This window comes from Pseudomonas sp. H3(2019) (assembly GCF_007713465.1).
Lineage (GTDB): Bacteria > Pseudomonadota > Gammaproteobacteria > Pseudomonadales > Pseudomonadaceae > Aquipseudomonas.
This window is the reverse complement of the sequence record NZ_VMSG01000010.1, coordinates 56,715-114,385: the sequence shown is the minus strand read 5'-3', so window position 1 is coordinate 114,385 and position 57,671 is coordinate 56,715. Positions and strand designations below refer to the sequence as shown.

The 57,671-nt window shown below is 59.9% G+C and carries 47 protein-coding genes and 2 riboswitches (2 of these 49 cut by a window edge); of the genes, 18 read left to right on the top strand and 29 right to left on the bottom strand.

The genetic code is table 11. The annotated features are described in order from the left end of the window. Positions 1-548, bottom strand: partial view of an NADPH-dependent FMN reductase gene (locus FPT12_RS12455; protein ID WP_145016525.1) — the 5' portion only. Its footprint begins 10 nt before the window's first position; the window shows 548 of its 558 coding nt (coding positions 1-548); its start codon is at positions 546-548; its stop codon lies off the left edge, out of view. A 185-nt stretch (positions 549-733) separates the two neighbouring features. On the opposite strand from FPT12_RS12455, the gene FPT12_RS12450 reads away from it, so the two are divergent. Further along, positions 734-994 (top strand): hypothetical protein, encoded by a 261-nt coding sequence (locus FPT12_RS12450; RefSeq protein ID WP_145016524.1) that lies wholly within the window; start codon positions 734-736, stop codon positions 992-994. Positions 995-1,081: 87 nt separating this feature from the next. Beyond that, positions 1,082-1,975, top strand: a complete 894-nt coding sequence (locus FPT12_RS12445; protein WP_145016523.1) for a LysR substrate-binding domain-containing protein — start codon at positions 1,082-1,084, stop codon at positions 1,973-1,975. On the opposite strand, the gene FPT12_RS12440 is transcribed toward FPT12_RS12445, so the two are convergent. The 11 genes from FPT12_RS12440 to FPT12_RS12390 form a co-directional block, all read right to left on the bottom strand. Then, on the bottom strand, positions 1,941-2,555 hold the full coding sequence (locus tag FPT12_RS12440) for a GNAT family N-acetyltransferase (protein ID WP_145016522.1): 615 nt from the start codon (positions 2,553-2,555) through the stop codon (positions 1,941-1,943). The two genes, FPT12_RS12445 and FPT12_RS12440, sit on opposite strands and share 35 nt — an antisense overlap. 14 nt (positions 2,556-2,569) lie before the next feature. Next, positions 2,570-4,825 carry an Orn/Lys/Arg decarboxylase N-terminal domain-containing protein gene (locus tag FPT12_RS12435; RefSeq protein WP_145016521.1) on the bottom strand — a complete coding sequence of 752 codons (2,256 nt, stop codon included), beginning with the start codon at positions 4,823-4,825 and terminating at the stop codon, positions 2,570-2,572. 149 nt (positions 4,826-4,974) lie between these two features. Continuing rightward, positions 4,975-5,733 carry a DNA polymerase III subunit epsilon gene (dnaQ, locus tag FPT12_RS12430; RefSeq protein ID WP_145016520.1) on the bottom strand — a complete coding sequence of 253 codons (759 nt, stop codon included), beginning with the start codon at positions 5,731-5,733 and terminating at the stop codon, positions 4,975-4,977. A 112-nt stretch (positions 5,734-5,845) separates the two neighbouring features. Beyond that, entirely contained in the window at positions 5,846-6,619 is a 774-nt protein-coding gene (locus FPT12_RS12425; RefSeq protein ID WP_145016519.1) for a 1,6-dihydroxycyclohexa-2,4-diene-1-carboxylate dehydrogenase, read from the bottom strand. A 15-nt stretch (positions 6,620-6,634) separates the two neighbouring features. After that, the gene (benC, locus tag FPT12_RS12420) at positions 6,635-7,648 is read right to left on the bottom strand and encodes a benzoate 1,2-dioxygenase electron transfer component BenC (RefSeq protein ID WP_145016518.1); all 1,014 of its coding nucleotides are present in this window, start codon (positions 7,646-7,648) and stop codon (positions 6,635-6,637) included. Positions 7,649-7,658: 10 nt separating this feature from the next. Then, a complete protein-coding gene (gene benB, locus FPT12_RS12415; RefSeq protein WP_145016517.1) occupies positions 7,659-8,147 on the bottom strand; it encodes a benzoate 1,2-dioxygenase small subunit in 489 nt (162 codons plus the stop codon). Beyond that, on the bottom strand, positions 8,144-9,508 hold the full coding sequence (gene benA, locus FPT12_RS12410) for a benzoate 1,2-dioxygenase large subunit (RefSeq protein ID WP_145016516.1): 1,365 nt from the start codon (positions 9,506-9,508) through the stop codon (positions 8,144-8,146). Before benA ends, benB begins: the two co-directional genes overlap by 4 nt. Before the next feature lie 257 nt (positions 9,509-9,765). After that, on the bottom strand, positions 9,766-10,722 hold the full coding sequence (locus FPT12_RS12405) for an AraC family transcriptional regulator (protein ID WP_145016515.1): 957 nt from the start codon (positions 10,720-10,722) through the stop codon (positions 9,766-9,768). Between the two features lie 155 nt (positions 10,723-10,877). Next, positions 10,878-11,807: a catechol 1,2-dioxygenase gene (gene catA, locus FPT12_RS12400; RefSeq protein WP_145016514.1), complete on the bottom strand. Its 930-nt coding sequence runs from the start codon at positions 11,805-11,807 to the stop codon at positions 10,878-10,880. Between the two features lie 51 nt (positions 11,808-11,858). Continuing rightward, positions 11,859-12,149: a muconolactone Delta-isomerase gene (gene catC, locus FPT12_RS12395; protein WP_145016513.1), complete on the bottom strand. Its 291-nt coding sequence runs from the start codon at positions 12,147-12,149 to the stop codon at positions 11,859-11,861. 10 nt (positions 12,150-12,159) lie between these two features. Further along, positions 12,160-13,308, bottom strand: coding sequence for a muconate cycloisomerase family protein (locus FPT12_RS12390; RefSeq protein ID WP_178098734.1), 1,149 nt, complete (start codon positions 13,306-13,308; stop codon positions 12,160-12,162). A gap of 127 nt (positions 13,309-13,435) precedes the next feature. On the opposite strand from FPT12_RS12390, the gene FPT12_RS12385 reads away from it, so the two are divergent. After that, on the top strand, positions 13,436-14,326 hold the full coding sequence (locus FPT12_RS12385) for a LysR family transcriptional regulator (protein WP_145016512.1): 891 nt from the start codon (positions 13,436-13,438) through the stop codon (positions 14,324-14,326). 197 nt (positions 14,327-14,523) lie between these two features. Here FPT12_RS12385 and FPT12_RS12380 read toward each other — a convergent pair whose 3' ends face one another. The 7 genes from FPT12_RS12380 to cobW form a co-directional block, all read right to left on the bottom strand. After that, a complete protein-coding gene (locus FPT12_RS12380) occupies positions 14,524-15,258 on the bottom strand; it encodes a DUF2182 domain-containing protein (protein WP_145016511.1) in 735 nt (244 codons plus the stop codon). Between the two features lie 2 nt (positions 15,259-15,260). Further along, the gene (locus FPT12_RS12375) at positions 15,261-16,820 is read right to left on the bottom strand and encodes a tyrosinase family protein (protein WP_178098732.1); all 1,560 of its coding nucleotides are present in this window, start codon (positions 16,818-16,820) and stop codon (positions 15,261-15,263) included. A 133-nt stretch (positions 16,821-16,953) separates the two neighbouring features. Continuing rightward, positions 16,954-18,597, bottom strand: coding sequence for a phospholipase D-like domain-containing protein (locus FPT12_RS12370; protein ID WP_145016509.1), 1,644 nt, complete (start codon positions 18,595-18,597; stop codon positions 16,954-16,956). A 58-nt stretch (positions 18,598-18,655) separates the two neighbouring features. After that, positions 18,656-19,309, bottom strand: coding sequence for a VWA domain-containing protein (locus FPT12_RS12365; RefSeq protein ID WP_371922548.1), 654 nt, complete (start codon positions 19,307-19,309; stop codon positions 18,656-18,658). Positions 19,310-19,311: 2 nt separating this feature from the next. Further along, positions 19,312-20,319, bottom strand: a complete 1,008-nt coding sequence (locus FPT12_RS12360) for an ATP-binding protein (RefSeq protein ID WP_145016507.1) — start codon at positions 20,317-20,319, stop codon at positions 19,312-19,314. A gap of 127 nt (positions 20,320-20,446) precedes the next feature. Further along, entirely contained in the window at positions 20,447-24,220 is a 3,774-nt protein-coding gene (gene cobN, locus FPT12_RS12355) for a cobaltochelatase subunit CobN (protein ID WP_145016506.1), read from the bottom strand. Between the two features lie 3 nt (positions 24,221-24,223). Beyond that, entirely contained in the window at positions 24,224-25,291 is a 1,068-nt protein-coding gene (gene cobW, locus FPT12_RS12350) for a cobalamin biosynthesis protein CobW (protein WP_145016505.1), read from the bottom strand. Between the two features lie 97 nt (positions 25,292-25,388). Further along, positions 25,389-25,601: riboswitch (cobalamin riboswitch) on the bottom strand. Between the two features lie 121 nt (positions 25,602-25,722). Further along, positions 25,723-25,949: riboswitch (cobalamin riboswitch) on the top strand. 99 nt (positions 25,950-26,048) lie between these two features. On the opposite strand from cobW, the gene FPT12_RS12345 reads away from it, so the two are divergent. The 4 genes from FPT12_RS12345 (at position 26,049) to cobM (ending at position 28,191) form a co-directional block, all read left to right on the top strand. Further along, positions 26,049-26,240 carry a CbtB-domain containing protein gene (locus FPT12_RS12345; RefSeq protein ID WP_145016504.1) on the top strand — a complete coding sequence of 64 codons (192 nt, stop codon included), beginning with the start codon at positions 26,049-26,051 and terminating at the stop codon, positions 26,238-26,240. A gap of 11 nt (positions 26,241-26,251) precedes the next feature. After that, positions 26,252-26,953 (top strand): CbtA family protein, encoded by a 702-nt coding sequence (locus tag FPT12_RS12340; protein WP_145016503.1) that lies wholly within the window; start codon positions 26,252-26,254, stop codon positions 26,951-26,953. After that, positions 26,950-27,363, top strand: coding sequence for a cobalamin biosynthesis protein (locus FPT12_RS12335; protein WP_145016502.1), 414 nt, complete (start codon positions 26,950-26,952; stop codon positions 27,361-27,363). Before FPT12_RS12340 ends, FPT12_RS12335 begins: the two co-directional genes overlap by 4 nt. Before the next feature lie 81 nt (positions 27,364-27,444). Then, a complete protein-coding gene (cobM, locus tag FPT12_RS12330) occupies positions 27,445-28,191 on the top strand; it encodes a precorrin-4 C(11)-methyltransferase (protein ID WP_145016501.1) in 747 nt (248 codons plus the stop codon). Between the two features lie 142 nt (positions 28,192-28,333). On the opposite strand, the gene nfuA is transcribed toward cobM, so the two are convergent. Both nfuA and FPT12_RS12320 read right to left on the bottom strand, forming a co-directional pair. Further along, positions 28,334-28,918: a Fe-S biogenesis protein NfuA gene (gene nfuA / locus FPT12_RS12325; protein ID WP_007946504.1), complete on the bottom strand. Its 585-nt coding sequence runs from the start codon at positions 28,916-28,918 to the stop codon at positions 28,334-28,336. A gap of 111 nt (positions 28,919-29,029) precedes the next feature. After that, entirely contained in the window at positions 29,030-31,321 is a 2,292-nt protein-coding gene (locus tag FPT12_RS12320; protein ID WP_145016500.1) for a fatty acid cis/trans isomerase, read from the bottom strand. 155 nt (positions 31,322-31,476) lie between these two features. Between FPT12_RS12320 and metH the strand changes: the two genes are divergently transcribed. After that, positions 31,477-35,187: a methionine synthase gene (gene metH / locus FPT12_RS12315; RefSeq protein WP_145016499.1), complete on the top strand. Its 3,711-nt coding sequence runs from the start codon at positions 31,477-31,479 to the stop codon at positions 35,185-35,187. Between the two features lie 421 nt (positions 35,188-35,608). On the opposite strand, the gene FPT12_RS12310 is transcribed toward metH, so the two are convergent. Next, the gene (locus tag FPT12_RS12310) at positions 35,609-36,079 is read right to left on the bottom strand and encodes a DUF1289 domain-containing protein (protein WP_145016498.1); all 471 of its coding nucleotides are present in this window, start codon (positions 36,077-36,079) and stop codon (positions 35,609-35,611) included. Between the two features lie 408 nt (positions 36,080-36,487). On the opposite strand from FPT12_RS12310, the gene acnB reads away from it, so the two are divergent. Further along, a complete protein-coding gene (acnB, locus tag FPT12_RS12305) occupies positions 36,488-39,088 on the top strand; it encodes a bifunctional aconitate hydratase 2/2-methylisocitrate dehydratase (RefSeq protein WP_145016573.1) in 2,601 nt (866 codons plus the stop codon). Between the two features lie 72 nt (positions 39,089-39,160). Here acnB and FPT12_RS12300 read toward each other — a convergent pair whose 3' ends face one another. Beyond that, positions 39,161-40,819 (bottom strand): SulP family inorganic anion transporter, encoded by a 1,659-nt coding sequence (locus tag FPT12_RS12300; protein ID WP_256676715.1) that lies wholly within the window; start codon positions 40,817-40,819, stop codon positions 39,161-39,163. Between the two features lie 307 nt (positions 40,820-41,126). Here FPT12_RS12300 and FPT12_RS12295 point away from each other — a divergent pair, with 307 nt between their 5' ends. The 3 genes from FPT12_RS12295 to FPT12_RS12285 all read left to right on the top strand — a co-directional run bounded on the left by FPT12_RS12295 (position 41,127) and on the right by FPT12_RS12285 (position 43,546). After that, positions 41,127-42,011 carry an alpha/beta fold hydrolase gene (locus tag FPT12_RS12295; protein ID WP_145016497.1) on the top strand — a complete coding sequence of 295 codons (885 nt, stop codon included), beginning with the start codon at positions 41,127-41,129 and terminating at the stop codon, positions 42,009-42,011. A 116-nt stretch (positions 42,012-42,127) separates the two neighbouring features. After that, positions 42,128-42,853, top strand: a complete 726-nt coding sequence (locus tag FPT12_RS12290) for an autoinducer binding domain-containing protein (protein ID WP_145016496.1) — start codon at positions 42,128-42,130, stop codon at positions 42,851-42,853. A gap of 30 nt (positions 42,854-42,883) precedes the next feature. Beyond that, positions 42,884-43,546 carry an acyl-homoserine-lactone synthase gene (locus FPT12_RS12285; protein ID WP_145016495.1) on the top strand — a complete coding sequence of 221 codons (663 nt, stop codon included), beginning with the start codon at positions 42,884-42,886 and terminating at the stop codon, positions 43,544-43,546. On the opposite strand, the gene FPT12_RS12280 is transcribed toward FPT12_RS12285, so the two are convergent. Next, positions 43,528-44,808, bottom strand: a complete 1,281-nt coding sequence (locus tag FPT12_RS12280) for a serine/threonine transporter (protein WP_145016494.1) — start codon at positions 44,806-44,808, stop codon at positions 43,528-43,530. The two genes, FPT12_RS12285 and FPT12_RS12280, sit on opposite strands and share 19 nt — an antisense overlap. Before the next feature lie 493 nt (positions 44,809-45,301). Here FPT12_RS12280 and FPT12_RS12275 point away from each other — a divergent pair, with 493 nt between their 5' ends. The 4 genes from FPT12_RS12275 to FPT12_RS12260 all read left to right on the top strand — a co-directional run bounded on the left by FPT12_RS12275 (position 45,302) and on the right by FPT12_RS12260 (position 49,125). After that, positions 45,302-45,826, top strand: a complete 525-nt coding sequence (locus FPT12_RS12275; RefSeq protein WP_145016493.1) for a cysteine hydrolase family protein — start codon at positions 45,302-45,304, stop codon at positions 45,824-45,826. Positions 45,827-46,634: 808 nt separating this feature from the next. After that, the gene (locus tag FPT12_RS12270) at positions 46,635-47,141 is read left to right on the top strand and encodes a DUF4822 domain-containing protein (RefSeq protein WP_145016492.1); all 507 of its coding nucleotides are present in this window, start codon (positions 46,635-46,637) and stop codon (positions 47,139-47,141) included. 143 nt (positions 47,142-47,284) lie between these two features. After that, positions 47,285-47,725, top strand: a complete 441-nt coding sequence (locus FPT12_RS12265) for a hypothetical protein (protein ID WP_145016571.1) — start codon at positions 47,285-47,287, stop codon at positions 47,723-47,725. Between the two features lie 449 nt (positions 47,726-48,174). Further along, a complete protein-coding gene (locus FPT12_RS12260) occupies positions 48,175-49,125 on the top strand; it encodes a 2-hydroxyacid dehydrogenase (protein WP_145016491.1) in 951 nt (316 codons plus the stop codon). A 15-nt stretch (positions 49,126-49,140) separates the two neighbouring features. On the opposite strand, the gene tssA is transcribed toward FPT12_RS12260, so the two are convergent. The 5 genes from tssA to FPT12_RS12235 all read right to left on the bottom strand — a co-directional run bounded on the left by tssA (position 49,141) and on the right by FPT12_RS12235 (position 56,709). Beyond that, entirely contained in the window at positions 49,141-50,244 is a 1,104-nt protein-coding gene (tssA, locus tag FPT12_RS12255; RefSeq protein ID WP_145016490.1) for a type VI secretion system protein TssA, read from the bottom strand. Then, the gene (locus FPT12_RS12250; RefSeq protein ID WP_145016489.1) at positions 50,241-54,059 is read right to left on the bottom strand and encodes a type VI secretion protein IcmF/TssM N-terminal domain-containing protein; all 3,819 of its coding nucleotides are present in this window, start codon (positions 54,057-54,059) and stop codon (positions 50,241-50,243) included. The genes tssA and FPT12_RS12250 overlap by 4 nt, the downstream gene beginning before the upstream one ends. Then, positions 54,056-54,823: a DotU family type IV/VI secretion system protein gene (locus FPT12_RS12245; RefSeq protein WP_145016488.1), complete on the bottom strand. Its 768-nt coding sequence runs from the start codon at positions 54,821-54,823 to the stop codon at positions 54,056-54,058. Before FPT12_RS12245 ends, FPT12_RS12250 begins: the two co-directional genes overlap by 4 nt. 18 nt (positions 54,824-54,841) lie before the next feature. After that, entirely contained in the window at positions 54,842-56,173 is a 1,332-nt protein-coding gene (tssK, locus tag FPT12_RS12240; RefSeq protein WP_145016487.1) for a type VI secretion system baseplate subunit TssK, read from the bottom strand. Between the two features lie 65 nt (positions 56,174-56,238). After that, positions 56,239-56,709: a type VI secretion protein gene (locus tag FPT12_RS12235; protein ID WP_145016486.1), complete on the bottom strand. Its 471-nt coding sequence runs from the start codon at positions 56,707-56,709 to the stop codon at positions 56,239-56,241. Positions 56,710-56,914: 205 nt separating this feature from the next. Here FPT12_RS12235 and tssB point away from each other — a divergent pair, with 205 nt between their 5' ends. Both tssB and tssC read left to right on the top strand, forming a co-directional pair. Beyond that, positions 56,915-57,475: a type VI secretion system contractile sheath small subunit gene (gene tssB, locus FPT12_RS12230; protein WP_145016485.1), complete on the top strand. Its 561-nt coding sequence runs from the start codon at positions 56,915-56,917 to the stop codon at positions 57,473-57,475. A gap of 28 nt (positions 57,476-57,503) precedes the next feature. After that, positions 57,504-57,671, top strand: the beginning of a protein-coding gene (gene tssC / locus FPT12_RS12225) for a type VI secretion system contractile sheath large subunit (RefSeq protein ID WP_145016484.1). It continues 1,326 nt past the right edge of the window; the window shows 168 of its 1,494 coding nt (coding positions 1-168); its start codon is at positions 57,504-57,506; its stop codon lies off the right edge, out of view.

The following is a 57,671-nucleotide window of genomic DNA, read 5'->3' as shown; positions in this document are numbered from 1 at the left end:
TTAAATTGCTCGACCCACTCGGCGTAGGCATTGATGAAACTCTGCAAAAACGGCCTGACCGAGTCGGACACGTTGCCCGACTCATCGAACGCCGTACCGGCGTTGCTCAGGTAGGCTTCCGGTTGCTGCATGCAAGGCACATTGAGAAACACCATGGATTGACGCAAATGGTGGTTAGCACCGAAACCACCGATAGCGCCGGGCGAAGCGCTGATCACCGCCCCCGGTTTGCCGCCCCAGGCACTCTTGCCATAAGGACGGGAACCGACGTCGATAGCGTTCTTCAGGGGGGCAGGCACCGAGCGGTTATATTCCGGCGTCACGAACAGCACCGCGTCGGATGACCTCACCTGTTCGCGGAAAGTGCTGTAGGCTGCCGGCGGGGTTACGTCGATGTCTTCGTTGTAGAGCGGCAGGTCGCCAATCTCGACGATGTTCAGCTTGAGGTTTGCCGGAGCCAGTTCAGCCAGCGCCAGCGCGACTTTGCGGTTGATCGACTGTTTTCTCAAGCTGCCAACCAGGACAGCAATCGTATAGACCTTGCTCATTGGGAGTTCCCGACTATCTGGCTAAAGGAGCCTGTAGTTATAGATGATTCGGCAGCACTTCAATGTGTTCCTTGTCGCGGAATGGCAGTTAAACACTATTTTTTTCCTGTAGGAAAACTTACCAAGCTTATCGACGGTCTACAGAACCGCAAATTGAGTGACTTATCTCCAGAGGTTCTAAGCAGATGGCAGCAGTACTCGTCGGACAATTCCATGCAAGAGATGCGGAAGGCCGTGTTTATTCAGTGCATGAGTTCCAGGAATCCACTCCGTCGGCAGACGGTTTCGGCAGCACGGAGCCTGTCACCACCTATAAGCTGGCCATTGGCGATCGCATCAAGAAGCTCGATGACAACCAGTTTCTATTGATTCAGTCGGAAGTCACCATCGTTCGTGAACCCGACACTTATGTCGGAAGCTTGCCGGAAACCACCGTCGCCTCATAACCCTGTGTTATGAGCTGAAGTCATAGGCACGGACTTGGGTTAGGATTCAGTCACTGACCCCTCACCTGCTGAACATGGACTTCACGCATGCGTTTACGTCATATCGAAGTGATCCAGGCACTCCTGCAAACCGGTCATCTGGGCACCGCTGCCGAGATGCTGCAATTGCCGGTGGCCGAGGTCGAGGGGATTCTGCGCGAAGCCGAGGAACAGCTCGGCTTCATGCTGTTTGCCAGCGTACGCGGGCGTTTGCAGGCTACCCGTGAGGCGCGGGAGTTGCAGGTCGAGATTGCTCACGTCTTTGACGCGCTCGAACCGGTGCAGCGGCTGGCCAACAGCCTCAAACAGTACCTGGCGCCGCCGTTGCGGATCATTTGCACGCCCCCTTTGGCGCAGCACTTGTTGCCACAAGGCATTGCCACCCTGCGTCGACGCTTCCCGGATGCACCCTGCTCCCTGCTCAGCCAACCCACGCGTGACATCGTCAGAAGTCTGCTGCTGCGTGAAAGCGATCTCGGCTTGAGCCTGCACGACCCCGACCACCCCGACATTCAGTGTCAGATCATTGCCCAAGGCAAACTCCAGCTTCTGGCGCCTCATGGCTGGCTGCAACCCAAGCAAAAATACATTTCCGTGCAGGACCTGGCCGGCCAGTCGATGGTCGGGCTCGAAGGCCACGACCCGCTCAGCGTTATGTTCGAGAGCAAACTACACGCCTTGCGCCCGGCACCGGTGGTGCAAACCCGGGTTCAGACCCATCAGATGATGCGCAGCATGGTCGAGGCCGGCGAAGGCCTGGCCGTTGTCGATCCGTTTACCGCGATCGGCGCCAAAGCCAGCGGACTGGACGTTTGCCCGCTCTCGCCGGCCGTTCCGATCAGCCTTTACGCCTTGACCCTGAACAATGCCGCGATAGCGCCTGCGGCCCAGGCCTTACTGGAGATCATCAAGGAACAAGCCGAGGCGATGCTGGCGGGCTGATCGGACTGTCCAACGGGTTATCGAACAGCCGATACCAGAACAACGCGACCTCAGCGGTTTGCGGGTCAATGCCGCGATAACGCAGATGATCGATGCCGCCGATCACATAACCGCATCGCTCATACAATCGACAGGCACCCAGGTTGTTATTCTGCGTCTCCAGCATGATGCCCGGCAGTTTCTTCTTGCAACTCCAGAACTGCGCGACATCCAGCAACGCCTTGGCCACCCCGTGGCGACGCGCCGGGGCGTGCACTGCCAGCTCATCGATATGGGCAAAACCGTTCCAGTTAGTGCTGATCACGATGTGCCCCACCGGGTGATCGTCGAGAAACGCCATGAAAATCGCACTGTCTACCGCGTTCTGGTAACTGGCAAACTCCTCCGGGTCGATGCCATAGCACTTGCGGTAGGGCGTAATGGTTTCCAGCGACCACTGATCCACCGGCTTATTGAGCTCTGCGACCGCGTAGGCCCGGACCTCAAAACTGAAGTCACTGCCCCAGATATACGCAGCGAATCCCTGATCGGCGACACGTACCGCCAAACCCGGGTGCTTGGGGTTGATGACCGGCTGCATACTCGGAAAAGTCCTCAAGTTTTTATGCAATCGACGGTGTAACACCGCCCACTGCCCTCGCCTTCATGCTGCAGGCCGTGTACATCGGCGACGAAGCCCGGGAAGTTGCTGTTGAACGTGCGGGCAAACGCCAGGTAATCGATGATCGAACGTGTCGACTCGGTAAAGCGTTCGCCGGGCATGATCAGCGGAATCCCCGGCGGATATGGCACTAGCATTACCGCAGCAATACGTCCCTGCAATTGATCAATGGACACCGCCTCGACCTCACCACGAACCAATTGATCATAGGCGTCGGCCGGCTTCATGACGATTTCCGGAAGTACCGTGTACATCCGTTTAAGGTGCTTGGCGGTGGCGTTGCTGCGGTAGCAGGTGTGCAATTGATCACACAGGTCGCGCAGCCCCATGCCTTGATAACGCGCTACGTCTCGTTGCGCGACACACGGCAGGCAGGCCGCCAGGCTGACGTTGGCGTCGTAGCTGCGCTTGAATTCGAGCAACTCGGTAAGCAAGGTGCTCCACTTGCCCTTGGTGATGCCCATGGAAAACAGCACCAGGAATGAATACAGACCGGTTTTCTCCACCACCAGCCCGCGTTCCCAGAGGAACTTGCTGACCACTGCTGCTGGAATCCCCCGCTCGCTCAGCGCGCCACCGGCCGTCAGTCCCGGCATCACCAGCGTCACTTTGATCGGGTCCAGCAGCACGTAATCTTCGGCAATGTCGCCAAAGCCGTGCCAGTCGGCTTCGGGCTGCAACAGCCAGTCGGAGGTCGTGACCCTGTCGATCCCCTCCACCAACGGTGGCTGCCAGATCGAGAACCACCAGTCGTCGGTGGCGATGTGCTGACGCAGGTTAGCCAGCGCCCGACGAAAACTCAGGGCTTCATCAAACATTTCCTGCAGCAGCGAACGGCCGGCAGGGCCTTCCATCATCGCCGACGCCACATCCAGCGAGGCGATGATGCTGTATTGCGGCGAGGTGGAGATGTGCATCATGAACGCTTCATTGAAACGGTCGCGGTCCAGCTGTCGAGCACCGCCATCCTGCACGTGAATCATCGACGCCTGACTGAAGGCCGCCAGCAGTTTATGGGTCGAATGGGTGGTGAACACCAGCGGGCTGTCTTCAGTGCGCAAAGTGCCCATGCCGTAGCGCCCGGCAAAGAACTCGTGAAACGCTGCATACGCGTACCAGGCTTCGTCGAAGTGCAACACTTCGGCGCTGTTGCCCAACGTTTGCTTGATCAGTTCGGCGTTGTAGCAGAGCCCGTCGTACGTCGAATTGGTCACCACCGCCAATTTGACCTTGGGCTCCCGACCCTTGGTCAGCGGGCTCGCGTCGATCTTGGTCTTGATCGATTCGTGGCTGAATTCGCTCAGCGGAATAGGCCCGATGATCCCCAGTTCATTGCGCTCCGGACACAGGTACAGCGGGATCGCCCCGGTCATGATGATCGAGTGCAACACCGATTTGTGGCAGTTGCGGTCCACCAGCACCAGATCGTCACGCGCGACCATGGCTTGCCAGACAATCTTGTTGGCCGTCGAGGTGCCATTGATCACGAAAAACGTGTGATCGGCGCCGAAATTACGTGCCGCACGGGCTTCAGCTTCCGCCAGTGGCCCGGTGTGGTCCAGCAACGAGCCGAGTTCCGGCACCGATACCGACAGGTCCGAACGCAGGGTGTTTTCCCCAAAAAACTGGTGAAACGCCTGGCCAACCGGGCTTTTGTGATAAGCCACTCCCCCGCCATGCCCTGGGGTGTGCCAGGAATAGTTGGAGTCGGCGGTGTGTTGCACCAAGGCCTTGAAAAACGGCGGCAGCAAGCCATCGAGGTAGCTGCGCGCTGCCCGGGCGACCTGGCGCGCCAGAAACGGCACGGTGTCTTCGAACAAATAAAGAATGCCGCGCAACTGGTTCAGTTCGCTCATCGCATCGGCCGGAGCGTTCTCCAGAGTGACCTGCTCGCCCAGGGCGAAGATCGGCAAATTCGGCGCACGGGCGCGGGCCACACGAATCAATTCGGCCATGTTCTGTAAAAGGTGAGTGTTCTCCCCGGCGCCTTCGGCGGCAATCAACATGCACGCGAGGCCGTGGTGAGTCGAAGCGACCAACCGCCCTTCGGCGTAATCCACCGCCGAAAGGACACTGAAACCCTCCTGTGCAAGCTCCGTGGCGATGCCGCGCACGCGATCACCGGCGACTGTGTCGGCCTTGATGTCGCGATGGACAATTAGGACCGGGAACTTCAAGTCTTTATACATGGGGCTCGGCGTCCTGAGGCAGCAGACCGTGGTCTGCCAATACACTCAGGGTAGAGGGTTGAGGCTCGTGTGGCGAGAGGATGCCCCAAAACAGGTCACGCACCACCCGATACTGTGGCGAGGGAGCCCGTCCTATTCATGCTCGGTGGTTAAGCTTGTGCCTCGGCCTCGGCCAGTTGAGTCCAGAGCGCCGGGGCACCGGCAGACTTGGCGATCACTTCAAGGCGTGAGGCGTGTTCGGCCAGCTCCGCCTCACTGGCGCGGATGATCCGTGCCGGCGTGCGATCGGCGGGCAGACGACGGATCTCGCTCGCCTGATTGCCCGAACCTTCGCCCGAACCATTGCCGTCAGACGCGTTACCGGCCAGCGACAGACTGGTCTGACCGCCGGTCATGGTCAGATAAACGTCAGCGAGAATCTCGGAGTCGAGCAAGGCGCCGTGCAGTTCACGGCCGGAGTTGTCGACGCCATAGCGTTTGCACAAGGCATCGAGGCTGTTGCGCTGGCCTGGGTGACGCTCCCGCGCCATCATCAGGGTGTCGAGGATCGAGCAATGCTGGGTGATATCAGCCCGATCCTGCTGGCCCATCAGCGCGAATTCGTTGTTGATGAAACCAACGTCGAACGCCGCGTTATGGATGATCAGCTGCGCGCCCTTGATGAACTCGAAGAACTCATCGGCCACTTCAGCGAAACGCGGCTTGCCCACCAGGAATTCGTTGGTGATGCCGTGGACGCCAATCGCGCCCTCGTCACTTTCCCGGTCCGGTTGCAAATAAACGTGGAAATGCCGGCCCGTCAGGCGTCGACCGATCAACTCGACGCAACCGATCTCGATAATCCGGTGGCCGTCGGTCACCGGCATACCGGTGGTTTCGGTGTCGAGCACCACCATCCTCTGAGCCATCTTCTTTCAACCCCTCTTCGTGCCGTTTTGCATAAGGCGGCGATGTTAACACAGAGCTTGAAAGTGCCGCCGTTACCCAACGACGGTCCCGTCGGGTAACGGTCACCGAGACTCAGCCTTGATCACCGCCGCCGACCGGCATCACCAGCCCGGTGATGTAAGCCGCGTCGTCAGAGGCCAGAAACAGGATCGCCCCGACCTGCTCGTCAATCGTGCCATAGCGTTTCATCAGGCTGCTGTCGATCGTTTGGTCGACAATCTGCTGATACCAGACCTTCTCCTGCGGGCTTTGCTCAGCGCTGTTGCGCGGAATCCGCCGTGACGGCGCTTCGGTGCCGCCCGGCGCGGTGGCATTGACCCGCACACCCCGCTCGGCGGCTTCGAACGCCAGGCACGCGGTGAGCGCATTGACTCCGCCCTTGGCCGCGCCGTAAGGCACGCGATTGACCCCGCGCGTGGCAACGGATGACACGTTGACGATGGCGCCGCTGCCCTGCTCCAGCATGAACGGCAGCGCCGCGTGGCAGCACCACAGCGTCGGGAACAGCGAACGGCGGACTTCCGCTTCGATCTGTTGTTCTTCGTAATGCTCGAAAGGCTTGGCCCAGATGGTCCCGCCAACATTGTTGACCAATATATCCAGACGACCGAAACGCTCGATGGCCGCCGTCATCACGCGCTGGCACTCGGCGTACTGTTCGAGGTCGGCGGTGAGGGTCAGCACTTCACTGGTTTGCCCCAACTGCTCTTGCAGCTCAAACACCAGTTCGGAACGGTCGACCAGAATCAGTCGCGCACCTTCGGCGGCCATGCGCTCGGCGACGCGGCGGCCAATCCCTTGGGCCGCACCGGTAATCAGCGCGACTTTCTCATGAAATCTGTTCATCAAACCCTCCCGCACTTACGCAGCACTCGCCGCGAATTTTTCGTAGTAGAAATTTTTCGGCGCGACGCCCTGCTCGCGGATGAACTGGCTCACGGCCTCAACCATCGGCGGCGGGCCGCAGAGGTAGACATCGACATCACCGTCGTTCAAGTGTTTGGGTTCGATGTGCTGGGTCACATAACCCTTGAGCGGGTGCGCGCTTTGCGGGTTGGCCACGCAGGCACTGAAACTGAAGTTCGGGATCCGCGCGGCCAAGGCTTGCAGCCGATCCAATTCCACCAGGTCAAAATCATTGGTCACGCCGTAGATCAAGTGCAACGGATGCTCACTGCCCTGCTCGGCAATTTTCTCCAGCATGGCAGTGAACGGCGCCAGACCCGTACCGCCCGCCAGCAACAGCAACGGACGCTGAATATCGCGCAGGTAAAAACTGCCCAACGGCCCGGCCAGGCTCATGCTGTCGCCGGCCTTGGCGATACCAGTGAGAAAACTGCTCATCAACCCGCCCGGCACGTTGCGGATCAGGAAGCTGACTTCACCGTCGCGTTGCAACGAGCTGAACGAATAGGCGCGGGTCTGCTCGCTGCCGGGAATGCCGAGGTTGACGTATTGCCCCGGCAGGAACGCCAGTTTGCTCAGGGCTTCGCCCTTGATCGACAGCGCAATCGTGCTGTCCGACAGCTGACGCACCTGGCTGATGGCCGCGCTGTAGTGGGCCTTTTGCGTGCGGCAGACGTCCGAGGACACTGGCACGCGCACCACGCAGTCGCTGAGGGCGCGCATCTGGCAGGTCAGCACAAAGCCTTTTTCGGCCTCGTCGCTGCTCAGGGCGTCTTCGATGTACTCCTCGCCCAGATCGTAACGCCCGGCTTCGGCGAAGCATTTGCAGGTACCGCAGGCGCCGTCGCGGCAGTCCAGCGGGATGTTGATGCCCTGGCGATACGCAGCGTCAGCCACGGTTTCGCCGGGGTTGGCGTCAACGAAACGGGTGACGCCGTCTTCAAAATTGAGTGCGATGGAATGAGTCATGACGGCTGCCTCACAGGTGATAGACATCGATGACCTGACGAACGTAATCGTTCTTCAGGATCACTTTCTTGGCCTTGATCAGCGGGCTGTCGCCACGCACGTCGAGGGTGTAGAAGCTGCTGCCGAAATAGCTGTCGACGGTCTTGTAGCGAAAACTCAAGGTGTGCCAGTTGAAGCGCACCTTGCACAGCCCGTCGGCCTGTTCGAGCAGCTCGATGTTGCTGATGTTGTGCGAGGTCCGAGTGTCCGGCACGCTGGCACTGGAACGCTCGGTCTTGATCCGGAAGATGCGGTCTTCCAGGCCCGTGCGGTTGCCGTACCAGATCAGCGAGATTTCCCGTTGCGGGTCCTCGGTCAGTTCGTCGTTATCGTCCCAGGACGGCATCCAGAACGTCGCGTCGGCGGCGTACAGCTCCAGCCAGTTGTCCCACTCCTTGTCATCGAGGTAGCGCGCTTCGCGGTAGAGAAAATCGCGTACGGCGTCGTAAGAGATGCTCATGACAACTCCTCCACCTTGATCAAGGCCGACTGCTCTTCGCTCAAGGCTTTGAGCATGGTTTCCTGCCAGTACTTGTGTTGCAGCACGAACAGACCTTCGTCTTCGGTACGCACACCGCTGAGCAACGGGTGCAGATCGATCTCTTTGGCCGCCTCATCGGCACCTTCAACCCAGTGCTCGGCACCACGGGACATATCGTTCCAGGCGGTGACGCTGCCCTGGTAGCCCATCTGGCAGGAGCGGAATTCTTCGAGGTCGTCCGGCGTCGCCATGCCGCTGACGTTGAAAAAGTCCTCATACTGACGAATCCGGCTCGAACGCGCGCTGTCGCTTTCGCCTTTGGGGGCGATGCAGTAAATGGTGATTTCGGTGCGGTTGACCGAGATCGGCCGGGCGATGCGGATCTGCGAACTGAACTGGTCCATCAGGTACACGTTGGGGTACAGACACAGGTTGCGCGAGTTCTCGATCATCCAGTCGGCGCGGGCCTGGCCAAAGTCCTTGGCCAGTTGGTCGCGGCGCTCGTACAGCGGCCGGTCTTCAGGGTTCGACCAACGGGTCCAGAGCAGCATGTGGCCCTTGTCGAAGGAGTAGAAACCGCCGCCCTGCCTGGCCCAGGTGCCGGCGCTCATGGTTGGGTTCTCGTCACCGCATTCGCGCTGTTTGCGCTGGTTCTGGGTGGCGGCATAGTTCCAGTGCACCGAGCTGACGTGATAGCCGTCGGCGCCATTTTCAGCCGTGAGTTTCCAGTTACCTTCGTAGATGTAGCTGGATGAACCACGCAGGACTTCAAGGCCATCGGCGGACTGATCGACGATCATGTCGATGATCTTCGCCGACTCGCCCAGGTGCTCGACCAGCGGCACCACATCGGCCTTGAGGCTGCCGAACAGGAAGCCACGATAGGATTCGAAGCGCGCGACTTTGGTCAGGTCGTGGGAGCCTTCACAGTTGAAGCTCGTCGGGTAGCCGGCCGCCGCCGGGTCCTTGACCTTGAGCAGCTTGCCGGAGTTGTTGAAGGTCCAACCGTGAAACGGGCAGGTGTAGGAAGACTTGTTGCCGGTCTTGTGTCGGCAGAGCATCGCGCCACGGTGGCTGCAGGCGTTGATGAACGCGTTGAGTTCGCCGTCCTTGTTGCGCGCAATGAAGATCGACTGACGGCCCATGGTGGTGGTGTAGAAATCATTCTTGTTCGGAATCTGGCTCTCGTGGGCGAGGTACAGCCAGTTGCCTTCGAAGATGTGTTGCATCTCGAGATCGAACAAGCGTGGGTCGGTAAACATCTCCCGCTTGCAGCGGTAGATGCCCTGGTCTTTGTCTTCTTCAAGCAGGGAGTGAAGGTATTCGGGTCGCAGGGACATGGCCGCCGCCTCCATTGTTTTTATTCAGGCAGGCTCATGCTAGGGCGGGCGGCGACTGGACAATATCCGCTGGGTGCAGACCTTTATCCGTTTTGTGCAAGGAAGACGCGCAATGATCGTTCCCACGCTCCCGCGTGGGAATGCAGCCAGTGACGCTCCGCGTCACATGCCGAAGCGGACGCAGAGCGTCCAGTGAGGCATTCCTTTGCTGCGCGTGGGAACGATCACGTCTGACAAGCCATGCGCCAGGTTTTGTATCAGTGACGGCGCTTGAGGGTGTCCGACGGCAATTCGCCGAACTGCTTGCGGTAGCTTTCGGAGAACCGTCCCAGGTGCAAAAAGCCGTAATCCATGGCCAGTTCGGTCACGTTGCGCACCGTGCAGGTCGGGTCGCTCAGACAAGCGTTGACCCGCTCGAGCTTCTTCTGCCGGATGTAGTTTTTTGGAGTGGTGGCCGCATTGCGCTCGAACAACCCATACAGCGAACGCAGGCTCATCTGTGCCTGACGCGCCAGTTCTTCGCTGCAGATGTCCTGCTTGAGGTTGCGTTCGATGTAGTCGGCGATCAACTCGAAGTTCGCTGACTGCGAGCCGAGACCGAGGCGCCTGACATTGGTTTTCATCAGGCTGAGCATCTTGCTCACGACGATGTGCGCGTAATGCTCCTGAACACGGGGCATGCGCTCGGTCGCTTCAGCCTCCTGGCAAACCATGCCCAGCAGATTGACGAAACCTTCAAGCTCATCCAGTTGGTAGCGGTTCTCGAGAAACCTCACGCCCTGCCCCGGGTGCAACCAGCGTTGCTCCTGGCACACCGAATCCAGCAGGCTGGCGGGCATTTTCACGATAAATTTTTCGCAGTCGTCAGAGTACGTCAGGTCCACCGGATCGTCCGGGTTGATCAGCAGCAGCTCACCGGGCGCAAAGTAGTGTTCCTGCCGATGACCACGCCACAGGCAGTTTCCGCGTAACAGCACTTGCAAGTGGTAGAGGGTTTCCAGCGCTGGCGAGGTCACCCGCACACTGCCGCCATAGCTGATACGGCAGAGGTCGAGGCTGGCGAATTTACGGTGATTGAGACTGGCCTGAGGGCTGCCGCTTCCGGGCAAGCGGATGCAATGGTTGCCCACGTGCTGATTGACGTAGTCCGATACCGCATAGGGATCGGCCTGCTCAAACACACTGCTGCGCTCACTCAATAGATGCGCTTGCATAACCGCTCACTCTAATTGTCACTATCGGCTACGGTGCGGGCGCTATTGGGCACGCATCCCAGGAAAATCGGGCCTGGCCATTCTATGCGAGTGACCGCAAAGCGGAAGGCCACGGGATAAACGGTCAGTTATCCCGTGGCCTGGGCCCGCGCTGATCAGTTCTCCAGCGCGCGCACTCGCTCGTGACGATGTTGCTCTTCCGGTTGCGCCGACGACTGCAGGGTGAAATCGAATTCGATCTCGGCAAAGCGTCCGCTGACGCCATGCTCGCGTGCACGCTGCTGATCGTCGCTGAAGGTGATTTTGGCGATCAGTTCATCGCGAGTGGCGTAGGCGAAATCGTCGTGCAGGTACTTGTCACCGTCCAGGTTGATCTGGGTGGTCAGGTGACGATGGTCATCCGCCGAGATGAAGAAGTGGATGTGCGCCGGGCGCTGGCCATGACGACCCAGTTGATCAAGCAACTGCTGGGTCGGACCGTCCGGTGGGCAGCCGTAGCCGGACGGCACGATGCTGCGAAAGCGATAGCGACCCTCGGCGTCGGTGACGATCCGGCGACGCAGGTTGAACTCGGACTGGCTGGCATCGAAGTACGAATAGGTGCCGCCGGTATTGGCGTGCCAGACATCCACCACGGCACCGGCCAGCGGCTTGCCATCGGTGTTCTTGACCTGGCCCTGCATGAACAGCACCACGCCCGGATCAACGCCGTCGTCCAGCCGTGCTTCGCCGTTGGACAGCGGTGCGCCAGCGACATACAGCGGGCCTTCGATGGTGCGCGGGGTGCCGCCGGATTTACCGGCCTGCTCGTCTTCGGCATCCATCAGCAGGTCCAGGTAGTGTTCCAGGCCCAAGCCTGCAACCAACAAGCCCGCTTCTTGGCGCGCGCCCAGTTCGTTCAGGTAGTTGACGGCTTTCCAGAACTCTTCCGGGGTCACTTCGAGGTCTTCGATGATGTTCACCGAATCACGCAGGATGCGGTAGATCAGCGCTTTGGCGCGCGGGTTGCCAGCGTTGTTGAGCAGGCCACTGGCGTCTTCGAGAAACTTCTGTGCGCTGGCAGTGTGGGAAATTTTGGCGTTCATGATTAATCCTCATCTTGTATTTATTAGAGTACAGAACTGGAAGGCAACGGCTCAGCGATCATCCTCATGAATAGAGGAAGGATGCCTGCACATCGCGTTCACTTCGATAGCCATGTAGGGGTAAAGCGGCAGTTGCATCAGCAGGTCGTGCAGTTCCTGCACGCTGTCGACGTCGAACACGCTGTAATTGGCGTACAGCCCGGCAATGCGCCACAGATGGCGCCACTTGCCCTGTTGTTGCAGGCGTTGGGCCAGGGCCTTTTCGTCGGACTTGAGCCGAGCGGCGCGCGCCGGGTCCATATCGACCGGCAGGTTCACGGTCATCTTTACGTGGAACAACATGCAGTTCTCCTCAGACGGAATGAATGGCAGTGGAGGTTTTATCGCGGCGGAAAAACGCCAGACGCTCTTCGTCCAGGCTCAGGCCAAGGCCGGGTGCCTGCGAAACATGCAAATGGAAATCGCGGTAAACCGGTGGCTCGCTGAGGATGTCTTCGGTCAGCAACAGCGGCCCGAACAGTTCAGTGTCCCAACTCAGCTCGTTCAGCGTGAGGAAGGCATGGGCCGAGGCCAGTGTGCCGATCCCGCCTTCGAGCATGGTGCCGCCGTACAGGCCGATGCCGGCGGCTTCGGCAATTGCCGCAGTGCGCAACACAGCGCGGGGGCCGCCGTTCTTGGCGATTTTCAGTGCGAACACCGAGGCCGCGCCTTCACGCGCCAGGTTGAACGCATCTTCCACGCACTCGATCGACTCGTCCGCCATGATTGGCGCCGGGCTCATCGCGTTGAGGCGCACCATGCCGGCACGGTTGTTGCGCGAGATCGGCTGTTCGATCAGGTCGATACCATTACCACCGAGAATCCGGCAGGCTCGCAGCGCCACCGCTTCGTCCCAGGCCTGGTTAACGTCGACGCGCACGCTGGCACGGTCGCCCAAGGCTTTTTTGATCGCAATGACGTGAGCCAGGTCGCGGTCGACTTCACCGGCACCGATCTTCAACTTGAAGATCCGGTGACGACGCAGGTCGAGCATCTGCTCGGCTTCGGCGATGTCCTTGGCAGTATCGCCGCTGGCCAGCGTCCAGGCCACCGGCAACGAATCGCGTACGCGGCCACCGAGCAACTCACTGACCGGCAGGCCAAGGCGCTTGCCGTGGGCGTCGAGCAAAGCGGTTTCGATGCCGGATTTGGCGAAGGTATTACCGCGAATACTGCGCTCCAGGCGCAGCATCGCCGCGTTGATATTGCACGCGTCCTGTCCCAGCAGCAGCGGCGCAAAGTGCTTGTCGATGTTGGTCTTGATACTGTCCGGGCTTTCGTTGCCGTAGGCCAGGCCACCGATGGTGGTCGATTCGCCGATGCCTTCGATACCGTCTTTGCTGCGTACGCGGATGATCACCAGCGTCTGATTCTGCATGGTGTGCATTGCCAGCTTGTGCGGGCGGATGGTCGGCAGATCGACGATGATCGTCTCGATCGATTCAATGGCAGAAGAAAGCATGTCGATACCCGTCAGGTTCTTGAAGTTCTGTGACGGATTCTCGTACGGCTTTTTTCAAGGTTCCAATATAGAATTGGTCTGGATCGATACCTTAAAGGTATTCACCATTGTCGACTGTGGAGGGCTCATGGAGCTGCGTCATCTGCGTTACTTCCAGGTGCTGGGTCAAACCTTGAATTTCACCCGCGCCGCCGAACGCCTGCACATCGCCCAGCCACCGTTGAGCCGGCAGATCCAGCAACTGGAAGATGAACTCGGGGTGGTGTTGCTGGAACGTGGCAGGCCATTGCGTCTGACCGAAGCCGGACGGTTTTTCCTTGAGCACTCCAGCGCCCTGCTTGAGCAATTGAGCAAAGTCTGCGACAACACCCGACGTATCGGTCTGGGCGAAAAGACCTGGCTGGGCATCGGTTTTGCCCCTTCGACTCTGTATGGCGTGTTGCCCGAACTGATTCGCCGACTGCGCAGCAACGAGTCGCTGGAACTGGAGCTCGGCCTGTCGGAAATGACCACGCTGCAACAGGTGCAAGCGCTCAAGGCCGGACGTATCGACGTTGGCTTTGGGCGGATCCGTATCGATGATCCGGCGATTATCCAGACCGTCTTGAATGAGGACAGACTAGTCGCGGCCCTGCCCGCCGGACACCCGTTGCTGGACAGGCCCATCAGCCTCACCGAGTTGGCCAATGAACCGTTTGTGCTGTATCCCGGCAATCCCCGCCCCAGCTATGCCGACCATGTGATCGCGCTGTTCGAGTCCTACGGTGTGAGCATCAAGGTCGCGCAATGGACCAACGAGCTGCAAACCGCCATTGGCCTGGTGGGCGCTGGTATCGGCGTCACGCTGGTACCGGCCTCGGTGCAGTTGCTGCATCGCGACGACATCGGTTTCACGCCGGTACTGGAAACCAATGCCACCTCGCCGATCATCCTGAGCCGACGCGTCGGCGATGTCTCACCGGGATTGAATCATTGCCTGAAAATGATCGAAGCGTTGCGTATGCGCAAGCCGGTGTAACGGCCTTGCGCAGTTTTTAACAATCATTCGCAAAGCTCATGAAGATTAGCGAGCGCCCCCTTGTTAGCGTGCGCCCCGAGTATTTCCCACAGGAATCGCGCACGTCATGACGACAACCTCTAGCCTCTTGGCCCTGCTGATTGCCGGGAGATTGAAAGTCAAAAGATCGTAGGCGGCGCCAGCGCCTTGCCTGGCTTTCAGTGAAACAGGCGCAGTGAAAACGGCCAGTGCCAACGAACGGGTCGAGGACGCTTAAACCGTTCCCAGAGCATCCAGCCCATGCTCAACAGCATCAACGGCACATGCCCCTGCTCTGCCAGCATCGGCAACAACATCAGGGCCCAGCACGACCCGACGCACCAGCCTGCGCTGACCACACCATAGGCCAGACAATCCTTGATAAACCCCCAGCCGAACGCCGAAATCCTTGGCTGGTGATGACAACGGTTCAAGTACCTTTGTTTGAGCGGCGAGGCCTGCCACACCAGACACACGGCCAAAGTGACGATAAACGCCATCGCCTGCGAAACCCCAAACATCACCCGCGCCGCTACTACCAGTGTCATGAGCAGCAGACCGGCTAGCGTCCAGACGCTGGTGAAACCCAGCACAAACAACACCACTGCCTGCCAGCGCTTCCTCAGCAAACTGCGTTGCCACACATAAGTCAGCGGATGGACCAGCAGCAAGGGGGTCATCGCCAGCAACATCAATAGCCATGAAACCACCAACTGCCGGGGAGGATTGAACAGCAACGCCTGTTCAATCCCCTCCCAGCTCGCGGCATAAGCAAGAGGCACGAAGGCTCCGCAGAATGCGGGGATAGACAGCATCTGCACCGAACCGAGGAGCAGCCCCCAACCTGCCAGGCTGATCAGGATCAGCCATGGCAGGAAGCCTCGGGTCACGGCCTGGATGAGGTATGGCCCCATCTTCAGTCGCCTTGCCGGTAGACACTCACGCGACCGACCGTGATGTTGTCCTCGGCCTGAACATCGGCCACCGGTACAAAGCGCACTTTCAATTTCGCCAGAATCGGGTGGCCGCTGGCACTGAGCTTGTCGAAGACATCAGTGATCTCCAGCACCTGGCTCACGCCCTTGCCGCCATGCAGGCTGTCCGGATTGCTGGCCTTGCGCACGCCGAACAGCGAGATCGACCCGACGTACTGGTCAGGCAGCGCCGACAACTGTCCCTCGACCGGCAGACTGATGTACACGTCGAAGGTCGCCGCGTCATTGTTTCCACGGATGTTTTCCAGGTTGAGGTACACCCGGTCCAGGGAATGCTCCGCAACCGCGGGGGCAAAGGCTCGGGATTTCAGGTTGCCCATCAGCTTGCCCGAGGTGCTCTGGTCGAGTTGCAACGGCGTCTCGACCGTCCCCCCGGTCAGGGCGATGGCTTTGTCGTTGGCGCCGAGCAGTTCGGCGGGGGATTGGGCGCTCATGGGCTGTTCCTTCACGGCTGCAGCACCCAGAGGCTCGGGGCTTGCGCGCAGGGTTTCCAAGCGTTGTTGAAACGCCCGGGTACCGTGCAGCGGGTCGGACGTATCCTCATAACTATAGTCCAGCTTCGGAGCCCGGGTATCGAGCATGTCAGACACCTTGAACGGCCACGGCTGGCCACTGACCGTCGGCACCACGAAGCCCCGACCCGGAGTCGGCGGACCATTGAGCCACGCACTGGTGACCGGGTTGTGGTTCTGCCGGTCACGCTGCAGCCACACGTCCCAGAGCCGGTCGATGTTGGCGTGATGCAGCCAGAATATCGGGTCCAGAGCGGCGGTATCCGGATCGATCATCAACCCCGGCACCCGGCTGCCCTGTTGCTGGCCGCCCACGGCGACGTGTACGTAGTTGTGCGGTTGTGACTCGAGCCGACCGCTGACCTGGCCATAGTGCTCGAACACCGTGACCGGGCCACCGAAGCCTGGAGAGCCACCGCCGGAACCGCCGGCGAAATCGTGATCGGTGAGGGCCGGACGCAGATTGATCCGCTGCTCGTTGAGCACCACCACCCCATTGCCGGTCGGGCCAAACCGGCGAGCCACGAACAAGGGATTCTGCTCACCGTTGGGCAACGTGGTCGCGGCGAAACAGGCGGGCAGCTTCAGCGTCTGCTGGTTCTCGTTGTAGTTCCAGTACGGCAGGGCCCAATCACTTGGCCCTCCGAGACCGACGATAGCCTTGCGGACGATCTGTTCGAATGACGCAAGATAGCCGCGGTGCCACGGCAAAAAGTACCAGGTCTGGTGCTGGCACTGGTTCCAGTAGGTGTCCTGATCGGTCTGGGACGGCAACTGCTCATTCGGTCGCAGATAACCGGCGCTTTGCCAAAGGGGAATATCGATACCGTGTATTGCTGCCAGAAACCGCCAACTGGTGCGGTCGGTGATCGGTCGTTGTTGAAGGACTCCGACGCCACGCGCATACCACAACAAGGTATCGCTCCAGCCAGAACCCAGCTTCCATACATCACGCCGTACATGTGCCATGGTAGATCTCCCTGAAAAACCGCGTGGATGAGGAGCGCACTCCTCAACTGGCAACGGTAGATCAAGTGCCGCACAGCCCCTGTGAAAGCAGACCGGCGGCATGACGTTCAAGGCCACGCGAATCGGGCGTTACTTATCTCCCGGAAAAACGCAACCGCGAGAGCATTCGCAGGTCGCCGTCCAGGTAATAGGCGTTGGTCCAACTGTCATCCACCGCCAGGGGTGGAACCTGCTTGAGGTCCTCTTGTTTGGCGGCATAGCGGAATCGGTAATGCTCGTAGAAGCGCAGCAATTCCAGTCCGTAACGGTCGGCCAGATCGGTGTCGCCGCGAATGATCAGGAAGTTTTCGTCGTTGCCTTCACTGGCATTGATGCTCAGGTTGTGGCTGCCGCTGATGATGATCGGCGCATCGGTGGTGAAGTCGACGACGATGGCTTTGAGGTGCACCAACAGATCGCCCTTCTGGCCTTTCATGCTTTCCTTGAGCCAGCCTTCGATACCGGTGTTGAGCAACGCGGTGGCGGCGAAATCGGCCGTGCGGTCGGCGTGATAACCGGTGATGCGGCTGGCGGTGTTTTGCAGGCCATAGCGCAGCACATCGTCGTGGGGCTGGCCGAGCAAGGCGTTGAGGATTTCGTCCGGCAGCGCGAACGCGGTGACAAACAGAACGTCCTTCTTCGCCGCATTGATGATCTCGACGAATTGCTGCAGATCGGCCTGGCCGGTACGCGGTGAAAAACCGACAAACAGTGGTTGCGACGGGTCCATCGGGTTGTTCTTGGTCAACCAGGTACGCGTAGCGCCGACATCGGTCGGCGCTGCCCAGATCTGCTCGAACACCTGCAAATAACGGACACCCACAGCGGTATTGTCCAGCACATGCACCACGTTGGCCTGGCGGTAGACGCCGTTGTCGGTGAAGTTGGTACTGCCGCACAGCACCGATTGCGGCCGATACTCACCACTATCGATCTTGCTCAGCACGATGAATTTGTCATGGAAGATCGCGTGGGTCACCCGCCCCCGCTTGCTCTCGGCGGGAAGCTTCGCCAGGCTCTCTTCATTCATCGTGGTGTCAGTATCACCGGGCTTGGCGTGATACAGCACCCGAACCTTGGCCCCGCGCCCAAACGCCGCGTTGACCGCATCGATAATGGTCGGTAACTGGTACTCGTAAATCGCAATGTCCAGCGCCCACTGGCCATCCACGGCGCGCTCAATGAAACCGGTGATCTCCTCCAGCAAGCCGTTCTCCAGCCATTGCCGTGGTGCGGCAGGCCAGTCGTCGAGGGACAGGTTCTTGTTGGCGCTCAGCTGTGCATCGAGTTCGGGAAACTCCCGGGAGAAAGCCTGACTGGCTGCTACTGCACGGTTGAAAATGACATGCTGGCCCGTCGGCAAGCCATTGTCGGTGGTGACCGTCACCGCCAATGCCTCGCCCAATTGCGGCGCATCCGGCGTGCCATAAGCCAGGTGAACCCGGTAGTTGATCGTTACCCCGGGTTTGACGGTGTAATCGGCCCAGCGAAATTTCTGCAACGGTGCGCTGTCGCTGGGCGTCGCGTTGTATTGAGCAAAGGTGTGCGCCTTGCCGGGGAAGGTCAGGCTGTTGAACAGAAATTCCCAGGGCCCGCTGCCTTGCTGTTTTTCGATGGCAAAACCAAGCAGGCCTTTGCGTCGGGGTTCGGCCAGGTCCATGGCCAGTAACACACCGTTGGTACCGGCATAGGCTTTGACGCGGAAATCGTCCTGACTGTTAGCGGCTAGAACACGCATGGTTCACTCCTGTGGTGGGCTGAATCCACAGCATAGGTGCTGTGGGTAATTCGGCAGATTAAAGCGTGTCGATATGTCGATAGTCTGCGTTCAATTCGTGCGCCAGGGCCTTCGCCCGCCCCAATCGAATCGGCCCGCGCTCGATGTCCACCAGCAACGCCGGGCAATTGAGCGCGACCAGCTCTGGCGCATCTTTGAGGCGTCCATCGGTCAACAGCAACACCCGTTGTTGCTCTGCCGGAAAACGCTTTTGCCGCAACGCCAGCCAATGCGTCGCCTCATCCAGCGCGGCGAACAGCGGCGTGCCTCCGCCCGCACCGAGTGCGTCGAGCCAGTCGCGCAGGCTGGCGGAGGCTTTCAGGCCTTGCACCTGCCACTTCGGTGCAGCGCCACTGGCGGTCAATAGCGCCAGCCGCGCACGTAGGCAATAGGCGTCGTCGAACAGTTGCGCCAGCAGACCTTTAGCGTCGCTCAGCGCCTGATGACGCCGGGTCGAGGCCGAGGCATCGACAATCACCAGCCACAGCTCATGGGGCGAACGACTGCGCAGGTGAAACAGCAGGTCTTCGCGCTGACGCGGGCGACCGCTGAGCAGCGTGCCGGGCCAATTGACCGAGCCGCTGTGGGCGGCTCGACGCTGACCTTGCCTGCCGTTTTTCAGGCGTCCTGCGCGGGGTTTGGCATTCGCCCCCGCGTCAGATCGAGGGCGAATGCCTAGGGCTTTTTTGGCCAGCTCGGCACTTCACGGCGGGCGCCGGTGGGTAATGCCTGAGCGGGCATTTCACCCCACTGGCCCTGGCCTTCGCCGGGGTTCGGTGGTTGGGCGGCGGACGCGTCTGGCGCAGGGTTCTGGCTCGAAGCAGACAGCGGCGTGTCGCGACGCCGATGGCGCAAGGCAAACTCGGCCACTGCATCGATGTCGTCCTCGCTGATCGCCTCGCCCCCCCGCCACGCCGCATGGGCGCGAGCCGCACGCAGCCAGACCAGGTCAGCGCGCAAGCCGTCGACCCCGGCGGCAAAACAACGCTCGGTGATCTGCGCCAGCGCCTGATCGTCCAGAGGAATGCTCGCCAGTGCCACACGTGCGTGTTGGCAGCGCTCGCGTAATTGCTGCTGCTGAGCTTCCCATTGGGCACAAAAGCCTTGGGGGTCGCTGTCGAAATCCAGCCGGCGACGGATGATCTGGCCGCGTTCAAGCGGCGCAGTGTGACCGCTGAGCGCGACGTTCAGACCGAAACGGTCGAGCAACTGCGGACGCAGTTCGCCCTCTTCCGGGTTCATGGTGCCGATCAGCACAAAGCGCGCCGAATGCCGATGAGAAATGCCGTCGCGCTCGATCAGGTTGGTGCCGCTGGCAGCGACGTCGAGCAACAGATCCACCAGATGATCGGGTAGCAAATTCACTTCATCGACGTACAGCACGCCGCCGTCAGCCTTGGCCAACACACCGGGGGAAAACTGCACACGGCCTTCGCCCAGCGCGGCGTCCAGGTCCAGAGTGCCAACCAACCGCTCTTCAGTCGCGCCCAAGGGCAAAGTGACGAATTGCCCGCTGGCGAGCAAATCCGCCAGGCCACGGGCCAACGTCGACTTGGCCATGCCCCGCGGGCCCTCGATCAGCACGCCGCCGATTTTCGGGTCGATGGCCGTCAGGCACAGCGCCAGTTTCAGGGCATCGGCGCCGACCACGGCGGACAGCGGGAAATGCGGGGTGTCGGTCATCTTTTTTTCTCATTGATCGTTCCCACGCTCTGCGTGGGAATGCAGCCCGTGACGCTCCGCGTCACATTCAAGAGCGGACGCAGAGCGTCCAATGAGGCATTCCCACGTAGAGCGTGGGAACGAGCCCTCAACTGTCTTCTTCTATATCCAACAACAAATTCTCCAACGCCTCCCGATAAGCCCCTGGCTCCTGCCACATCCCGCGTTGCTGAGCTTCGAGCATGCGCTCGGTCATGTCGCGCAAGGCGTGCGGATTATGCTGCTGGACAAACTCGCGGGTCGACGGGTCAAGCAAATAGGCGTCGGCCAGCATGGCGTACTGATGATCGTCGATCAACCGGGTGGTGGCGTCGAAGGCGAACAGGTTATCGACGGTGGCCGCCAGTTCAAAAGCACCTTTGTAGCCGTGCCGCTTGACCCCGTCGATCCACTTCGGGTTCGCCGCCCGGGAACGAATCACCCGGTTCAGCTCTTCCTTGAGGGTGCGGATCTTCGGCAAATCCGGCTGACTGTGGTCGCCATGGTAGCTCGCCGCCGCTTCACCGCTGAGGCTTTCGACGGCGGCGAGCATGCCGCCCTGGAACTGGTAATAGTCGTTGGAATCGAGCAAGTCGTGCTCGCGATTGTCCTGGTTTTGCAGTACCGCCTGGACCTGGCTCAAGCGCTGGGCGAACTGTTTGCGAGCCGCCGTACCCTCATCGGAGCCGCCATAAGCGTAGCCGCCCCAGTTCAGATAAACCTCGGCCAGATCCTCGCGGCTCTGCCACAAACGTCCATCAATGGCGCCCTGTACGCCCGCGCCATAAGCACCGGGCTTGGCGCCGAAAATCCGCCAGCCGGCCTGTCGTGCAGCGGCGTCTTCGTCCAGACCGGACTGGATCAGCGCTTCGCGTTCACCGCGAACCTTGGCCGCCAACGGGTTCATATCGTCTGGCTCGTCCAGCGCGGCAACCGCTTGCACGGCCGCGTCGAACAACCGAATCAGGTTGGCGAAGGCATCGCGGAAGAACCCGGAAACGCGCAACGTCACGTCCACTCGCGGCCGGTCGAGCAGGCTCAGCGGCAGTATTTCAAAGTCGTCGACCCGCTGACTGCCCGTGGCCCAGATCGGACGCACGCCCATCAGTGCCATGGCCTGGGCGATGTCATCGCCGCCGGTACGCATGGTCGCCGTGCCCCAGACCGACAAACCCAACTGGCGCAAATGATCGCCGTGGTCCTGCAGGTGCCGTTCAAGAATCAGGTTCGCCGATTGGAAACCAATGCGCCAGGCGGTGGTGGTCGGCAGGTTGCGCACGTCCACCGAGTAAAAGTTGCGCCCGGTGGGCAGCACATCGAGGCGTCCGCGACTCGGTGCGCCGCTAGGCCCTGCCGGAACAAAACGACCACTGAGCGCATCCAGCAGACCGCGCATTTCTGCAGGACCGCAGGCGTCCAGTCGCGGTGCGACGACGTCACGCAAGCTGCCGATGATCGCGCTGACGTCACCCCAGCCGGGCTGACTCAACAACTCGACATCAGCGCTCAGTGCCTGCTCGATCAACTGCGCGGCGAACAGCTCAAGACGTTCGCGAGTGTCGCCAGTGGTGCGCCACGCCTCAGCGCTGAGCGTCCGCAATTCAGCCGGGGTCGGACCTGACCAAGGATCGGACAACACACAATCCAGTGGATCGAACCCTAGCGTGAAAGCCTTGGCCAACGCCCGGAGCAAACTCGATTGCGCCCCTCGACCGTCGCCGCGAGGGATCCGCAGCAACGCCAGCAACGTGTCGATACGCAGACGTCCGCTTGGCGATTCGCCGAACACGTGCAGCCCGTCGCGAATCTGCGACTCTTTCAAGTCGCACAAATAGGTGTCCAGACGCGGCAACCAGATCGCGGCATCGGCGTCGCTGTCGAGCTTCTCGTCCAACTGCAACTCGCGGTCGATATGAGTTTCACGCACCAGATTGAGGATGTCGCGCTGCAACTCACGCGCTCGGCGTGGGTCGAGCAACTGGGCTTCGTAATACTCGTCGGCCAACAGTTCCAAATTGCGCAACGGACCGTAGGTTTCGGCGCGGGTCAGCGGCGGCATCAGGTGGTCGATGATCACCGCCTGAGTCCGCCGTTTGGCCTGCGCGCCCTCGCCCGGGTCGTTGACGATGAACGGATAGATGTTCGGCAGCGGCCCGAGCAATGCGTCCGGCCAGCAGCTTTCGGACAGGCCAACGCCCTTGCCCGGCAACCATTCGAGGTTGCCGTGCTTGCCGACGTGAATCACCGCGTGGGTGCCGTAGGCCTGACGTAACCAGAAATAGAACGCCAGGTAACCGTGGGGCGGCACCAGATCCGGGTCGTGATAGACCGCACTCGGGTCAACCTGATAACCGCGCGCCGGCTGAATGCCGACAAAGGTCAGACCAAAGCGCAGCCCGGCGACCATCATTCGTCCGCTGCGGAACATCGGGTCGTTCTCGGGCGTGCCCCAACGTTCCAGCACCGCTGCACGGTTGGCTTCGGGCAAGGCGTTGAACATCGAGTAATAGTCGTCCAGTGCCAGGCTTTGCTGGCACGGGCGCAGGTCGATGCTCTCCAGGTCATTGCTGACCCCGCCGAGCAATTGCTGAATCAGCGCGGTACCGCTTTCCGGTAAATCGGCAGGCAATGGATAACCTTCGGCCTGCAGCGCCCGCAGGATATTCAGCGCCGCTGCCGGCGTGTCGAGGCCAACGCCGTTGCCAATCCGCCCGTCGCGGGTCGGGTAGTTGGCGAGGATCAGCGCAATGCGTTTTTCAGCATTGGCCACCCGCGCCAGCTCGACCCAGCGCCGCGCCAGCTCGGCGACAAAATCCATGCGTTCGGGTTGCGGTCGATAGCAGACCACGTCGGACTGACTGCGCTCACTGCGCCAGGACAGGTCCTTGAAGCTGATCGGTCGGCTGATGATCCGCCCATCGAGTTCCGGCAAGGCGATGTGCATCGCCAGATCCCGCGGGCCGAGCCCTTGCTCACTGGCGCGCCAACCCGGCTCGTTGTCCTGGGCGCAAATCGCCTGGATCACCGGAATATTGCGCCGAAAGGGTCGCAGGTGCGGAGCTTCAGGGCTCGATTGAGCAAACCCGGTGGTGTTGAGAATCACCGAGGCCTGCACCTCATCCAGCCAGTCCTCGACCACCGTCAGGCAGCCGGGTTCTTTCAAACTGGCCAGCGCAATCGGCAGCGGATTCAGCCCCGCCGCCTGCAAGCGCTGGCAGAAAACATCGATGAAGGCAGTGTTTGCCGCCTGCAAATGTGAACGGTAAAACAGCACCGCCGCCACCGGTTGATCAGCCTGCCAGTTGGCTTGCCAATCGCACAGCGTCGCGTTGCTTTTGTGCGGATGGTAGATCGCGGTACGCGGCAAGGTCTGCGGTTCGGACCAGTGGAAATCGCGGCCCAGCCAACGACTGGCCAGGCAGCGATACAAATCCAGCGCATTGCCCATGCCGCCCTGACGCAAAAAGTGCCAAAGCCGCTCGCGGTCTTCGACAGGCACGGTGCTGAGGTCGCTGAGCTCCGGGTCAGGACGGTCATCGCCCGGCACCAGAATCAGTTGCACACCGCGTTGCGACAGCTCCACCAGACGTTCGATGCCGTAGCGCCAATAGGCGATCCCGCCGTGCAGCGAGATCAGAATCACCTTGGCGTGGAGCAGCACTTCGTCGACGTACAAGTCGACCGAAGCGTGATTCTGTACCTGCATCGGGTTGGCCAGGCGCAGGCTCGGATAGTCCTCGGGCAACTGCTGCGCCGCTTCGGCGAGCAGCGCCAGGCTGGAGTCGCCGCTGCACAGAATCACCAGCTCGGCGGGGGTTTGGCCAAGGTCGGCAATGTTGTCATCCGAGACGAAACCGCCGGGCTGGGTCCTGAGCAGGTGCATGGGTTAAACGCTGAGCGCGGCGCGCAATTGCGCTTCGAGCAAGGCGGCGTCCAGTTGCTGGCCGATCAGCACCAGACGGGTGCTGCGCGCTTCGTCTGCGCCCCACTGACGGTCGAAATGCTTGTCGAAACGCGTGCCCACGCCCTGGATCAGCAAGCGCATCGGTTTGTTCGGGATCGCGGCGAAACCCTTGACTCGCAGGATGCCGTGCTGGACCACCAATTGAGTCAGGGCATCGAGCAACAGGCTTTCATCGGCTTGCGGCAGTTCGATGGAAATCGAATCGAAGGCGTCGTGATCATGGTCGTCATGATCGTCGCCATCATGGTGATGGTCGTGGTGGCTGTGACGGCTGTCGATGTGTTCTTCAGAGCCGGCACCCAGGCCGATCAACACGTCCAGTGGCAGGCGACCGCTGCTGGCTTCGATGATTTTCACTGCGGGTGGCAATTCTTCAGCGACTTCCAGGCGCACTTTGGCCAGATCCGCAGGGCTGATCAGGTCGGCCTTGTTGAGGATCACCAGGTCGGCACTGGCCAGTTGATCGGCGAACAACTCGTGCAGCGGCGATTCGTGGTCCAGGTTCGGGTCGAGTTTGCGCTGGGCATCGACCTGGTCCGGGAACGCGGCGAAGGTGCCGGCGGCCACAGCGGGGCTGTCGACTACGGTGATCACCGCATCCACGGTGCAAGCGCTACGGATTTCCGGCCACTGGAAAGCTTGCACCAGCGGTTTTGGCAGGGCCAGACCGGAGGTTTCGATGAGGATGTGGTCGAGGTCACCGCGACGGGCGACCAGTTCGCGCATCACCGGGAAGAACTCTTCCTGAACCGTGCAGCACAGGCAGCCGTTGGCCAGCTCATACACGCGGCCGTTGGCTTCTTCTTCGGTGCAGCCGATGGAGCACTGCTTGAGGATTTCGCCGTCGATGCCCAGTTCGCCGAACTCGTTGACGATCACCGCGATGCGCCGGCCCTGGGCGTTATCGAGCATATGTCGCAGCAAGGTGGTTTTGCCCGAACCGAGGAAACCGGTGACGATGGTGACAGGAAGTTTGGCCAGTGTTTTCATCGGATGCCCTTTGGCAAGGTGGCGGGCATACGGGACGACAACCGGCGGCGCTTGAGCGCGCGGAAGAATTCGCCACCGGATCACCCCGCCCGGTTGTAGTGAGAATCTGTATCGAGGCAGGTCTCCTGGCTGACGGTGGGCCAGTCTTTCGACTGGCGGTTCCTGCACCTTCCCGCGCCTGAAAACAAAAGAGCGCAGTGGCATGGCAGAAACGAAACCGTTCACAGTTGCGGGGGCAGCCGCGGCATCGACCGCGTTCCCTTCTTAGCTTCGGCGCACGCACCAAAGAACCTCGAAAGCGCAAGGCTACGCATCGCATCGGGGCGGGTCAATGTTCACCTGAGTGTGTAGCGGCTGTGCCCGCGATGGGAGCACCGCAGCTTCCAACTGAGAACGCTTGCCAATTGACGACCCGCCCTCGCCCATGCTCTCCTACACGCCTTGTTACGGGTGCCCTTCACAGGGTGAAACGGGAAACCGGTGAATCATGTGCTTTACTCAAAAGCCATGTCAGTCCGGTGCTGCCCCCGCAACGGTAAGCGAGCGAAGAATCAGATCCACTGTGCCAGCAGTTCGGCATGGGAAGGCGATTCTTGCAGGTTCGGCGAATGCCAGCCCCTCGTGAGCCCGGAGACCGGCCCGCAACACATCAATAACAAACCCGCGGTGGGCGGGCGCTGTTTTAGCCTCTGCGTGCCCGGCTCGCGGGGGTTTGCATGCGCTCGACTCACCCACTGACTGACCAGAGGGAAGCGCCATGTCGATCATCAGCAGCACTCGCCACGTCACCGCCAGCAGCACCGCCACCCTGAGCCAACGCCTTGTTGCCGCTATCGGCGCATCGTTCCTGGGCGCATGCCTTGTGTATTTCGCCGGTTTCTCGCACATCGACGCGGTGCACAACGCGGCCCACGATACCCGTCACAGCTCCGCCTTCCCGTGCCATTGAGGCCTGCCGAGATGATCAAGCGTATTGCGCAAACCGCAGGTTTCACCGGTTTACTGGCCGCCCTGCTGCTGACCCTGCTGCAAAGCTTCTGGGTCGCACCGCTGATTCTGCAGGCGGAGACCTACGAAAAAGCCCCGACGACTGAAGTCCATGAACATGCCGAAGGCACCATGGCTGGCCACACCCACGATGCAGAGGCTTGGGAACCGGAAGATGGCTGGCAGCGCGTGCTGTCGACCACTGGCGGCAATCTGGTGGTTGCCGTCGGTTTTGCGCTGATGCTCGCCGGGCTCTACACCCTGCGCGCCCCGACTCGCACCTCCCAAGGTCTGCTCTGGGGACTGGCCGGTTACGCGACCTTCGTCCTCGCACCGACCCTGGGCTTGCCGCCGGAATTGCCGGGGACTGCCGCCGCAGACCTGACTCAACGGCAGATCTGGTGGATCAGCACGGCAGCCTCCACTGCTGTCGGTATCGCGCTGATCGTGTTCGCCCGGCATTGGCTGCTGAAAGTGCTCGGTGTCGCCATTCTGGCCGTGCCGCACATCATCGGCGCGCCACAACCTGAAGTGCATTCGATGCTGGCCCCCGAAGCCCTCGAAGCGCAATTCAAGATCGCCTCGCAGCTGACCAACGCCGCGTTCTGGCTGGCCATGGGCCTGATCAGCGCCTGGTTGTTCCGCCGCAAAAGCGATGGCCAATACCACGCATGAGTGAAACGCGCGTAGCGCCGACCCTGGTGGTCGGTCTGGGCTGCCAGCGCGGCTGTCCGGCCAGCACGCTGCGCGCGTTGCTCGATCAGGCATTACAGGCTCATCACATCGAATTGCAGGCGATCAAGGCCCTGGCCAGCATCGACCTGAAACGTGATGAACCTGGCCTGATCGAGTTGGCCGCACAACTGGCGCTGCCATTACTGTGCTTCAGCAGCGAACAATTGGCCGGCTATCAACCGCAACTCAGCCATCGCTCGCAAATCGCTTTCGAGCGCACCGGCTGCTACGGCATAGCGGAAAGTGCCGCACTGGCCCTCGCCGAACAACTGGCGCAGGCACCGGCAAAATTGCTGATCCCGCGACAAAAATATGCCCAAGCAACGTTTGCATTGGCCGGCGCCGCCTAAAATCCTCGATAATCCCCGCCTTCGATCATGAGCAATCTTCATCTGAAGCCTTGCTTTGACAATTTTTCACAGGAGCCGGCCATGACCGTCTACTTCATTGGCGCAGGTCCCGGCGACCCGGAACTGATCACGGTCAAGGGTCAGCGGCTGATTCGCAGCTGCCCGGTGATCATTTACGCCGGCTCGCTGGTGCCTGAAGCCGTACTGCAAGGCCATCAGGCTGAACAGGTGGTCAACAGCGCCGAATTGCACCTGGAACAGATCATCGAACTGATCAGAATCGCCCACGATAAAGGCCAGGATGTGGCGCGCGTGCATTCCGGCGATCCGAGCCTGTATGGGGCGATCGGCGAGCAGATTCGTTACCTGCGCGAACTGAATATCCCGTTTGAAATCATCCCCGGCGTCACCGCCACGGCCGCTTGCGCAGCGCTGTTGGGTACCGAGCTGACGCTGCCGGACATCTCGCAAAGCGTCATCCTGACCCGCTACGCCGACAAGACCGCGATGCCGCCGGGCGAAGAATTCAGCAGCCTGGCCCGGCATGGCGCGACTATGGCGATTCATCTGGGGGTCAATCACCTGGAGAAAATCGTCGCGCAGCTGCTGCCGCATTACGGCGCGGACTGCCCGATTGCGGTGGTTCATCGGGCCAGCTGGCCGGATCAGGATTGGGTGCTGGGAACGCTGACAGACATCGCCGAAAAGGTTCAGGCCAAGGGATTTCGGCGTACGGCGCTGATTCTGGTGGGCCGGGTGTTGGGCAGTGACACCTTTAGCGAATCGTCGCTGTACCGCGCCGGGCATGCTCACCTGTATCGCCCATAGGCCCTCATCGCGAGCAGGCTCGCTCCCACATTTGACCGCGCATCCCCTGTGGGAGCGAGCCTGCTCGCGATGGCGTCAGTGAATTTCATCCATAAAAAAACGGCGCTCACGGGCGCCGTTTTTTCATGTCGCAGCGAACACCTTAGTAGTAGGCGTTTTCTTTCTGCGTGTGGTCGGTCACGTCACGTACACCTTTGAGCTCGGGAATACGCTCAAGCAGCGTGCGCTCGATGCCTTCCTTCAGGGTCACGTCAGCCTGGCCGCAGCCCTGGCAGCCGCCACCGAACTTCAGCACGGCGATGCCGTCTTCAACCACATCGATCAGGCTGACCTGACCGCCGTGGCTGGCCAGCCCCGGGTTGATTTCGGTTTGCAGGTAGTAGTTGATGCGCTCGTTGACCGGGCTGTCGGCATTGACCATCGGTACTTTGGCGTTTGGCGCCTTGATGGTCAGCTGGCCGCCCATGCGGTCAGTGGCGTAGTCGACCACCGCATCGTCCAGGAACGCTTCGCTGAACGAGTCGATGTAGGCGGTGAAGCTTTTGAGCCCCAGCGCCGTGTCTTCAGGTTTTTCTTCGCCCGGCTTGCAATAGGCAATGCAGGTTTCGGCGTATTGAGTGCCAGGCTGGGTGATAAAGACCCGAATGCCAATCCCCGGGGTGTTCTGCTTGGAGAGCAGATCAGCCAGATAATCGTGGGCGGCGTCGGTAATAGTAATGGCGGTCATGGAAGTTCCTCGCAGGCTTGCGCGCAGTTTACGCCAATCATCGCGCCGGACAAAGTCCCAGTATTTATGTCGGGAAAGAACCGGCCGCCGCAAGGGCGACCGGCGAGTCGATCAGAGGTTTTCGTAGCGATTCATGTCCAGTACGCCCTCTTCCACCGGATCGGTTTCGTGGATATAGCGACTCAAATCGTGGAAATACTGCCAGAACTGCGGATGACTACGGCGGATACCCCAGCGCTCGACGATTTTCTCGAAGCTCTGGGCATCCTTGGCATTCTCCATCTCAGTGACAAACGCCGGCACTTGGTCAGCGGGAATATTGAACATGAAGTTCGGGTAGCTGCTGAGCACACCGGGATAAATGGTCAATGTGTCCAGCCCCGGCTGATAGCGCAGCGCCTCGCCAAGCAGGAACGCCACGTTGCTGTGGGCACGGTTGCGCAGCAGACTGTACACCTCGCGCTTGCCACTGCGACTTTCGATGCGCAGCATCGTCGCTTCCGGCAACTGATCGATCACCTTGAGCCCGGCCGCCGGGCGTGCGGTCAGTCGACTCAACGCCTGCTCGGCATTCTGCAAGGCCGGATCGATGTTGGGCCGTGAGCAATAAGCCCCGTCGCAGCGGTTGATTGGATCAGGCCTGGCGTTCAGGTCGCCGTAACGCATCAGCAATTGCTGGGCGAAGTCGCGTTTCGGGTCTTTCTCGTCGAGTTTCAGCGCAGTCGGCTTGTCGTTGTCGATGCTTTCATAATCCAGCCACATCTTGAATTTGCCGCTGCTCTGATACCAGTCGTCCAGATACCCGTCGCGTGAATCGGCCGGCATCAGGCGCAGGAAGTTCTGCTCGGCGCCGTTACGGATCAAGTCGAAATACAGCCGGGTCTGCGCCTGATGGGAAACGTTGCCGAACACATCGAAGTTGACCGCCAACTGATAATAGGTGCGCTCCAGCAACGGGTAGTCGAATAGCCACATGGTCTGCGGCACTTCACCGATCAGGCCCTTGCTCACCGAAGCACTGTCAAAATGTCGAAAGATGCTCAGCAAGGCGTTGTCATTACCGGCCCACAAGGTCGACCAACTCGGCGCGTGTGCTTTGGCGTAGGTGTCACGGCGCAAGGCTTCGTACTCGTTACGCTTGTCGCGGTAGGCATGCCACAGGCTCAACACGCTGCCGACATCGTCATTCTGGCCGGGCATGGCCAGCAATGGCGTGGCCCTGCCGCGATAACTCGGATCGGTGATGTACAGATCGTGCTCCGGCGCCTGGAAGAACGCCCAGAAGTTGTCGCGGATCACATCGGTGGCGACCTGCCCGCGACAAACCGGGCCACGGATAAAGGTGCGCACGAAGTATTCCGCGTTATCGAGCATGAACTGATACCGCGCCTGGGCCGGAATCGCCTGGAAGGTCTCGAACGGATTGGCCCGACGTTCCGGGCCATAACCGGGCAAGGCGAGGACCTGCCAGTTGCCGTTGTAGAACAGGGTTTTGATCCGGGCCATTTTCGCCGGGCTCAGCGGATAGGTGATGTGCGTCTTGTGCACGATCACCCCTTGCACCGGCCACAAGCGGTAATACACCTGGGTGCCCGGATCATCGTTCGGGCGACGGCTGTTGATCAGATCGATCGGCTGGCCCGTCGGTGTGCGTGAACGCACCCACTGGAAGAAGTGCCCCGGCTCGCCATCCTTGAAGTAGATATGCGCCAGAAACCAGTGCTCGAACAACCAGCGCGCCACCAGACTTTCCCGGGCGCCTGGAGCGTTGAGCAGGTTCTCCCACTGCACCACCTGCAAGGCTTCCCTGGCGCTGGGGACCAGGCCCTGCTGGTCGATCGGCGCACCGGAAGCCAGCCAGCGTTGCAGCGTCTGGTATTGCTGATCGGTCAGCCCGGTCACCGCCAGCGGCATGCCTTCTTTCGGATGGGCCCCGGCATAGGCGTCGAACTCGCCCGGCATCGGACACATATTCTCGCGCTCGAGCCCCAGCACAATCTCTTCCGGCAACTTGGCGTTAGGTTGCAGCGGCGTCCGGTGGCCGAGTTCCAGCATGCGCGCCATCAGCGCAGCCTGACTGCCCTGGGCATCGAGTACCGAGTAGAAGTCCTTGCGTTGCCAGGCGGCTTTGCCAAAGGCGTCATAAAACAGCCGTGTCGGCTCCGACGCCTTGCTGCGCTCGCCGGCGTAGACCGGAATCTTGTTCGCGCCACGCGCCGCACCTTCGCCACTGCCCAGATTGAGCTGACAGGCGGCGTCATAGCAGGCATGGCAGGCCACGCATTTTTCAGTGAAGATCGGCTGAATGTCGCGGGTATAGGAAATCACCGGCGCCGTGCCTTGTGCTGTGGCGGCACTGCTTATAAGCAGCACAAAGAGGCTGATGAAAACGCGATACGACATATCCCTGGTCCCGATCATGAAAAAACGTCGCGATTCTACCGTCCTGGCCCGCCCATCAACATGAGCGATATTCATGCAAAAGCAGCTCATGCTCTAAAAGCGCACAGGTTTGCTATGATTCCGCCCCTTCGTAATGGCCTTACCAGGTAGTCCCAATGTCCGATCGCAGTGCTCGCCTACACGTCCTCAAGCAAGCCCTCAAAGAGCGCATCCTGATTCTCGATGGCGGTATGGGCACAATGATCCAGAGCTTCAAGCTCGAGGAGCAGGACTACCGTGGCAAACGCTTTGCCGACTGGCCAAGCGACGTCAAGGGTAACAACGACTTGCTGATACTGAGCCGCCCGGACGTGATCGGGGCGATCGAGAAGCAATACCTGGATGCCGGTGCCGACATTCTGGAAACCAACACCTTCAACGCCACCCAGGTATCCCAGGCCGACTACGGCATGCAGGGCCTGGCGTACGAGTTAAACGTAGAAGGCGCACGCCTTGCGCGCAAGGTGGCAGACGCCAAGACCCTCGAAACCCCGGACAAACCACGCTTTGTCGCCGGTGTCCTGGGCCCGACCAGCCGCACCTGCTCGCTGTCGCCGGACGTGAACAACCCCGGCTACCGCAACGTGACCTTCGATGAACTGGTGGAGAACTACACCGAGGCCACCAAGGGCCTGATCGAAGGCGGCGCTGACCTGATCCTGATCGAAACCATTTTCGACACCCTGAACGCCAAAGCCGCGATCTTCGCCGTGCAGGGCGTGTTCGAGGAAGTCGGCTTCGAACTGCCGATCATGATTTCCGGGACCATCACCGATGCCTCCGGCCGCACGCTGTCCGGCCAGACCACCGAAGCCTTCTGGAACTCCATTGCCCACGCCAAGCCGATTTCCGTCGGCCTGAACTGCGCCCTTGGCGCCCGCGAGCTGCGTCCGTACCTGGAAGAACTGTCGAACAAGGCCAGCACCTACGTGTCGGCGCACCCGAACGCCGGCCTGCCGAATGAATTCGGTGAATACGATGAGCTGCCGGTGGAAACCGCCAAGGTCATCGAAGAGTTCGCCCAAAGCGGTTTCCTGAACATCGTCGGCGGCTGCTGCGGCACCACGCCGGGGCACATCGAGGCCATCGCCAAAGCGGTCGCCGGCTATGCGCCGCGGCAGATTCCGGACATTCCCAAGGCGTGCCGCCTGTCGGGCCTGGAACCGTTCACCATCGATCGCAGCTCGCTGTTCGTCAACGTCGGCGAACGAACCAACATCACCGGCTCCGCCAAATTCGCCCGCTTGATCCGTGAAGACAACTACACCGAAGCGCTGGAAGTCGCCCTGCAACAGGTCGAAGCCGGTGCGCAGGTGATCGACATCAACATGGACGAAGGGATGCTCGATTCGAAGAAGGCCATGGTGACCTTCCTCAATCTGATCGCTGGCGAGCCGGACATCTCCCGCGTGCCGATCATGATCGATTCGTCGAAATGGGAAGTGATCGAAGCCGGCCTCAAGTGCATCCAGGGCAAGGGCATCGTCAACTCCATCAGCATGAAGGAAGGCGTCGAGCAGTTCATTCAGCACGCCAAACTGTGCAAGCGCTACGGCGCGGCCGTGGTGGTGATGGCCTTCGACGAAGCCGGCCAGGCCGACACCGAAGCGCGCAAAAAGGAGATCTGCAAACGCTCCTACGACATTCTGGTCAATGAAGTCGACTTCCCGCCGGAAGACATCATCTTCGACCCGAACATCTTCGCCGTCGCCACCGGTATCGAAGAACACAACAACTATGCCGTCGACTTCATCAACGCCTGCGCCTATATCCGTGACGAACTGCCCTACGCGCTGACCTCGGGCGGCGTGTCCAACGTGTCGTTCTCGTTCCGTGGCAACAACCCGGTGCGTGAAGCGATCCACTCGGTGTTCCTGCTGTATGCAATCCGCAACGGCCTGACCATGGGTATCGTCAACGCCGGCCAATTGGAGATCTACGACCAGATCCCGGCCGAACTGCGCGATGCCGTCGAGGACGTGATCCTCAACCGCACCCCGGAAGGCACTGACGCCCTGTTGGCGATTGCCGACAAGTACAAGGGCGATGGCAGCGTCAAGGAAGCCGAGACCGAAGAATGGCGCAACTGGGACGTCAACAAGCGTCTTGAGCACGCACTGGTCAAAGGCATCACCACACACATTGTGGAAGACACCGAAGAGTCCCGGCTGTCCTTCGCCCGGCCAATCGAGGTCATCGAAGGCCCGCTGATGTCCGGCATGAACATCGTTGGCGACCTGTTTGGCGCCGGCAAGATGTTCCTGCCGCAGGTGGTGAAATCCGCCCGCGTGATGAAGCAGGCAGTGGCGCACCTGATCCCGTTCATCGAACTGGAAAAAGGCGACAAGCCGGAAGCCAAGGGCAAGATCCTGATGGCCACGGTCAAGGGCGACGTGCACGACATCGGCAAGAACATTGTCGGCGTGGTGCTTGGCTGTAACGGCTACGACATCGTCGACCTCGGCGTGATGGTCCCGGCCGAAAAAATCCTGCAAGTGGCCAAAGAGCAGAAGTGCGACATCATCGGTCTGTCCGGTTTGATCACGCCTTCGCTGGACGAGATGGTCCACGTGGCCCGCGAGATGCAGCGCCAGGATTTCCATCTGCCGCTGATGATCGGTGGCGCGACCACCTCCAAGGCCCACACGGCGGTGAAGATCGAGCCCAAGTACAGCAACGACGCGGTGGTCTACGTCACCGACGCCTCACGCGCGGTCGGCGTGGCGACGCAGTTGCTGTCCAAGGAACTGAAGGCCGGCTTCGTCGAGAGAACCCGCGAGGAATACATCGAAGTCCGCGAGCGCACCGCCAACCGCAGCGCCCGCACCGAGCGCTTGAGCTACCCGGCGGCGATCGCCAAGAAGCCGCAGTTCGACTGGAGTTCTTACGAACCGGTCACGCCGACTTTCACCGGCGCCAAGGTGCTGGACAACATCGACTTGAAGGTGCTGGCCGAGTACATCGACTGGACGCCGTTCTTCATCTCCTGGGACCTGGCCGGTAAATTCCCGCGCATCCTCCAGGACGAAGTGGTCGGCGAAGCCGCCACCGCGCTGTACGCCGACGCGCAGGAAATGCTCGCCAAACTGATCGACGAGAAGCTCATCAGCGCGCGTGCGGTGTTTGGCTTCTGGCCGGCCAATCAGGTGCACGACGATGACCTGGAAGTCTACGGCGATGACGGCAAGCCGCTGGCCCGCTTGCATCACCTGCGCCAGCAGATCATCAAGACCGACGGCAAGCCGAACTTCTCCCTGGCCGACTTCGTCGCGCCGAAAGACAGCGGCATTACCGACTATGTCGGCGGCTTTATTACCACCGCCGGGATCGGCGCCGAAGAAGTCGCCAAGGCCTACCAGGACGCTGGCGACGACTACAACTCGATCATGGTCAAGGCACTGGCCGACCGTCTGGCCGAGGCCTGTGCCGAATGGCTGCACCAGCAGGTCCGTAAAAACTACTGGGGTTATGCCAAGGACGAGACCCTCGACAACGAGGCGCTGATCAAGGAGCAATACACCGGCATCCGCCCTGCCCCCGGCTATCCGGCCTGCCCGGACCACACCGAGAAAGGTACGCTGTTCGCGCTGCTGGATCCCGAGGCCAGCGAAATGCATGCCGGTCGCAGCGGGGTGTTCCTCACCGAGCACTACGCGATGTTCCCGGCCGCCGCGGTCAGCGGCTGGTACTTCGCCCACCCGCAGGCGCAGTACTTTGCCGTGGGCAAAATCGACAAGGATCAAGTGCAGAGCTACACCGCTCGCAAGGGCCAGGAGCTGAGTGTGAGTGAGCGTTGGTTGGCGCCGAATCTCGGTTACGACAACTAAAGATCGAAAGATCGCAGCCCGGGGCAGCTCCAAAGATCACCAGTGGCACACCCCCACCACTCAACAGGCCGAGCGTTAGCTCGCCTGCCGCTGTTGATCTTGATCCACCCGCCCCTTCGGCAGGCCGAGCGCAGGTGTTCATCAGGGGGTGGGCGCGCAGCGCCGTACGGCGCAGCCGGACACATCGAGAGGAGGTCGTCGCGAAGCAGACCGTAGGCGATGCCCCCTGATGAATACCGGAGCAAGGGGACGCCGAGCCTAGGCGAGGTGCCGGACGCTTGGGGCGAGCGTTTTTTTGCTTACTTTTTTTAGGCGCTTGTAAAAAAAGTGAGTCGCCGTCAGGCGAAACCCTAAGTGGCCGTTACCGCAGAAATGGATATGTACACCTGCTAGAGATCGGTCGGCTGTCAGGCCGCCAGGATCAGCCGCCAAACGCATCCCTGAGGAAACCCGGCGCGATATAGCGCTGGTAATGCGCTTCCGACAGCAGGAAGAATTCCCGATCAATGGCATCGCGCAACTCCGGCAGGTTCCAGTCGCGGAACTCCGGCAGCAACACCATCCCATAGGCTTCGAGATTGTTGATGACCCGCGCCCCCCGGGCGATCAACTGGTACGCCCAGCAATATTCCGACTGATGCGGCACAAAACGGATCTTTCGCTGCTCCAGCTGCTCACGCAGGCGCCAGGGATCGAAAATCTCGAGCTTCCCGGCCATCACTTGCACCAACAGCTGCTCAAGACGCAGCCAGACGGCGCGCTTTTCTTCCTCGTTGTAACCGTTCCAGTGAATCACTTCATGGTGGAAACGCTTGCAGCCGCGGCACACCAGATCACCGTAAACAGTGGAACAGAGGCCGACACAGGGAGTCTTGATGGTTTGATTGGGCATAGGTAGGCAGGACGCGAGAAAGCAAAACAGGTCGGCATGTTAGCCCTTTGTCTAACATTCATCACCCCTCAAAGTTCAGAGGCTAACTTACCTTTAAATTTTTTTTGCCGTAGAATCAGCCAGCCTTTTAAGGCGCCAATGTCCGTTAGAAGCTGTTTTCAAAGCGTCACGAGCACAGTCGTTCCTTCAGAGCGGTGTTGGCGAAGGGTTTTTCCAGCGGGGAAAAGCCCAACGCCAACCCTCATCAGCTCCCCGTTCTGCAGGCGTAAAACTTTGAAAGCAGCTTCTGTAAGGAATTGTCGGTAATTCTGGCTAAGCGGCCCACAACGCCACGCAGCGCATGAGTACGGCAATTTCGGGATGAGCGTCCCGGACACCCATTTGGGACCACTGATGAGGGTAATAACTGTGCTTGAAGCCTACCGCAAACATATCGAAGAGCGTGCAGCACTGGGTATCGTTCCCCAGCCGCTTAACGCCGAACAAACTGCAGGCCTGGTTGAGCTGCTGAAGAATCCTCCTGCTGGCGAAGAAGCTTTCCTCGTTGACCTGATCACCAATCGAGTTCCGCCTGGCGTGGACGAAGCAGCCTATGTAAAGGCCGGCTTCCTGTCTGCGTTGGCCAAAGGCGAAGCCACTTCTCCCCTGATCGACAAAAAACGCGCTGTTGAACTGCTGGGCACCATGCAAGGCGGCTACAACATCGTGACCCTGGTTGACCTGCTCGACTCCGCCGAACTGGCCGCCGTCGCTGCAGCGCAACTCAAGCACACCCTGCTGATGTTCGATGCTTTCCACGACGTCGCGGAAAAAGCCAAGAACGGCAACGTTCACGCTCAAGGCGTACTGCAATCCTGGGCTGACGGCGAGTGGTTCAAGAACCGCCCGGTGCTGGCCGACAAGATCAGCCTGCGCGTGTTCAAGGTCACCGGCGAAACCAACACCGACGACCTGTCCCCTGCTCCTGATGCCTGGTCGCGTCCAGACATCCCGCTGCACGCCCTGGCCATGCTGAAAATGGCCCGTGACGGTATCGTGCCGGACGAGCAAGGCGTTACCGGTCCGATGAAACAGATCGAAACCATGCGCGGCGAAGGTTTCCCGATCGCCTACGTCGGCGACGTCGTGGGTACCGGCTCTTCGCGTAAATCGGCAACCAACTCGGTGCTGTGGTTCTTCGGCGACGACGTTCCTTATGTGCCGAACAAGCGCGCTGGCGGTTTCTGCTTCGGCAGCAAAATCGCTCCGATCTTCTACAACACCATGGAAGATGCCGGCGCACTGCCAATCGAATTCGACGTGACCAACATGAACATGGGCGACGTGATCGACCTGTACCCTCATGCCGGTAAAGTCACCAAGCACAACAGCGACGAAATCCTGACCACCTTCGAAATGAAGACCCCGGTCCTGCTCGACGAAGTCCGTGCCGGCGGTCGTATCCCGCTGATCATCGGCCGTGGCCTGACCGAGAAGGCGCGTGCCGAACTGGGTCTGCCACCGTCCGACCTGTTCAAGAAGCCGGAAGCTCCGGCTGAAAGCACCAAGGGTTTCACCCTGGCGCAGAAAATGGTCGGCAAGGCGTGCGGCGTAGCTGGCGTTCGTCCAGGTACCTACTGCGAACCGAAAATGACCACCGTCGGTTCCCAGGACACCACTGGCCCGATGACCCGTGACGAACTGAAAGACCTGGCGTGCCTGGGCTTTTCGACCGATCTGGTGATGCAGTCCTTCTGCCACACCGCGGCCTATCCAAAGCCGATCGACGTCACCACCCACCACACCCTGCCAGACTTCATCATGACCCGCGGCGGCGTTTCCCTGCGTCCGGGCGACGGTATCATCCACAGCTGGCTGAACCGCATGCTGCTGCCGGACACCGTCGGCACCGGTGGTGACTCGCACACCCGTTTCCCGATGGGCATCTCGTTCCCGGCCGGTTCCGGTCTGGTCGCATTCGCCGCAGCCACTGGTGTAATGCCACTGGACATGCCGGAATCGATCCTGGTGCGCTTCAAAGGCAAAATGCAACCGGGCGTCACCCTGCGTGACCTGGTTCACGCCATTCCTTACTACGCGATCCAGGCTGGCCTGCTGACCGTAGAGAAGAAAGGCAAGAAGAACGCCTTCTCCGGCCGCATCCTGGAAATCGAAGGCCTGGACAACCTGAGCATCGAACAAGCCTTCGAGCTGTCCGACGCCTCGGCTGAACGTTCGGCTGCCGGTTGCACCATCAAGCTGTCGAAAGAGTCGATCACCGAGTACCTGAGCTCCAACATCACCCTGCTGCGCTGGATGATCGGCGAAGGCTACGGCGATGCGCGCACCCTGGAACGTCGTGCTCAAGCGATGGAAGCCTGGATCGCCAACCCTGAGCTGATGGTTGCCGATGCTGACGCCGAATACGCTGAAACCATCGAAATCGACCTGGCCGACATCAAGGAGCCTGTGCTCTGCGCGCCAAACGATCCGGACGACGCCCGTCTGCTGTCCAGCGTTGCTGGCGAGAAGATCGATGAAGTGTTCATCGGTTCGTGCATGACCAACATCGGTCACTTCCGCGCTGCCGGTAAACTGCTGGATCAGGTCAAGGGTCAGCTGCCAACCCGTCTGTGGCTGTCGCCGCCGACCAAGATGGACGCTCACCAACTGACCGAAGAAGGCTACTACGGCATCTACGGCAAGGCTGGCGCGCGCATGGAAATGCCGGGCTGCTCGCTGTGCATGGGTAACCAGGCTCGCGTTGAACCGAACTCCACCGTCGTGTCGACCTCGACCCGTAACTTCCCGAACCGTCTTGGCGATGGCGCCAACGTCTACCTGGCTTCGGCCGAGCTGGCGTCGGTGGCTTCGATCCTGGGTCGCCTGCCGACCGTCGAGGAGTACATGGCCTACGCGAAAGAAATCGACACCATGGCCAGCGATGTCTATCGCTACCTGAGTTTCGACCAGATCGCCGAGTTCCGTGAAGCTGCAGCGAACGCCAACATCCCGGTCGTTCAAGCCTAACGTTACAACGCCATGAAAAACGCCGCGCATCGTAAGGTGCGCGGCGTTTTTTTATGCCGGAAGGTTTTGCCCTTACGCGCTGAGCGCCTCCTGCACCGCGCCGTCGACGCTCAAATCGCAGAGAGTAACCTGCGCACGCTCAGCCTCCGGTAGCGCCGAGAGGGCCGCTTGCGCCTCCAGTTTGAGACGCGCCAGCACCAGGCACTTGCCTTCGTTGCGTACCCGCAAGAAAAACTCCTGCAACGCCTCGATGCTGGTGCCGTCCAGGTCCGGCGATTCTTCCAGGCTGAGAATCACCGTGTGAATCGGCGTTTCAGAGTGCCGAATCAAGTGCAATGCGCCGCCGAGAATTCGCTCCGCGTTAGCAAAAAACAGCGCTTCGCCCGGTCGGACAATCAGCATCCCCGGCACAGCCTTGGCCAATGGATGACGTTGCATGTCGACAAAATCGTGCCCGGTGCCGATGTGCCCGAGAACCTGGATATCCGCCGCTGACATTTGCTTGAGCATCAGCAGCACACTGATCGCTACCGCCACCAGCAAACCGTCCAGCACCCCCAACACCAACACGGCCGCCACGGCGCAGATCACCAACAGGCGATCACGTCGCCAGACGAAATAGCGCCCCAACGGTTGCAGGCTCAAGCCACGGCCCAGCGCATGCATGACGATCGCGGCCAGTATCGGTTCAGGGGTCAAGGCGATATAAGGCAGCACTGTCAGGACGATGATCAGCACCACCAGCGCTGCCACGCCACCGGCCAAACGCGACGTCGCACCGGCGGCCTCATTCGCGGAAGTCGCGGAATAGCCCGCCCCTGCCGGCATCCCGTGAAACAACCCGGACACCAGGTTCGACGCCCCCAACGCCAGCAAATCCCGGTTCGAGGTCACCCGATCACCGTGTTTGAGTGCGAAGGAACTGATCGAACCGTAGGACTCCGCATACAGGATCATCACCATGGCAAAGCCCAATTCTCCCAGGCGTAACCAGTCGGCAAAAGGCAGCACCGGCAGCTTCGGAATCTCCAGGCCAAGGTCGATAACCCCGATCATCCTGACCCCGTAGGCTGGCAGGTTCAACCATTGCCCCGCCACGATGCCGATCACCACCACCAGCAAGCCACCCGGCAAGCGCCGGAGCCGCCCGAACAACCACAACAAGGCCAGCGCCACTGCAGCCACACCGGCGGCGGCCCAGTTCCACTGAGGCAGTTGCTCCAGCAACTGCGGTAAAAAGTGAATCGGATTGCCGTTGCTCAGGTGCACGCCGACCACGCTGGCGAACTGTTTAAGGATGATCGTCAGCGCCAGCCCAAAGGCAAAGCCGCGCAATACCGGCTTGGCAATGAACGACGTCACACTGCCAAGCCTGAACAGCCCGGCCAGCAAAAAGAACGCGCCAGTCACCAGTACCAGCCCGATGGCCAGGCTTGCACGAAGTTGCGGGTCGCCATTGGCCAGTGTCGCCGTGGCGGCCGCCAGCACGGCGGCTGACGAAGAGGTTGCGGAAACGATGGCAAATCGGCTGGTGCCAAACAGTCCATAACAGAGCAAGCCGGCGAACAGCGCAATTACCCCCGCCTGAGGCGCCAGGGCGGCAATACTTGAGTAAGCGACAGCCTCTGGCAACAACAGACCGGCAATCGACAGCCCGGCCAACAGGTCCTGCCAACGATTCGGACTCTCAGGTGTGGTTCTGGATGAAGTAATCGGTGGCTCAGTCGGCAATCGGTGTCTCCAGACAAGCAATTACAAGCCGGTCAAATCACCGACGACGGCACAAGGCAGACAGCCCATCACGTTGTTTTTCAAGCACAAGCGTAGTCGTTAATCAGCCGTTGGTCACCGCCTAGAACGCCTCGGCCGGAGGTTGCGCAACTGTATTTCCAGCAGCGCCCGGCAACACGCCCTACCAGATCAGGTAGTTGTCCGGATTCTGAGTGCTTGTTAAAAACCTTCCAACCGTTCAACTCCGAACAGGATTGTGCTGGCTGACGATTGCGCGCTTTTCGAAGTTAATGCTGGAGATGTTGTGATGTCGAGTGACCATTGGGTGATCAATAACGTATTCAAGCACTATCGGATCTACATCGAACGAGTGGGCAACGACCCGCGCCGCAACACCGTGATGCTGGTCAATGGCGCGCTGGCGACCACCGCGGCGTTCGCCCGAACCAGAAAATGCCTGGCGGAGCATTTCAATGTCGTGCTGTTCGATCTGCCGTTTGCCGGTCAGTCGCGCCCGCACAATCCGGATCAAGAGCTGGTCAGCAAAGAGGACGAAGTCGGAATTCTGCTGGCGCTGATCGAACGCTTTGAGGTCAATCACCTGGTGTCGACCTCCTGGGGTGGCCTTTCGACCTTGCTGACCCTCGCGCATAACCCGCCGAGCATCATCAGTTCGGCGGTCACCGCGTTCGCTCCCGTCCTCAACCACGCCATGCTCGACTATGTGAAGCAGGCCCAGGAGCTGATTGAACGGGACGACGCGTCAGCCATAGGTCATCTGCTCAACGATACCGTCGGCAAACACTTGCCGCAGCGCTTGAAAGTCGCCAATCACCAATATGTGGCTTCGCTGGCCAGTGCCGAATTCCGGCAAGCGCGCTTCCATATCAATCAGCTGCTGAACCTCAATGGAAGCGGCTATCTGCAGCGCTTCAGCGACATTGCCAGCCCCGTGCACTTCGTCAACGGCAGCCGGGATGAATACACCACCGCCGAAGATGCACTGCTATTTCAACGCTACATTGCTACTTGCAGCTTTTCGGTCATCGAAGACACCGGGCACTTCCTGGACCTGGAGTCGAATTGCTCGGCGGCACGAGTGCATAGCGCACTGTTAGGCCGTTTGCTCGCTCGCCCGGCTGAACCGGTGCAAACGCAACGGTCCAATGTCATCCGGTTCCGCTGCGCCTGAAAACGCCAGAAAGCCGGGCCAGAGCGCTTGCGATGGCCATAAAGGTGTCATTAAACATTGACAGCGAGTCGTCGTGGACTAGATTCCCTCCTGTGCACGGAATCAAGGCGACTGCCATGGAAAGGGATAGAGATTTCATGCAATGGTGGAATGACCTGCGCATGAAAGTACTCGAGCAACAGAATGCGCCAGGAATTTTTGCGCTTCTGGAACAGGAAGTTCAGCAACTGGGTTTTGATTACTACGCTTACGGAGTACGCCATTCGATCCCCTTCACCCGACCCAAAACCGAGATCTACGGTTCTTACCCCCTGCAATGGATGGAGCATTACCACCAGCAAAACTATGCCGCGATCGATCCTTCGATCCTCAATGGATTGCGCTCCAACCAACTGATCGTGTGGAACGATGCCCTCTTCGACCGCAGCCCCAACCTATGGCATGAAGCCCAGGACTGGGGTCTGCGAGTCGGGGTGACCGTGCCCGCCCACGCGCCGAACAACTCACTGTGCGTACTCTCGGTTGCGCGCGATCAAACGGCCGTTGCCGAGGCGCAGTACGAGGAAATCCGCTTGCGCCTGCGCTGCATCATCGAACTGGTGAGCTCACGGCTCGGCGACATCGCCCACCCTCCGACACTCGGCGAAACCATCGAGCTCAGCCAACGCGAGCGGGAAATCCTGCAATGGACCGCAGACGGCAAAAGCTCCGGTGAAATTGCGCTGATCCTTGGCATCTCGGTGAATACCGTAAATTTCCATCTGAAAATTGTTCAGAAGAAGTTCGGTGCTTCCAACAAAACCCTGGCGGCCGCCTATGCAGCGGTGCTTGGGCTGATCTGACCCCTCACACCACGATAAGGACATCGACCCATGATCACCGTTATTTCGCGGCACCATCACGAACTCTCTCCCGGCCTGCATGACGACCTGGGCCGCTACCGGCACAAGGTCTTCATCAAGCACCTTGGCTGGCAACTCGAGACCTCCAGCGCATTGCCAGGGCGCGAATTCGATCAGTTCGACCACAACGAAACGCGCTACATCATCGCCCTTGACCCACAGCAACATGTCCACGGCTGCGCCCGGCTACTGCCGACCACCGAGCCGTATCTGCTGTCCGAGGAATTTTCCTTTCTCTGCGACCAACCCGTCCCACGGCGCAACGATGCCTGGGAAATATCGCGTTTTGCCGCCAGTGCGCTCGAACAGGGAAAACTGCCAATGCGGGTGTTCTGGCACAGTTTGAACGCGGCCTGGGAGCTGGGCGCGAACGAAGTGGTCGCGGTCACCACGCCGGCGCTGGAGCGTTACTTCTTGCGTAATGGCGTGCTGCTGAGACGTCTTGGCCAACCGCAACGGGTGAACCAGGATCACGTGGTCGCCCTGAGCTTTGCGGCGTACCAGAAAAACGGCCGCGCTGCGCTTCTCGCGCAGTCAGCGGCCGTTACTTCGTTGAATCAGGCGTTTATGCGTAACGGCCCGGCCCGGGCTTTCCGGACCGAGCCGCTACGGACTCAGGCTGTCAGCGAGTAGATCAGCGCCGAAATCGCCACCAGGCCTACCAGCGTCACGAAGACGTTAGAGGCCTGGCCGCGATAACGCGCCATGGCCGGTACCTTGCGGATCGCGTACATCGGCATCAGGAACAGAATCGCTGCGATGACCGGGCCACCGAGGGTTTCGATCATCCCCAGAATGCTTGGGTTCAGTGTTGCGACGATCCAGCAGACCACCAGCATGAACGCTGCGGTCATACGGTCCAGGGTCTTCGGTGCCGGACGACGACCGCTCTTGACGATCAGCCCCTTGAGACCTTCGCTGGCGCCGATGTAGTGGCCCAGGAACGATTTGGAAATCGCCACGAACGCAATCAACGGCGCAGCGAACGCGATCGTCGGATTGCTGAAGTGGTTGGCCAGGTACGACAGGATCGACAGGTTCTGCGCCTTGGCCTCAGCCAGTTGTGCGGGCGACAAAGTCAGCACGCAACTGAAGACAAAGAACAGCACCATCACCACCATCAGGGTGTGAGCGCGGGAGAGGATTTGCGAGCTGCGCTCTTCGGCGTGCACACCATAACGACGCTTCTGGTCCACCGCAAAGGCCGAGATGATCGGCGAGTGGTTGAACGAGAACACCATCACCGGAATCGCCAGCCATAGCGTGTGCAGCAACGCCGAAGGCTCGGGCAAGGTGCTCGCGGTTTCGAGAATGCCGCCGTTCCAGTGCGGAATCAGGAACACCGCCAGAAACAGCAGCGCCACGATGAACGGATACACCATCAGGCTCATGGCCTTGACGATCATCTGCTCGCCGCAGCGCACCACGGCCAGCAGACCTAGGATCAGCACGAACGACAGAATCGCCCGTGGCGGCGGCATGATGTGCAACTGGTGTTCGAGGAAACTGCCCACGGTGTTGGTCAGGGCAACGCTGTAGATCAGCAGGATCGGGAAGATCGCGAAGAAGTACAGCAAGGTGATCAGGGCGCCGGCCTTGATCCCGAAATGCTCTTCGACGACTTCCGTGATGTCTGCCCCCGCGCGACCGGATAGCACGAAGCGGGTCAGGCCACGGTGCGCGTAAAAGGTCATGGGGAACGCCAACAACGCCAGGATCAACAGCGGCCAGAAACCGCCGAGGCCTGCGTTGATCGGCAAAAACAGGGTACCCGCACCAATCGCCGTGCCAAACAGGCCCAGCATCCAGGTGGTGTCATGGCGATTCCAGCTGCTGAGGCTTGCTGGTGCCGCCGCTTCATAGCGTTCATCAACGCTATTGGCCTGATCATTCATCCGGTCGGATCTCCGCATTCCGGTCACTTGCCACTCGGTCAGGACGAGTCAGAAAAAGCTGACAGGCAGCGCCCTGGCCGAAACAGGGGCGCGATTGTCCGGGATTAATCAGCAGAAGCAAAGACTTAGCTGAGGAATGGTTATACGGATCAGATGCTCGGAAATGGCGTTACGCGCCACTGCCCACACAATCCGCCGGCTGAACGCGAGAATTCCGTAGAAGCTATTTAATGGAAGGAGTCGCTTAATCGGCGAGCCGAGCGCACTCAATAATCGCCATGCAACTGCATTGACATGTTTGCCGGACCCACTGCATGATCGGCTTCATGAACTTCTCTGCGCTGAACCTCACCCGCACGACCACGACCGCTTCCGGCGGGTCGTGTGGTGGCTGGCTGAGATAAATACAGCGCAGTGAACCCCAGGCCCCGCCAGCAATGGACGGAGCCTTGTTGTTTCTCCCGTCCGTTCGGCACTTCACGGAGAAACACCTATGTCATCGGCACTTTTGATCATCGATATGCAAGTCGGTCTGTTCAACGGCCCGGACAAGCCCCACGACGGCGAGCGAGTGCTTGCCAACATCCAGCAACTCATTCGCCAGGCCCGGGAGTGTGAAGTGCCGATTTATGCGGTACGCCACACTGGTCCTCAGGGTTCGCCCATCGAGGCTGGAAGTGCCTTTTGGCACTTACTGCCCGACCTTGAACTGGACGCCAGCGGCGACATCCTGTTCGACAAGACCAGACCCAATGCCTTTTACGCAACGTCCCTGACGCAGCAACTGCAGGCAAACGGGATCAATGACCTGTTCATCGTCGGCATGAAAACCCAGTACTGCATCGACAGTACCTGCCGAGCCGCGGCCGACCTGGGATTCAATCCCGTTCTGGTGGCCGACGCCCATACCTGCATGGACACACCTGTACTGCCGGCCCGGGCAATCATCGAACACCATAACGCGACCTTGAACGGTGCATTCGCCAAAATAGTGAACACAGCAGACGCCAGGTTCTGACGTGCTGAAAAGATCGCAGCCTTCGGCAGCTCCTACAGGATCACAATCGTTGCGGCGAACGTGGTCAATGCAGGAGCTGCCAAAGGCTGCGATCTTTTGATCTTGCTTCTATTATTGGTGATTGCCAAGCCGCTCTGGTACGGGTTGAAACGATCAACGACTATCTGCCGATCCTCGAACTTCGAATCCAGGAAAGCATAGGCCACAGAAGCTTACGCAGCCCTATCGCCCCTACGGCTTTGATACGCCGATGTAACGGGCCAAGAGCCGAGACTACTCACTTGCGCTCACAATGTGGCGTCATAGAGTGACGAAGCCCCCTTGTGCCAATGGAATAGTTTGTAACTGCGTTACTTCATTTGAGTTGTCAGTATTGCTCATCAAGCCATCTTTGCGATCCAAATACGTACGAAATATCTGACAGTCGCCCCATCAATCAACAGCGAGACAAATTGTTACTTCAAGGACAGAAACGCTGAATTGTTACAAGCGGCTACTTGGCCATTGAGCCACCCTCATACTCCGCCTATATTTACACGCACTGAATGTCAGTGCTCGATGTTGAGCGACATGGTAATACTCCCTTCATGCGCGAATTAATAAAAATATCAGGGTACAAATAACCAACACTTTGATATTGAGAAAACCGGATCCAAAACTGATTATTGGTTCGTGAATACGCACACAAGAGGAAAATGTATGCCTCACGGCAACCACCGTTCAAAGCCTTGCCCAGCCAAGCCCTACGACAAGGCGATAACAAGCGAAAAACGAACGTCCTTTCCTACAATTTGTCGGGAGTTATCGTATGCAAAAAAATAATACTGCTTTTACATGCCTACTTCTTGCGGGGCTGCTCTGTTCTTCCAGCAGTTATGGCCAACAAGCGCCACCCACCGCCGACATTCACGCGCTGGCATCTTCTCCTCGATGGCTAACAACCAAGGTCTATATAGAAGGGGCACCGGAAAAAGACGTAAAAGCCAATTATCCTGGTGTAGTTGGAATATCGACGTGGGACCCTGAGCGCAATCGCTATGAATTTTTTTACACGAACACGGGACAGTCAAAGTATAACAATGGAGGCGGAGGTTATTTCTTTGTCACTGGCGATCAAAAAACACATGTTCTGGTACCTGATATCGGACCAATCCGAACCATTACCAGAAGTTTGGAAAAACTAAATCCGCATGAATTTACATATTCACGCGAAGTACCTCGCGACATGCTGGACACCAACCCACCTGTTCGAATTTATGTGGTTCACGCCCCCTACACGGGAACTGTAGAGACAAAGACAGCCATGCCACATTAAGGCAGTCTCAACAATATAAACAACACGCATTGTTCAATACCGTTGGCTCGACGACACCAGGCACACGGATCAAGCCCGCTTGACTGCAGCGGCCTACACATAGAAGTTAATTTAATTTTAAACTTAAAGGATGACATGTGAACATGCAGAAAAAAATCAAATCATTATGGGTGTCTACATTGCTGATGTCCGCGGCCTTCTGTGGCGGCGCCTATGCACAGTCCGTAACGACTCCCACTGCAAACAGTGCGGTTGCCACGCCAGATAATGCACTGTTGCTGACCGTATTCTTGAAACACGATCAGTCACGACCATTAGGCGAACTGAAGGCTCAACTTGCCAAACAGGAGTTTTACAAGGTATTTCCACCTGCGGGGATAGAGGTCGTCAGCTGGTATATAACAATGGGCATCGGGCAAGTCATCACGCTACGCTTGCCAGCCTCTCGCCTACCAGAAGTAAACCTTGCTCTCGAAAATACGGCCTGGGGAAGTTACAGGACGGAGTTCTATCCTACGTATGATTTCAAATCGATAGCGCTGGCAGAACATAACAAGGCACAACAAGTGCAACCTGCCCAGTAACCCCGGAATGGGTGCACAGCGTCTTTACCAAGACCTCGGGTTTGTACGAAAACTCGCCGAGCGGCGATCAGGCAAGGCAAAAACAGGCGAGGAACGGCTAGGGTCGCACCCGACTTTAGGCCCCTGAATGAGCATTATCCGCTGCGCGGCCCCTTCGGGCCGTCCTTCGGAGGTTCTCACTCCGTTCGTCCGAGCGTGTTTTTAACGCAGCCTGATCTACGCTTCTCCAGACATGCCTTCACTTTGGGGCCTTGTGAAGAGCGGTGCGACTACCTGCGTATGGTCGTCGGTCAGCGTCTGCCGCACCAAAAAAGAGGACTGGAGGAATGGCCCGGAAAATCAGATCCAGCTTACCTGAGACGCAAATTTTCTTTGTCTGGCCAGCGGTCCAGGCTACAAAAAATACCGCATAATCGGTCCCTTCACCCCCCCTCAGGAAGAGCCCATCCATGCCTATTACTGTTCTCGTCCTGGTTGAAACGATCAACGACTATCTGCCGATTCTCGAGCATCAGGGCTTCCACCTGATTCTCGCCCCCACCCCCGCCGAGCGCGCCCAGGCCATCGCCAGTCACCGCGGGCAGATCGACGCCGTGCTGACGCGTGGCCCACTGGGGCTGTATGCCGACGAAATCGCCGCGCTGCCGAACCTGAAAATCATCTGCGTGATCGGTGCCGGTTACGAGCAGGTCGATCTGCAAGCCGCCAGCGACCGGGGTATAACCGTCACCAATGGCGCTGGCGTAAACGCCTCGTCGGTGGCCGATCATGCGATGGCCTTGTTGCTGTCGTTGGTGCGTGACATCCCACGGTGCGACGCGGCGGTACGCCGCGGTGAATGGCCGAAGATCATGCGCCCGTCCCTGGCCGGCAAGCGCCTGGGCGTTCTGGGGCTCGGCGCCGTCGGCATGGCCATCGCCAAACGTGCCGCCAATGGCTTCGACATGACGGTGAGTTACCACAGCCGCCAGTTGCTCAGCGACGTCCCCTACGACTTTTGCTCGACGCCCACCGAACTGGCTCGGGTCTCTGACTTTCTGATCGTATGCACGCCCGGCGGCATCGGCACGCAGCATCTGGTCAACAAGCAGGTGCTGGATGCCTTGGGCCCCCAGGGTTTTATTGTCAACATTGCCCGCGCCAGCGTGGTTGCTACCAGCGACCTGATTAGCGCGCTCGAGCAACGGCGGATCGCCGGTGCCGCGCTCGATGTATTCGATGAAGAGCCTCAGGTGCCGGATGCGCTCAAGGTATTGAGCAACGTGATCCTCACGCCGCATGTGGCCGGCCTGTCGCCGGAAGCGACCAAGGGAACCGTTGAACTGGTCGGGCAGAACCTGATGGCGTTTTTCTCCGGTCGTCCGGTGTTGACGCCCGTCAAGTTGCCCAAGCCGCTCTGAGAGGAGCTGCGATGTTTAGAGCACACCCAATAACGTCCAGAGTCGACGCGACTCCGCGTCAGCCGATATCAGCTCGCCCAACAGTTCACTCAGCGGTTTATTGCCCCACTCCACTCCGCGCCTGATCAAGTAAGGCACCGGGCTGTGGGGCTCGGTACGCGCCAGGTATTCGGCAATCAGCAACAGCTGCCGATAAGCCTCTTCGCGACTCACCGGTTCACGCAGTGCCTGTTGGGCTGGCGCAGCCTCTGGCTCCGGAGTGTTTTGTGGCGCCTGGACCTGCGGTGGCTCGACCGGGGCCTGGGTGGGTTGACGTGGATACATGGCGATGAACTCCTGAACGAGCGTCAACAGCGCCTCGATGATGCCCCGCAATGATTTGTAGCCTGGCGCCTGATTGCCCAGGTAGGCATCACTCCAGTCCTCCAGCCGTTGCAGATGCTGCAAGCTCAGCAACAGGCTGCCTTGGCTGCGCAACCAGAATGACAACGGTGTCGCGCGAATCTGTTCGGTGAGTTTTTTCTGCTCGTTGCGCGCGGCTTCAGCTGAGGTCTTTGCGGCCTTGGTGTCATTGACCATCACCTGCTGCACTTGCAAGCGCCGCCAGTCATCCAGGCAAAAATCCGCGAATTCGCTGGTGCGCGTGTCGAACAGCGGCACCCGGGTGAGCAGGATTTCGCTGTAGCGTCGCGCCAGCCATTCGAGAGGAATCACCCGCCACGACTGATCGCCCTCCTCGGCCTGAGGGTGAAGTTGCTCGGGGTAGCGCTCGCATAAACCCGCCACCAGCGCCAGGCTGCCCGGCAACCCTTCCAGGCCGTCCAGATGTAACCAGGCCTCGCCAAGCCAGGCACTGAGCATCAAGTCCTTGCTGCGTTCCAGTAGCAAGCGGCTGGCGAGCTTTGCCTGTTCCGGCCATTGGGCACGCTTGATCGACGACTGCCAGACTCCCGTCGGCAGGCTGGTATCGTCTTCACGGCGCAGCTCGCGCAACTGATCGAATTCAGGCTCATAGCGCAGGTCCTGGCCACAGGGCGCTTCATCGCTGATCGGTTCGAGCAGCTGTGCGATCAACTCCGGCAGTGAAGGGGGTAATGGCGATAGCGACGGTAGACTCACAAGCCCTCCTCGTTCGTCACGATGGCCGCCGTCGAACCCGTCGATATAAAGGGTGAGCGCGGCGCACGGGTCGGCAACGGTTGAATGGACAACGGCAGTTTTGATCCCTGAGTCATCCATGACAGGCGCATGAACATCTGTGTCGGCTCCTCAATGCTGGTACTCGCGGCGACCGGCAAGCGCAAGGTCAGCGGAAAATCGGTGTAGTCCATGCTTGGCTGGCGCTGATTCGACTGGTGCGAACGCATCAGCCGCAGTAAGGACCAAGGGCCGCCGTACTCCCAGCCGGCCTCCAGATCCCTGATCACCAGGTTCGGTTGCAACGGGTCGCTGACCGGCCGCTGAGGACCATTCCTGGCCCAGCGCAACGTCAACCTGACGGGCTGGCCGACCATCCAGCGCAGGTTCTGCTGGGTCTCGCCGGGATAGCTGATCTGCTGATTGCCGGCATTCAAGCCCCAGGCGATGACCTGATCGGCGCCGTGCTCTTCCTCGCGATCAGTGCGCCAGCGCACGTCCATCTCTACCCCCAGAATGCCGCTCTTATCTCGCACAAACAGCGGCCCGAGCCAGGTGCTGGCCTGTTTCAGACGGTTGAGAAAATCCTCGGCGGCCAACCGTTCCGGCGTCTGGCTGAGCAACAAACCGGCTTGCGCCACCGGCAGGCGCTTGTCGATCAGCTCCAGCAAATGCTGGACCCGCGCCGGGTCGGCATCGGACACTTGTGTGCCATTGGAGAATGGAAAACGCTCGGCCAGATACTGATTGAAATAGTTGGCCAGGTCGTTCCATGCCGCCGAAGCCTGTTGCTGCTGCAGCGACTGACAGCGCTGCATCGCGGTTTGCTGCAGCTCCTGGGCCCTCAGGGCAAGCGTCCCACGGCCGCCGGAAAGGTTGGCGGTTTGCAGGATTTGCGCACAGGACCCGGCATCCATTTCGATAAAGTCCCGACTCACCAACTGTTCGATCTGTGCCGCAGAACTGGCAGGATTCTGCTCCTTGTACTTGAGCAGTTCATCATTCAAGGCACTGAACTGCACAACCCGTTCGTAATCCAGTCCCGACAGATTCTGCTGCTGGACCTTCAGCCACTCCAGCGCCGGGGTACGTTGTTCGGTGATGTTCAACATGGTGTTGAACTGCTGCTTGAGGCTCAGCTTCAGGTCCTGCACATCACTGGCACCGTACAGCTGCAAACCGAGGTTTTTCGAACCATCCCAGCGCGCAATACTGGTCCTTTCGCTGAACAGCGGCTGGGCGATTATTTCGTTCAGGCCACTGGCGACCTCCGCCAATGCCCGGCGGTTGAGCGCGTTCTGCAAACGGGTGGCCAGGTCACTGCGGCGCAACTCGACAAAGGCTTTCTGCAACGCCACCGCCTGCGAAGCCTGCACATTGAACCCTGTGCCTTGCTGCACCTGGCCGCCCTGCTCCTCCAGGCTGAGCCACATCGCCTTGGCCGCCGCCCCTTCCGCCGCCTGGAGCAGCGCGCCCCGGTACGCCGGCGGGATACGTGGCAACTCCTCGCTGGCGTAGCTTTTGTAACTGGCGAAGTAATTCAACGCACTGTTGAGACCATCACTGTCGGCGCTCTGACCCTGAGAAGCACTGAGGCTGGAATCATCCTGACGCAGTGCGATAGCCACAAAATCGCGCTTGAACAACGCCTGCACGGCGTTATCCAGCTGGCTGACATGCTCTTGCAACGCCAGTTGTCCGCTGCCTTGCTGAACCAGCAAATTGCCACGCGAGCCGGCCTGGGCAATCCATTGATCACGAAAGCTCTGCTGCAACTTCGACGCCTGCATGTCCAGTTGTTGCTCCAGTTGCGGCCCGAGCAAGGCGCTTTGGCGGACTTTATCCATCAGCTCGCGGTAGCCCGGTACCAGGTCCTGACCCTTGCCCCGTCCCCACGCCGAGTTGGTCAAGCCAAGCAACGCTTGCAGGTCGTCAATCAGCGCCCTCAAGTCCTCGAGTTCGCTGAGTGAATTGCCACTGCCGGACTCCAGCCGCTCCAGGTGCAACTTCAGGTAACCGGCCTGACGCACGAAGTTGTCAGCCAGAAAGTACTGGTCCAGCCAGCGCTCCATCAGTCCTTCAAAATTCGTCGAGATGGTCGAGCGTTCCGTGCTCAGGTCCAGCGCTTTCAACCCGCTGGTGTCGGAATTGAGCAGCACCCGGTTATAGAAGGCCGAGCGGCGCAACGTGCCAACGTTGAGGTTCAGCGACAAGGCGTTATTGCTCAACAGCACCAGGTCATCGAGCGGGCTCCGGGGATTGTTCAACGCCTGATTGAACCACTGGTTCTGTTGTTCGAGACGCACCGCGCGCTCGACCAGTTCCTTGGCCTTGACGTAGTTCTGCCATTGCGCCGGGTCTTCGCTTTCGACGTTCACTCGACGTTCGGTATTGCGGATCGCCTTGAGCTGCGCCAGGTCCGACACCAGCAACTCTTGCAGCGGCACCAGCAAGTGCCGCTGGGCGGTCAGCCGCAACTCGTCTTCCAGCTGCGCATCCAGTGAGGAAAACCAGGAGGTGGGAAAAACCACCGAACTGAACGTCCAGCGCGGGGCGCGTTCCAGTACTCGCCAGAAACTTTCGACGTTACGTCGTGTCGGTTCCAGCCGATGGCTTTCGTCCGTGACCGCGACATAATTTTTCTGCGCACCTTGCAGCAAGCGCGACAGCTCATGGGCATCCTTGACCGAGTCGTGCCAGACCCAAACCATACCAATCGCCCAGACCAGGCCGACCACCAGCGCCACCACGCCGGTCACCCGTTGCCAGCGTTGGCGCAGCCGTAAAATCCGCGGTACAACCTGAGCCACGCCACGTTCGGCGACAATCCGGCGCTGCCACAACTGCCGGGCAAACGCGCTCTGTTGCAACACCGTGTCATAGGCCGAGAAGCTCTCCCGAGTACTCTCCGGCGCTTGATTGGCGGTGAAGTAAATCCCGCGAAAACGTGGTGCCTCGCCTTGTGCATTGCCCTGGAAAACCGGTTCAAGCAGGGTTTGCAGTGTGCGCCGCAGCACTTCGAAACGATCCGGCAGGGCAAACAATTCACTGCTCAAATGCCCGGACAAGGCGCCGACCTCGATGATCGATTCAGACAATGCCCGGCTCACCTGATCCAGCGCCTGATCACTCCATTGCGATTGCCAGACCGCCTCAGGCGCATACGGCGACGACCAACCCAACGCACGTTCCTGCGCTTCAACCGGCAATGCAGTAATCAACGCCTGAAAGCCCGGCAGTTCTTCCATCCCGGTAATGACTACGTACACCGGCAAGCTCAGACCAAAACGCTGCAACAGATCGATGAAGCGCCGCCGTGCCGCCAGACCGAGGTTGGCAGCCTGCTCCGGATCGCTCAGTTGACTGGCTGGCACGGTCCAGATCACCGCGTCCAGTGGCCGCTTGCTGCGCAGGCGCACGATCAATCCCAACAGGCGCCACCAGCCGCCCCGTTGCAGGTTCAAGCCTTCATCCGGCAAAAACAACGCCTGTGGCACCACCAGCACTGCACCCTCGGGGTCCGACCACCAGCGCCCGAACCAGGCCGGTTTGTCGGTGGGTTGCAAGCGCCATTGGGCACACAGTTGAGTGCCCTGGGTTTCGTTGCCAAGCATCAGCAGCCACGGAATCTGGTAGCGGTCCTGTGTGCCCTGCTCCTGCTCCATGTGCCGGACCGACAGATAAAAACTGCGAATCGCGGCACCGCTCTGGGTGCGCAACCACCACACCGCCGCCAGCAACACCGCCAGCAACACGAGCACCGCCACGATGGTTGCGACAATCCCCAGGGTACTCATGAGTCTTGCTCCTGGGCCGCTGCCATTTCGGAAAGGTGCATGACCGGCTCAAGCTCCTGACGGATGTCGCGCCAGAACATCTGCCCCAACCCGGTCATCAACAGCACGACACCGAGGATCGCCAGTGCCAGACGAAAGCCGTCAGGTAGCGACAAACGCATGGGCAACTGCACGGGAGTCACCGCCGAAGGCTGCTCCAGCCGGGTGCTGACATCGGCGTAATCAGGCTCGTGCTGCCAGGCAAACGCGAACAACGCCAGCCGCCATTTTTCATGCTGGAGCTGATTCTGTTCGCCGCGCAGACGCCCTTCAAAACCCAGTACCAGGCATTGCAGATACACATTGGCCAGATCCCGGGTGGCCGGCACCTGGTCGTCGAGCAAGGTCTTGATCGCCAGTGGCAACCGTTCGCCCGCCTGACGGCTGGCATACATCCGTGACTCCAGCGGTTTGTCCTGCCAGGCAAACTGACCCGGCCAGGAAGTAAATAACAAGGTCTCGTCGATCAGTGCGACAAACGCATACACCACGGCGGTCACCTGTTCGGTGGCGGCATCACCGACTTTGGCAAACGCGGTTCGCCACAAACGCTGGGTAATCTGTGTAGAGAACTCGACGACGGCCTCGACCAACGCCTCATCGTCACTGTCTTTGGATTGTTCGTTCCAGGCCTGCGACCACTCTTGCCAGGCCTGCCGAAAAGCACTGCTCAGTGGCGCTTCGTGGAGGCCTCGTGCACCGCTGCCGACGTTCCCTTCAGGCATTTGACTCCCCTTCCCTGATCAAGCGTTTTCATTGGCCTGAGCGACAAACAGCACCACTTGCCACGGGCTGCTCGCCAGTTGCGAGGCCGGCGCGACAATCTGCAACGGCAGTTGCCCGTCGAACCATTGCCCCTCTGCGGTGACCACAAACAACCGGGTATCTTCGCCCACGCTGTAAGCCACCTGTTCGTTGCGACTCATGGCCTGATGCGCCAGACCGCGCATACGTTGTCGACCGAGCAGGGCAACGTGCGGCGCGGAGGCGATGATCGCGCGGCTCAACCATTCACTCGCAGACTGCTCGCTTGCGCCATTGGGCATGCGCAAGCCGATCACCAGGCGCTGGCTCGGTTGATCGTCGGGCAACTGGATCGAGAAGAGGTGTTCATGGCGTTCGAACGGCAGGCTACGATAGCCGGCGCGAATCAATTCGAGAGTGTTGTCCAGCCAGTCGAGCACGCTCTCGTAGCCACGCTGCAACTCGAGAAAATCCAGCGCGGCGAAGGCCGGCACCCCTGCCAGCGGATCAAGCGCCGACCAGGCACCGGCCAGCCCGAGCAGCAGACCATACAACGCCTGAGGCGTCGCCAACCGACTGTTCAACAAACCCTCGACTTCCGGCAGACGCGCCCAGAGTGCGGTCAATTGGCGACGAATTTCCGCTGCATCATCCTGATTGCCAGCTTGCTGTGCCTGGCGCAAGCGACCGGCCAGAAACATGCATTTCTCTCGGGCCCGGGCGCACAGACCGGCGACCCGACGGCCCAACACCGACTCCGGCAACAGACACGGCGTCGGCGCGGTGTAGGGCAACTGCAAAAAGCCGCCGCCTTCCTTGCGAACACGCAGCAGCGGCACACAGATCGAATCGGCCTTGTTCAGTTGCGTGCACAAACGCGGATTGGGTCGCCACACCGTGATCGACTCGGGGTATTGACCGCTGGTGAGGTCTGGCAAGGCATCGCCGATTACCGATTGCAAGCGTCCGGTGAGCGGCAGTAATTGCCCGGCACGCCACAACGGGCTGACCGCGAGGTACACGGTCACGGTGGCATTGTCCGTTGCATTGACCGCTTCGCTGACATCGAGCTCCAGCATCGGCCCCACACCGGCCTGCACATTGATCGGCAAACCATCCGGCAACGTCGCCTGCAAGTTGAGCAAGCGAACGTGCCCGGCACTGAGTGCCGAGGGGTCGATGTCGAGATGGGTAACACCCCAGAACCAGGGGTTGCAGGCCTTGGCGAAATGCGCGACCAAGGCTTCGGCGCGCAGCCCTTGCAACTGAAAATGCTGGGGCAGCAATTGCATGCCCTCGTGCCAGCAAACCGCGTCAGGTAGCAAACTCATACGATTCCCTTCGACGTCGAACGGCGCCGCGCGTGCCAGCGGCCTGGCGATCTGTTCAGTGCTGATCAGTGCGCAGTGTCGCTGACCAGTGTCATCTCGCGACTGTCGAACTTCAGCCAGGCCTTGCTCTGATCGTCCAGTCGAAGTCGGTGCGCTCCGGGTGTGTTATAGCTCGCGAAGATCAAAAGTCCAGCGGCCCGCTTGCCGCCCAGGGGGAAGGGTTGTTGATCGATAAACTGCCCTGGAACCAGCTCCATTCCCCAGACCGTCATCAACTGCCGGTAGTCGCGTTGAAACTGCTCGCGCTCGCTGAACCATTGCCGAGCGGTCAGTGCCGACAGCTGTTTGAGCAGGTCCGGATCATTCACCGCGACGAAATCCACGGCAATCGGGGTGTCGTCATTGGCATGGGCGGCGACGTCCAGCGTCAGGCTATCGAGATCGACTCGCGGCCCGAACAACGAACAGCCTGCGAGTAACAAGAACGAGAAAGAGCTAAAAAATCCTGCGCGCACAATGAATTTTCCTTTTCTCATGACGGTCAAAAATTGTTTTTGTTTGCTTTTTTATAGACCTGTTCTAGCGTCTTGGATAGTTCGGTCAGCACGACGAATGTGGAAGGTTCGTCAAGGGAATGACAGGTCCCACTGCCTCCCTTTCTAACCTACGGTTCAGCAAGGGAATGCGATGAGCGGGCCTCCCGAAGCATTGCTCCCACCCAATGCATCGGAGTCCGCCACCATGGCAGAAAGTACTCAGCACAAGCTCGACAGGGTCCGTCCGCCCCGTGTGCAAATCACCTATGACGTCGAAATAGGTAATGCCATCGAGAAAAAAGAATTGCCTCTGGTGGTCGGCATTCTTGCCGACCTTTCCGGCAAACCGCTGGAGCCCCTCCCAAAACTGAATGAACGGCGCTTCACCGAGATCGATCGCGACAACTTCAACGAAGTGCTCGCCTCGATCGCCCCGCGCGCCACCTTGCAGGTCAACAACACCCTCACTGGCGATGACAGCAAGCTCAACATCGAGCTCAAGTTCGGTCATATCGATGACTTCGACCCGGTCAAGGTGGTCGAGCAGGTGACACCGTTGCGGCGCCTGTTCGAAGCCCGTCAGCGTCTGCGCGACCTGCTGACCAAACTCGATGGCAACGATGACCTGGACAAGCTGCTGCGCGATGTCATCGCCAACACCGAAGGCCTGCAAGAGATCAAGTCGGCCCGGCCTGAAGTGCAGCCTGAAGAGCAACCTCCTGCACCTGCCGGCGATACCGACACGGCTCCGGAAGCTCAAGCCTGATCGTCCATTCATTTAGGGAGAAATTGCCATGCCCGCCTCATCCAGCGCCCAGGCCCAAGCCCAAGCCAGCGAGAGTGTGAACGAGACCTTGTCTCTGCTCGACCGAATCATCGCCGAAGGGCGAATGGCCCACGACGAAAGCCAGAAGGATTACGCCCGCGACATGCTCGCGGAGTTCGCCACCCAGGTTCTTGAC

What these genes read in the sequence shown, in the direction of transcription:
- FPT12_RS12450 (WP_145016524.1), top strand. Translation starts at nt 734, where the DNA reads ATGGCAGCAGTACTCGTCGGACAATTCCATGCAAGAGATGCGGAAGGC.
- FPT12_RS12445 (WP_145016523.1), top strand. Translation starts at nt 1,082, where the DNA reads ATGCGTTTACGTCATATCGAAGTGATCCAGGCACTCCTGCAAACCGGT.
- FPT12_RS12440 (WP_145016522.1), bottom strand. Translation starts at nt 2,555, where the DNA reads ATGCAGCCGGTCATCAACCCCAAGCACCCGGGTTTGGCGGTACGTGTC.
- FPT12_RS12435 (WP_145016521.1), bottom strand. Translation starts at nt 4,825, where the DNA reads ATGTATAAAGACTTGAAGTTCCCGGTCCTAATTGTCCATCGCGACATC.
- dnaQ (WP_145016520.1), bottom strand. Translation starts at nt 5,733, where the DNA reads ATGGCTCAGAGGATGGTGGTGCTCGACACCGAAACCACCGGTATGCCG.
- FPT12_RS12425 (WP_145016519.1), bottom strand. Translation starts at nt 6,619, where the DNA reads ATGAACAGATTTCATGAGAAAGTCGCGCTGATTACCGGTGCGGCCCAA.
- benC (WP_145016518.1), bottom strand. Translation starts at nt 7,648, where the DNA reads ATGACTCATTCCATCGCACTCAATTTTGAAGACGGCGTCACCCGTTTC.
- benB (WP_145016517.1), bottom strand. Translation starts at nt 8,147, where the DNA reads ATGAGCATCTCTTACGACGCCGTACGCGATTTTCTCTACCGCGAAGCG.
- benA (WP_145016516.1), bottom strand. Translation starts at nt 9,508, where the DNA reads ATGTCCCTGCGACCCGAATACCTTCACTCCCTGCTTGAAGAAGACAAA.
- FPT12_RS12405 (WP_145016515.1), bottom strand. Translation starts at nt 10,722, where the DNA reads ATGCAAGCGCATCTATTGAGTGAGCGCAGCAGTGTGTTTGAGCAGGCC.
- catA (WP_145016514.1), bottom strand. Translation starts at nt 11,807, where the DNA reads ATGAACGCCAAAATTTCCCACACTGCCAGCGCACAGAAGTTTCTCGAA.
- catC (WP_145016513.1), bottom strand. Translation starts at nt 12,149, where the DNA reads ATGTTGTTCCACGTAAAGATGACCGTGAACCTGCCGGTCGATATGGAC.
- FPT12_RS12390 (WP_178098734.1), bottom strand. Translation starts at nt 13,308, where the DNA reads ATGCTTTCTTCTGCCATTGAATCGATCGAGACGATCATCGTCGATCTG.
- FPT12_RS12385 (WP_145016512.1), top strand. Translation starts at nt 13,436, where the DNA reads ATGGAGCTGCGTCATCTGCGTTACTTCCAGGTGCTGGGTCAAACCTTG.
- FPT12_RS12380 (WP_145016511.1), bottom strand. Translation starts at nt 15,258, where the DNA reads ATGGGGCCATACCTCATCCAGGCCGTGACCCGAGGCTTCCTGCCATGG.
- FPT12_RS12375 (WP_178098732.1), bottom strand. Translation starts at nt 16,820, where the DNA reads ATGGCACATGTACGGCGTGATGTATGGAAGCTGGGTTCTGGCTGGAGC.
- FPT12_RS12370 (WP_145016509.1), bottom strand. Translation starts at nt 18,597, where the DNA reads ATGCGTGTTCTAGCCGCTAACAGTCAGGACGATTTCCGCGTCAAAGCC.
- FPT12_RS12360 (WP_145016507.1), bottom strand. Translation starts at nt 20,319, where the DNA reads ATGACCGACACCCCGCATTTCCCGCTGTCCGCCGTGGTCGGCGCCGAT.
- cobN (WP_145016506.1), bottom strand. Translation starts at nt 24,220, where the DNA reads ATGCACCTGCTCAGGACCCAGCCCGGCGGTTTCGTCTCGGATGACAAC.
- cobW (WP_145016505.1), bottom strand. Translation starts at nt 25,291, where the DNA reads ATGAAAACACTGGCCAAACTTCCTGTCACCATCGTCACCGGTTTCCTC.
- FPT12_RS12345 (WP_145016504.1), top strand. Translation starts at nt 26,049, where the DNA reads ATGTCGATCATCAGCAGCACTCGCCACGTCACCGCCAGCAGCACCGCC.
- FPT12_RS12340 (WP_145016503.1), top strand. Translation starts at nt 26,252, where the DNA reads ATGATCAAGCGTATTGCGCAAACCGCAGGTTTCACCGGTTTACTGGCC.
- FPT12_RS12335 (WP_145016502.1), top strand. Translation starts at nt 26,950, where the DNA reads ATGAGTGAAACGCGCGTAGCGCCGACCCTGGTGGTCGGTCTGGGCTGC.
- cobM (WP_145016501.1), top strand. Translation starts at nt 27,445, where the DNA reads ATGACCGTCTACTTCATTGGCGCAGGTCCCGGCGACCCGGAACTGATC.
- nfuA (WP_007946504.1), bottom strand. Translation starts at nt 28,918, where the DNA reads ATGACCGCCATTACTATTACCGACGCCGCCCACGATTATCTGGCTGAT.
- FPT12_RS12320 (WP_145016500.1), bottom strand. Translation starts at nt 31,321, where the DNA reads ATGTCGTATCGCGTTTTCATCAGCCTCTTTGTGCTGCTTATAAGCAGT.
- metH (WP_145016499.1), top strand. Translation starts at nt 31,477, where the DNA reads ATGTCCGATCGCAGTGCTCGCCTACACGTCCTCAAGCAAGCCCTCAAA.
- FPT12_RS12310 (WP_145016498.1), bottom strand. Translation starts at nt 36,079, where the DNA reads ATGCCCAATCAAACCATCAAGACTCCCTGTGTCGGCCTCTGTTCCACT.
- FPT12_RS12295 (WP_145016497.1), top strand. Translation starts at nt 41,127, where the DNA reads ATGTCGAGTGACCATTGGGTGATCAATAACGTATTCAAGCACTATCGG.
- FPT12_RS12290 (WP_145016496.1), top strand. Translation starts at nt 42,128, where the DNA reads ATGGAAAGGGATAGAGATTTCATGCAATGGTGGAATGACCTGCGCATG.
- FPT12_RS12285 (WP_145016495.1), top strand. Translation starts at nt 42,884, where the DNA reads ATGATCACCGTTATTTCGCGGCACCATCACGAACTCTCTCCCGGCCTG.
- FPT12_RS12280 (WP_145016494.1), bottom strand. Translation starts at nt 44,808, where the DNA reads ATGAATGATCAGGCCAATAGCGTTGATGAACGCTATGAAGCGGCGGCA.
- FPT12_RS12275 (WP_145016493.1), top strand. Translation starts at nt 45,302, where the DNA reads ATGTCATCGGCACTTTTGATCATCGATATGCAAGTCGGTCTGTTCAAC.
- FPT12_RS12270 (WP_145016492.1), top strand. Translation starts at nt 46,635, where the DNA reads ATGCAAAAAAATAATACTGCTTTTACATGCCTACTTCTTGCGGGGCTG.
- FPT12_RS12265 (WP_145016571.1), top strand. Translation starts at nt 47,285, where the DNA reads ATGCAGAAAAAAATCAAATCATTATGGGTGTCTACATTGCTGATGTCC.
- FPT12_RS12260 (WP_145016491.1), top strand. Translation starts at nt 48,175, where the DNA reads ATGCCTATTACTGTTCTCGTCCTGGTTGAAACGATCAACGACTATCTG.
- FPT12_RS12250 (WP_145016489.1), bottom strand. Translation starts at nt 54,059, where the DNA reads ATGAGTACCCTGGGGATTGTCGCAACCATCGTGGCGGTGCTCGTGTTG.
- FPT12_RS12245 (WP_145016488.1), bottom strand. Translation starts at nt 54,823, where the DNA reads ATGCCTGAAGGGAACGTCGGCAGCGGTGCACGAGGCCTCCACGAAGCG.
- tssK (WP_145016487.1), bottom strand. Translation starts at nt 56,173, where the DNA reads ATGAGTTTGCTACCTGACGCGGTTTGCTGGCACGAGGGCATGCAATTG.
- FPT12_RS12235 (WP_145016486.1), bottom strand. Translation starts at nt 56,709, where the DNA reads ATGAGAAAAGGAAAATTCATTGTGCGCGCAGGATTTTTTAGCTCTTTC.
- tssB (WP_145016485.1), top strand. Translation starts at nt 56,915, where the DNA reads ATGGCAGAAAGTACTCAGCACAAGCTCGACAGGGTCCGTCCGCCCCGT.